Source organism: Jannaschia maritima (assembly GCF_030973515.1).
GTDB classification, from domain to species: Bacteria; Pseudomonadota; Alphaproteobacteria; order Rhodobacterales; family Rhodobacteraceae; genus Jannaschia; species Jannaschia maritima.
The window spans coordinates 282,580-334,804 of sequence record NZ_JARGZA010000001.1 but is presented as its reverse complement, the minus strand read 5'-3'; the positions used below and the strand labels follow the sequence as shown (position 1 = coordinate 334,804).

45 protein-coding genes and 2 tRNA genes (1 of these 47 cut by a window edge) are annotated in these 52,225 nt (G+C 68.4%); 24 read left to right on the top strand and 23 right to left on the bottom strand.

The features are described 5' to 3' along the window. The first annotated feature begins 136 nt into the window (after window positions 1–136). The 12 genes from P0084_RS01655 to mmsB all read left to right on the top strand — a co-directional run bounded on the left by P0084_RS01655 (window position 137) and on the right by mmsB (window position 21,114). Entirely contained in the window at window positions 137–724 is a 588-nt protein-coding gene (locus P0084_RS01655; protein WP_308915048.1) for an imm11 family protein, read from the top strand. Next, the gene (locus P0084_RS01650; RefSeq protein WP_308915047.1) at window positions 715–4,659 is read left to right on the top strand and encodes an error-prone DNA polymerase; all 3,945 of its coding nucleotides are present in this window, start codon (window positions 715–717) and stop codon (window positions 4,657–4,659) included. The genes P0084_RS01655 and P0084_RS01650 overlap by 10 nt, the downstream gene beginning before the upstream one ends. Before the next feature lie 109 nt (window positions 4,660–4,768). Further along, window positions 4,769–5,110 (top strand): VOC family protein, encoded by a 342-nt coding sequence (locus P0084_RS01645; RefSeq protein ID WP_308915046.1) that lies wholly within the window; start codon window positions 4,769–4,771, stop codon window positions 5,108–5,110. A gap of 88 nt (window positions 5,111–5,198) precedes the next feature. Beyond that, on the top strand, window positions 5,199–5,531 hold the full coding sequence (locus P0084_RS01640; RefSeq protein WP_308915045.1) for a VOC family protein: 333 nt from the start codon (window positions 5,199–5,201) through the stop codon (window positions 5,529–5,531). A gap of 184 nt (window positions 5,532–5,715) precedes the next feature. Continuing rightward, on the top strand, window positions 5,716–7,722 hold the full coding sequence (locus tag P0084_RS01635) for an alpha-1,4-glucan--maltose-1-phosphate maltosyltransferase (RefSeq protein ID WP_308915044.1): 2,007 nt from the start codon (window positions 5,716–5,718) through the stop codon (window positions 7,720–7,722). Then, the gene (treS, locus tag P0084_RS01630; protein WP_308915043.1) at window positions 7,719–11,033 is read left to right on the top strand and encodes a maltose alpha-D-glucosyltransferase; all 3,315 of its coding nucleotides are present in this window, start codon (window positions 7,719–7,721) and stop codon (window positions 11,031–11,033) included. Before P0084_RS01635 ends, treS begins: the two co-directional genes overlap by 4 nt. Beyond that, window positions 11,030–13,246, top strand: coding sequence for a 1,4-alpha-glucan branching protein GlgB (gene glgB / locus P0084_RS01625; RefSeq protein WP_308915042.1), 2,217 nt, complete (start codon window positions 11,030–11,032; stop codon window positions 13,244–13,246). Before treS ends, glgB begins: the two co-directional genes overlap by 4 nt. Further along, window positions 13,239–15,338, top strand: a complete 2,100-nt coding sequence (glgX, locus tag P0084_RS01620) for a glycogen debranching protein GlgX (RefSeq protein WP_308915041.1) — start codon at window positions 13,239–13,241, stop codon at window positions 15,336–15,338. Before glgB ends, glgX begins: the two co-directional genes overlap by 8 nt. Continuing rightward, on the top strand, window positions 15,331–17,025 hold the full coding sequence (treZ, locus tag P0084_RS01615) for a malto-oligosyltrehalose trehalohydrolase (protein WP_308915040.1): 1,695 nt from the start codon (window positions 15,331–15,333) through the stop codon (window positions 17,023–17,025). The genes glgX and treZ overlap by 8 nt, the downstream gene beginning before the upstream one ends. Beyond that, window positions 17,022–19,199 carry a malto-oligosyltrehalose synthase gene (gene treY / locus P0084_RS01610; protein WP_308915039.1) on the top strand — a complete coding sequence of 726 codons (2,178 nt, stop codon included), beginning with the start codon at window positions 17,022–17,024 and terminating at the stop codon, window positions 19,197–19,199. Before treZ ends, treY begins: the two co-directional genes overlap by 4 nt. After that, window positions 19,196–20,245, top strand: coding sequence for an enoyl-CoA hydratase/isomerase family protein (locus P0084_RS01605; protein WP_308915038.1), 1,050 nt, complete (start codon window positions 19,196–19,198; stop codon window positions 20,243–20,245). The genes treY and P0084_RS01605 overlap by 4 nt, the downstream gene beginning before the upstream one ends. Continuing rightward, window positions 20,242–21,114 (top strand): 3-hydroxyisobutyrate dehydrogenase, encoded by an 873-nt coding sequence (gene mmsB / locus P0084_RS01600; RefSeq protein WP_308915037.1) that lies wholly within the window; start codon window positions 20,242–20,244, stop codon window positions 21,112–21,114. Before P0084_RS01605 ends, mmsB begins: the two co-directional genes overlap by 4 nt. 16 nt (window positions 21,115–21,130) lie before the next feature. Here the strand turns inward: mmsB and P0084_RS01595 are convergent. Both P0084_RS01595 and P0084_RS01590 read right to left on the bottom strand, forming a co-directional pair. Continuing rightward, window positions 21,131–21,207: transfer RNA gene (locus P0084_RS01595), tRNA-Asp, on the bottom strand. 84 nt (window positions 21,208–21,291) lie between these two features. Then, a complete protein-coding gene (locus P0084_RS01590) occupies window positions 21,292–21,516 on the bottom strand; it encodes a hypothetical protein (protein ID WP_308915036.1) in 225 nt (74 codons plus the stop codon). Window positions 21,517–21,595: 79 nt separating this feature from the next. Here P0084_RS01590 and P0084_RS01585 point away from each other — a divergent pair, with 79 nt between their 5' ends. After that, entirely contained in the window at window positions 21,596–22,363 is a 768-nt protein-coding gene (locus tag P0084_RS01585) for an SDR family NAD(P)-dependent oxidoreductase (RefSeq protein ID WP_308915035.1), read from the top strand. A gap of 104 nt (window positions 22,364–22,467) precedes the next feature. Here the strand turns inward: P0084_RS01585 and P0084_RS01580 are convergent, their stop codons facing one another. Both P0084_RS01580 and P0084_RS01575 read right to left on the bottom strand, forming a co-directional pair. Continuing rightward, entirely contained in the window at window positions 22,468–23,202 is a 735-nt protein-coding gene (locus tag P0084_RS01580) for a LuxR family transcriptional regulator (RefSeq protein ID WP_308915034.1), read from the bottom strand. A gap of 20 nt (window positions 23,203–23,222) precedes the next feature. Continuing rightward, window positions 23,223–23,298, bottom strand: a tRNA-Val gene (locus P0084_RS01575). Between the two features lie 110 nt (window positions 23,299–23,408). Between P0084_RS01575 and P0084_RS01570 the strand changes: the two genes are divergently transcribed. Beyond that, on the top strand, window positions 23,409–24,437 hold the full coding sequence (locus P0084_RS01570) for a cysteine synthase A (protein ID WP_308915033.1): 1,029 nt from the start codon (window positions 23,409–23,411) through the stop codon (window positions 24,435–24,437). Between the two features lie 256 nt (window positions 24,438–24,693). Here the strand turns inward: P0084_RS01570 and P0084_RS01565 are convergent, their stop codons facing one another. The 12 genes from P0084_RS01565 to P0084_RS01510 all read right to left on the bottom strand — a co-directional run bounded on the left by P0084_RS01565 (window position 24,694) and on the right by P0084_RS01510 (window position 36,792). Then, window positions 24,694–25,287 (bottom strand): LysE family translocator, encoded by a 594-nt coding sequence (locus tag P0084_RS01565; RefSeq protein WP_308915032.1) that lies wholly within the window; start codon window positions 25,285–25,287, stop codon window positions 24,694–24,696. Beyond that, entirely contained in the window at window positions 25,281–26,270 is a 990-nt protein-coding gene (locus P0084_RS01560) for a Gfo/Idh/MocA family protein (RefSeq protein WP_308915031.1), read from the bottom strand. The genes P0084_RS01565 and P0084_RS01560 overlap by 7 nt, the downstream gene beginning before the upstream one ends. Then, window positions 26,267–27,148: a DMT family transporter gene (locus P0084_RS01555; protein WP_308915062.1), complete on the bottom strand. Its 882-nt coding sequence runs from the start codon at window positions 27,146–27,148 to the stop codon at window positions 26,267–26,269. The genes P0084_RS01560 and P0084_RS01555 overlap by 4 nt, the downstream gene beginning before the upstream one ends. 24 nt (window positions 27,149–27,172) lie before the next feature. After that, window positions 27,173–28,066 carry an NAD(P)-dependent oxidoreductase gene (locus P0084_RS01550; protein WP_308915030.1) on the bottom strand — a complete coding sequence of 298 codons (894 nt, stop codon included), beginning with the start codon at window positions 28,064–28,066 and terminating at the stop codon, window positions 27,173–27,175. A 3-nt stretch (window positions 28,067–28,069) separates the two neighbouring features. Continuing rightward, window positions 28,070–28,966 carry a phytanoyl-CoA dioxygenase family protein gene (locus tag P0084_RS01545; protein ID WP_308915029.1) on the bottom strand — a complete coding sequence of 299 codons (897 nt, stop codon included), beginning with the start codon at window positions 28,964–28,966 and terminating at the stop codon, window positions 28,070–28,072. Between the two features lie 103 nt (window positions 28,967–29,069). Beyond that, entirely contained in the window at window positions 29,070–30,056 is a 987-nt protein-coding gene (locus P0084_RS01540) for a Gfo/Idh/MocA family protein (protein ID WP_308915028.1), read from the bottom strand. Further along, window positions 30,053–31,567 carry a UxaA family hydrolase gene (locus P0084_RS01535; protein WP_308915027.1) on the bottom strand — a complete coding sequence of 505 codons (1,515 nt, stop codon included), beginning with the start codon at window positions 31,565–31,567 and terminating at the stop codon, window positions 30,053–30,055. The genes P0084_RS01540 and P0084_RS01535 overlap by 4 nt, the downstream gene beginning before the upstream one ends. An 88-nt stretch (window positions 31,568–31,655) precedes the next feature. Further along, the gene (locus P0084_RS01530; protein ID WP_308915026.1) at window positions 31,656–32,123 is read right to left on the bottom strand and encodes a YbjN domain-containing protein; all 468 of its coding nucleotides are present in this window, start codon (window positions 32,121–32,123) and stop codon (window positions 31,656–31,658) included. Continuing rightward, window positions 32,120–33,892, bottom strand: coding sequence for a TRAP transporter large permease (locus P0084_RS01525; RefSeq protein ID WP_308915025.1), 1,773 nt, complete (start codon window positions 33,890–33,892; stop codon window positions 32,120–32,122). The genes P0084_RS01530 and P0084_RS01525 overlap by 4 nt, the downstream gene beginning before the upstream one ends. 1 nt (window position 33,893) lies before the next feature. Beyond that, a complete protein-coding gene (locus tag P0084_RS01520; protein ID WP_308915024.1) occupies window positions 33,894–34,718 on the bottom strand; it encodes a TRAP transporter small permease subunit in 825 nt (274 codons plus the stop codon). Window positions 34,719–34,789: 71 nt separating this feature from the next. After that, entirely contained in the window at window positions 34,790–35,809 is a 1,020-nt protein-coding gene (locus P0084_RS01515; protein WP_308915023.1) for a TRAP transporter substrate-binding protein, read from the bottom strand. Window positions 35,810–35,922: 113 nt separating this feature from the next. Beyond that, window positions 35,923–36,792, bottom strand: coding sequence for an NAD(P)-dependent oxidoreductase (locus P0084_RS01510; protein WP_308915022.1), 870 nt, complete (start codon window positions 36,790–36,792; stop codon window positions 35,923–35,925). Window positions 36,793–36,916: 124 nt separating this feature from the next. Between P0084_RS01510 and P0084_RS01505 the strand changes: the two genes are divergently transcribed. The 3 genes from P0084_RS01505 to P0084_RS01495 are packed head-to-tail and all read left to right on the top strand — an operon-like array spanning window position 36,917 to window position 40,530. Beyond that, a complete protein-coding gene (locus P0084_RS01505) occupies window positions 36,917–38,689 on the top strand; it encodes an IlvD/Edd family dehydratase (RefSeq protein WP_308915021.1) in 1,773 nt (590 codons plus the stop codon). A gap of 43 nt (window positions 38,690–38,732) precedes the next feature. Further along, window positions 38,733–39,578, top strand: a complete 846-nt coding sequence (locus tag P0084_RS01500) for a fumarylacetoacetate hydrolase family protein (protein ID WP_308915020.1) — start codon at window positions 38,733–38,735, stop codon at window positions 39,576–39,578. After that, the gene (locus tag P0084_RS01495) at window positions 39,571–40,530 is read left to right on the top strand and encodes a 2-hydroxyacid dehydrogenase (RefSeq protein ID WP_308915019.1); all 960 of its coding nucleotides are present in this window, start codon (window positions 39,571–39,573) and stop codon (window positions 40,528–40,530) included. Before P0084_RS01500 ends, P0084_RS01495 begins: the two co-directional genes overlap by 8 nt. A gap of 54 nt (window positions 40,531–40,584) precedes the next feature. Here the strand turns inward: P0084_RS01495 and P0084_RS01490 are convergent, their stop codons facing one another. The 3 genes from P0084_RS01490 to P0084_RS01480 all read right to left on the bottom strand — a co-directional run bounded on the left by P0084_RS01490 (window position 40,585) and on the right by P0084_RS01480 (window position 42,387). Then, entirely contained in the window at window positions 40,585–41,052 is a 468-nt protein-coding gene (locus P0084_RS01490; RefSeq protein WP_308915018.1) for a DUF1203 domain-containing protein, read from the bottom strand. Between the two features lie 73 nt (window positions 41,053–41,125). Beyond that, the gene (locus tag P0084_RS01485; protein WP_308915017.1) at window positions 41,126–41,803 is read right to left on the bottom strand and encodes a TVP38/TMEM64 family protein; all 678 of its coding nucleotides are present in this window, start codon (window positions 41,801–41,803) and stop codon (window positions 41,126–41,128) included. A gap of 50 nt (window positions 41,804–41,853) precedes the next feature. Further along, window positions 41,854–42,387 carry a DUF2478 domain-containing protein gene (locus P0084_RS01480; protein ID WP_308915016.1) on the bottom strand — a complete coding sequence of 178 codons (534 nt, stop codon included), beginning with the start codon at window positions 42,385–42,387 and terminating at the stop codon, window positions 41,854–41,856. Between the two features lie 76 nt (window positions 42,388–42,463). On the opposite strand from P0084_RS01480, the gene P0084_RS01475 reads away from it, so the two are divergent. The 3 genes from P0084_RS01475 to P0084_RS01465 are packed head-to-tail and all read left to right on the top strand — an operon-like array spanning window position 42,464 to window position 44,942. After that, a complete protein-coding gene (locus tag P0084_RS01475; RefSeq protein WP_308915015.1) occupies window positions 42,464–43,192 on the top strand; it encodes a 5-oxoprolinase subunit B family protein in 729 nt (242 codons plus the stop codon). Further along, window positions 43,189–44,178 carry a 5-oxoprolinase subunit C family protein gene (locus tag P0084_RS01470; RefSeq protein ID WP_308915014.1) on the top strand — a complete coding sequence of 330 codons (990 nt, stop codon included), beginning with the start codon at window positions 43,189–43,191 and terminating at the stop codon, window positions 44,176–44,178. The genes P0084_RS01475 and P0084_RS01470 overlap by 4 nt, the downstream gene beginning before the upstream one ends. Window positions 44,179–44,186: 8 nt before the next feature. Continuing rightward, window positions 44,187–44,942: a LamB/YcsF family protein gene (locus P0084_RS01465; RefSeq protein WP_308915061.1), complete on the top strand. Its 756-nt coding sequence runs from the start codon at window positions 44,187–44,189 to the stop codon at window positions 44,940–44,942. Here P0084_RS01465 and P0084_RS01460 read toward each other — a convergent pair. Together P0084_RS01460 and P0084_RS01455 are read right to left on the bottom strand one after the other, a co-directional pair. Further along, window positions 44,939–45,709, bottom strand: a complete 771-nt coding sequence (locus tag P0084_RS01460) for an SseB family protein (protein WP_308915013.1) — start codon at window positions 45,707–45,709, stop codon at window positions 44,939–44,941. The genes P0084_RS01465 and P0084_RS01460 overlap by 4 nt on opposite strands. Window positions 45,710–45,724: 15 nt before the next feature. Continuing rightward, entirely contained in the window at window positions 45,725–46,402 is a 678-nt protein-coding gene (locus P0084_RS01455) for a uracil-DNA glycosylase family protein (RefSeq protein ID WP_308915012.1), read from the bottom strand. Window positions 46,403–46,524: 122 nt separating this feature from the next. Here P0084_RS01455 and P0084_RS01450 point away from each other — a divergent pair, with 122 nt between their 5' ends. From P0084_RS01450 to P0084_RS01440, 3 genes are all read left to right on the top strand, one after another. Then, a complete protein-coding gene (locus P0084_RS01450) occupies window positions 46,525–46,809 on the top strand; it encodes a co-chaperone GroES (protein ID WP_308915011.1) in 285 nt (94 codons plus the stop codon). A gap of 54 nt (window positions 46,810–46,863) precedes the next feature. Beyond that, window positions 46,864–48,510, top strand: a complete 1,647-nt coding sequence (groL, locus tag P0084_RS01445; protein ID WP_308915010.1) for a chaperonin GroEL — start codon at window positions 46,864–46,866, stop codon at window positions 48,508–48,510. A 327-nt stretch (window positions 48,511–48,837) separates the two neighbouring features. After that, a complete protein-coding gene (locus P0084_RS01440) occupies window positions 48,838–49,188 on the top strand; it encodes a PRC-barrel domain-containing protein (protein WP_308915009.1) in 351 nt (116 codons plus the stop codon). Between the two features lie 69 nt (window positions 49,189–49,257). Here P0084_RS01440 and P0084_RS01435 read toward each other — a convergent pair whose 3' ends face one another. Further along, window positions 49,258–50,112 carry an extracellular catalytic domain type 1 short-chain-length polyhydroxyalkanoate depolymerase gene (locus P0084_RS01435; protein ID WP_308915060.1) on the bottom strand — a complete coding sequence of 285 codons (855 nt, stop codon included), beginning with the start codon at window positions 50,110–50,112 and terminating at the stop codon, window positions 49,258–49,260. A gap of 282 nt (window positions 50,113–50,394) precedes the next feature. Further along, a complete protein-coding gene (locus P0084_RS01430) occupies window positions 50,395–51,693 on the bottom strand; it encodes a Na+/H+ antiporter NhaA (RefSeq protein WP_308915008.1) in 1,299 nt (432 codons plus the stop codon). Window positions 51,694–51,836: 143 nt separating this feature from the next. On the opposite strand from P0084_RS01430, the gene P0084_RS01425 reads away from it, so the two are divergent. Further along, a protein-coding gene (locus P0084_RS01425) for a phosphomannomutase/phosphoglucomutase (RefSeq protein ID WP_308915007.1) crosses the window boundary here: on the top strand, window positions 51,837–52,225 show its start. 1,102 nt of this gene lie beyond the right edge of the window; only the first 389 of its 1,491 coding nucleotides appear in the window; the start codon lies at window positions 51,837–51,839; the stop codon falls past the right edge of the window.

Sequence of the window (52,225 nt, the reverse complement as noted above, 5' to 3'; positions counted from 1 at the left end):
GCCTGCGCGACTACTACCGCATCGAGGACGCGGCAGGGCGGCGGTACTGGATCTACCGTGACGGCGTCGCGGGCGACGGGCGCGGCGACGACACGCGGGGGCTGCCCCCGCGCTGGTTCATGCACGGACTGTTCCCATGACCGCACCCGCCGCCTGGCGCCTGCATCCGACCCGGATCGTGGCGTCCGATCGCGGCTGGGGGGAGGAGGCGGCCCTGGATGGCACTGCCGTCGCCGCCCTGCGCGCCTTCCACGGTCACGACGACGGCGCGACCCTGGCGGACGCGCGGCTGCCCCGCCACGTGGTCCTGGGGCGGGGCGTGGTCCCGGGAAGCAGCCTGGTCTGCCTGCGCACCGGCCTGATGCTGACGTCGGACGCAGTGGCGCGGAGCATCGCCGCGCATGACGGGGCGCGCCACCGGTTCTGGCCCGTCGCCGTCACGGATGCGGACGGGCGGGACGCGGGGCGGTGGCATGGCCTGATCGTCCGCGCCTTCGCCACGGCCATCGACCTGGACCGCAGCGACACCCGCACGGTACGTCCCGACCCCACGCTGGGGGGCGTGACGCGGGTCACGGTGACGGGGCGGGTGGCGATCCACCCGGACCGGATGCCGGACGCCCACCTGTGGTGGGACCAAGCGCCGACCGAGCCCGTGCTGCTGTGCTCCGCCGCCTTGGCCGGGGACCTGCCTGCCGACATGGGATGCGACCCGTGCCGCTGAACGACTCCATCCCGAAGCGGACGCTGTCCGCGGACAACCCGTTCCACGAGAACGACAGGGCGCCGTTCGTGGAGTTCGGCCTCGCATCCGCCTTCTCGTTCCTCCGCGGCGCGTCGGAGCCCTGCGACCTGATCGCCGCGGCGAACTTGCTGGGCTATGACCGCATCGGCATCGCGGATCGCAACACCCTGGCGGGCGTGGTGCGCATGTGGACCGAAGGGCGCACGGCGAAGGTGGATGCCCTGATCGGATGCCGCCTGGTCCTGACCTGCGGGGCGGAGCTGCTGGCTTATCCGCAGGACAAACGGGCCTATGAACGATTGACCGAATTGTTGTCTGCGGGAAAGATGAATACGCCGGACGGGAAATGGCAGGAGAAGGGCGTCACGCAGATCACGTTGGATATGCTGGGGGATGCCGCCGAAGGGCTGCATTTGATCGTGATGCCGGGCGAAGATCTGGATGCGTTCGAATCCGAATTGGCGCGCCTGTCACGGCGGATTACACCGACCCATATAGGTGCTTCCTTCCGTTATCGCGGCGACGACCGCGCGCGGATCAACAGGTTGGACGACATCGCCCGGCGGAATGGAATGTCGATCCTGGCTACGAACGACGTCGCGTACCATTTGCCGGAGCGTCGTCCGTTGCAGGACATTCTGACCTGCATCCGGGAAAAGACGACCGTCATGCAGGCCGGATATCTGTTGCAGGCGAATGCGGAGCGGCATTTGAAGGCACCCACCGAAATCGTGCGCTTTTTCGCGGATTGGCCGCATGCGGTGCGGTCGACGCGGGAATTGGCGGATCGGATCGCGTTCCGGATGGAGGATCTGCGCTACGAATACCTGCGCGAAATGGTCCCCGCGGGCGCCACGCCGCTGTCGGAATTGAAGCGGCTGACATGGATCGGCGCCAATGCGCGGTATTCCGCCCGCGTTCCCAAGAAGGTCCGGCGGCTGATGCGGAAGGAGTTCCGCATGATCGAGAAGAAGAGGCTTTCGGGCTATTTCCTGACGATCCATCACATCGTGAAGTACGCGACGGAGGAGTTGGATCCCCCGGTCCTGTGCCAGGGCCGCGGATCGGCCGCCAATTCGGCCGTCTGCTATTGCCTGGGCATCACGAGCGTCGATCCGCAGGAATTCGACGTCCTGTTCGAGCGTTTCCTGTCGGAGGAGCGCAACGAGCCGCCCGACATCGACATCGACTTCGAGCACGAGCGCCGGGAGGAGGTGATCCAGCACATCTATCGGAAGTACGGTGCCGATCGCGCCGGATTGTGCGCGACCGTGATCCATTACCGCCCCCGGTCCGCCCTGCGCGAGGTCGGAAAGGTCATGGGCCTGACGGAGGACGTGACGTCCCGGCTGGCCGGAACGGTATGGGGCCACTTCGAGAACGGCGTGGGCGACGACCGGGTGAAGGAGGCGGGGCTGGACCTGGCGGACCCCCTGCTGCGCCGCGTGCTGATCCTGGCACGCCAGCTGATCGGCCTGCCGCGCCATCTGTCTCAGCACGTGGGCGGTTTCGTCCTGACGGACGGCCCCCTGACGCGGATGGTGCCGATCGGGAACGGCGCGATGCCCAACCGGCGGTTCATCGAATGGGACAAGGACGACGTGGAGGCGATGGGCATCTACAAGCTGGACGTCCTGGCGCTGGGGATGCTGACCTGCCTGGCCAAGGGGTTCGACCTGCTGCGCCGGCACAAGGGCGTGGACCACGACCTGGCCAGCGTGCCGAAGGAGCACCTGTACCCCGACGGGGTGCCGCGCCCGACCTACGACATGCTGTGCCGGGGGGAATCGCTGGGCGTCTTCCAGGTCGAGAGCCGGGCGCAGATGGCGATGCTGCCCAAGCTGCAGCCGCGCGTCTTCTACGACCTGGTGATCGAGGTGGCGATCGTCCGGCCGGGACCCATCCAGGGCGACATGGTCCATCCGTACCTAGCGCGTCGCCGCGCGATGCTGGCGAATCCGGGCATCGTGTTCGACTATCCGACGCCGGGGCCCCGATACGATCAGAACGAACTGAAGAACATCCTGGGTCGGACGCTGGGCGTTCCCATCTTCCAGGAACAGGCGATGAAGATCGCGATGGTCGCGGCGGAATTCAATTCGGCCGAGGCGAACAAGCTGCGAAAGGCCATGGCCACGTTCCGCGACAGGGGCGAGAAGGTGAAGGACCACAAGGCCCGCATGGTCGAACGCATGGTCGCGCGGGGATACGACCGCGAATTCGCGACGAAATGCTTCAGCCAGATCGAAGGGTTCGGCGAATACGGATTTCCCGAATCCCACGCGGCCAGCTTCGCCAAACTGGTCTATGTGTCGAGTTGGATGAAATGTCACCACCCGGACGTGTTCGCCTGCGCATTGCTCAATTCGCAGCCGATGGGGTTCTATGCGCCCGCCCAGATCGTCCGAGATGCGCGCGAGAACGGAGTGGAGATCCATCCCGTCGACGTCACCGTCAGCAATTGGGATTGCACGCTGGGGGGCGAAACAAGCGATACACCCCCCGTACACCCCCCGTACACTCCCCGTACATACGCGACGTCGCCCCCGGAGCGACCCTCCCGCGATGCGGGTCCATCGCGATCGGGGGGTGCATCCGGCGATCCGCAGGGCGGATCGCGCTCCGGGCCTCGGGTCAATCCCTCGGATCGACCCGTCCCTGCGGGACCGGCCATCGCCCCCTCGCACGCCCCCCGCGCATACGAGGCGTCGCTCCCGGGGCAGCCGTCCCGCGTTGCGGGTCCGTCGCGACCGGGGGGTGCGTCCGGCGGTCCGCGGGGCGGACCACCGGGTACGGTTCTCGATGATCGCATTCCGCTTGGCACGGATGGGGTTCCAGGCGGGGGTGTGGTCCATGCCACCGGACCCGAGGGCCACGACCGGAAGCGCGCCGCCGGCACCGACCGGGACGTTCCGCCCGGCGGCGAACCGGGTAGGGGATCGAACGTTGGGAACGGCGGATCGCCACGGCCCGGACCCGGCCGGGGACCGTTCGCGCATGACGGCGACGATGCTTCCCAAACGGCCGGGGGCATGGATCGAGCCGGAGGCGGGGCGGGGGACGGGTATCACGCCCTCCGCCTCGGGCTGCGGATGATCGACGGGATGCGGCGGGACGCGGCGACCCGGATCGTGGCGGCGCGGGCGCAGCGGCCCTTCGCCGACGTGGAGGATCTGCGCCGCCGGGCGCGGCTGGATGCGGGCACGATGAAGCGGCTGGCCGCGGCCGACGCGCTGGGCGGGCTGTCGGCCGGACGGCGGGCCGGCATGTGGGACGTTCTGGGCCAGCACAAGCCCAAGCCCGCGCCCCTGTTCGACGCCGCCGATGCCCGCGACACCGGGCCGGACGCGCCCGTGGCCCTGCCGCCCATGCCCCCGTCGGAGGAGGTCGTGTCCGATTATCGCACGACGCGGCTGTCGCTGCGGGCCCACCCGATGTCGTTCTTCCGCACGTCCCTGACGCGGCAGCATTTCGCCCCCGCCGCGGCCCTGCCGGACCGGGGCCACGGGGCGCAGGTGCAGGTCGCGGGGCTGGTGCTGGTGCGCCAGAAGCCCGGCAGCGCCAAGGGCGTCTGCTTCATTACGCTGGAGGACGAGACCGGCGTCATCAACCTGGTCGTCTGGAAGGACCTGTTCGCCCGCTATCGCGGCACGATCATGCGGTCCCGCCTGATGGCCGTGCGGGGACAGGTGCAGACCGACGGCACGGTGATCCACGTCGTCGCTCGCGAGATCGTGGACCGCACCGACGCCCTGGACCGTCTGTCGGAGGACACGCTGCGCGCCATCACCACGCGAGGCGACCATCCGACGAACCCGATCCCCGGTCAGGTGGACGCGCTACCTAGGCCCGACATGCCCCGCACCCATCCCCGCGACGCGCGGGTGATCCCGAAGTCGCGTGACTTCCATTAGGGATGGAGATCACGTGCGCCCCGGGCCGGGACACGAGGGCCCTATCGGCCTGGCAAACCGATGATGCGCCGTTATTCCGAGCCCCGACCTCGAACCGAAAGGAACGCCCATGACCGACCTTCCCATCGACTACGTCGAGTTCACCAGCCCCGACCTGGAGGCGACGCAGAGGTTCTTCGCCCAGGCCTTCGATTGGTCGTTCGTCGATTACGGCCCCGATTACCGCGACGTGCAGGGCGCGGGCCTGGGCGGCGGGATCGCGCGGGGGGATCCGCGCGCGCCCCTGGTGGTGCTGCGCGCGGCCGACCTGGACGCCGCCCTGGCGGCGGTGACGGCGGCGGGGGCCGAGGTGACGGTGGACCCGTTCGACTTTCCCGGCGGGCGGCGGTTCCAGTTCCGCGAACCCGGCGGGACGGAGATGGCGGTGTGGGTCACGCGGGAGGAGGGGTAGGGGCGTCGCCGCCCCGCGCATCGCTGCTGGACGGTCGGACCGGTCATGCGCCATGGGGGAGCGAACCGCATCGCGTTAGGACGCCACCATGACGACTTCCCACCCCGCCCATCTGGAGATCGGCGCGCCCGACGACGCCCGCGCCCGAACCTTCTTCGCCGACCTGTTCGGCTGGACCTTCACGCCGATGGAGAACGGCGGGTGGTTCGACAGCGGCGCGATAAAGACCGGTCTGCACGGGGGCGACGACCGCCCGGCGATCGTGGTCTATTTCGATGTGCCGGACATCGAAGCGGCCGTGGCAAGGGTGCGCGACCTGGGCGGGACGGCGGACGACCCCACGCCGGAGGAGCCTGGCTTCGGTCGGTTCTCGACCTGCCTCGATCCGCAAGGCGTAAGGTTCGGCCTGCGACAGGGCTGAGGCGGCTTCGGCCGCTGTGCCGGCCGGCCCCGGCATCCGTGCAAAGCCACCCTTCGGGGTTCCGCGCCTTCGCTTTCGCGCGGACAATCGGTTAACGGGGAACCCGAAGGCCGTGCGCCATCGTTGACGTCCGAGGCATGCGCGTCGCGACGGCGGGTGGCCCCACGACCACGATGGGGAATCCATGAGCAAGACGACCGAACGGCCCCGCGCGCCGAAGAAACCCACGTCGAAATCCCTGGACGTCGCGAAGACCCTGGCCGAGACGCGGCTGGTGATCGAGGGGGTGGACCCGCAGATCGACGGCGGGCGCTTCGCCGCCAAGTGCGTCGCGGGGCGTCCCATGACGGTCCGGGCGGACGTTTTCTCCGACGGGCACGAGGTCATCGGCGCCGCCGTGCTGGCGGGGCAGGGCAAGGCCCTGGCCGAGACGCGGATGGTCCATGTCGTCAACGACCGGTGGGAGGCGGAGGTCACGTTCGACGCCGTGGGTCCCGCGCGGTTCACGCTGATCGCTTGGCGCGACCTGTTCGGGACCTGGGCCTATGGCGCGGCGAAGAAGCACGCCGTGGGCCAGGATCTGTCGGTCGAGCTGATCGAGGCGCGGTCGATCCTGGACGCGACGGAGGCGAAGGGGGCCGACGGGCGCGCGTTGAGGGCATTGCGCAAGGCCGCCGCAGGGGACGGCGCCGTGGCGGCGCTGCTGTCCGACGACACGGCCGCGTTGATGGAACGGATCGGGCCGCGGGCGAACCCGACGACATACGACCGCGAGCTGCCCGTCTGGGTGGACCGGGAAGGGGCGGCATTCTCGGCCTGGTACGAGTTGTTTCCCCGTTCGCTGGGGAAAGACGGGGCGCACGGCACGTTCCGGGACGTGATCGGTCATCTGGATTACGTCACCGACCTGGGCTTCGATGTGCTGTACTTTCCGCCGATCCACCCGATCGGCTCGAAGAACAAGAAGGGAAAGAACAACAGCCTGGATGCCACACCCGAGGACGTGGGCTCGCCCTATGCCGTGGGGTCGCCCGAGGGCGGGTTCACGGACGTGCATCCTCGTCTGGGCGCGATGGACGACTTCGACGCGCTGGTCGCCGCAGCGGGCGAGAAGGGCCTGGACCTGGCGATGGACATCGCCCTGAACGCGAGCCCCGACCATCCGTGGATCGCCCAGCATCCCGACTGGTTCGAATGGCGGCCCGACGGGTCCATAGCCTATGCCGAGAACCCGCCGAAGAAGTACGAGGACATCGTCAACTTCCGCTACTACAACGACGACGGCAGCCCAAACCTGCCGTTCTGGGTGGCGGTGCGCGACATGCTGCTGTTCTGGGCCGCGCGGGGGGTGCCGAACTTCCGCATCGACAACCCCCATACGAAGCCGTTCCCGTTCTGGGAGTGGATCATCGCGGAGGTCCGCGCGCAGTTTCCGGGCACCGTGTTCCTGGCGGAGGCGTTCACGCGGCCCAAGGTGATGAAGCGGCTGGCGAAGGTGGGGTACAACCAATCCTACAGCTACTTCACCTGGCGCAACACGAAGGTCGAGCTGACCGAATACCTGACCGAGCTGACGACGGAAGAGTGCCGGCACACGATGCGGCCCAACTTCTTCGTCAACACGCCCGACATCAACCCGGTCTTCCTGCAGAGTTCGGGGCGGGCGGGGTTCCGGACGCGCGCGATCCTGGCGGGATCGCTGGCAGGCAACTGGGGCCTGTATTCGGGGTTCGAGTTCTGCGAGGCCGCGCCCGTGCCGGGCCGCGAGGAGTACCTCGATTCCGAGAAGTACGAGTTGCGGCCCCGCGACTTCGACGCGCCGGGCCACATCAAGGACGACGTGCGGCTGATCAACCGGATCCGCCGCGAACACCCCGCGATGCGGGACTTCACGAACCTGCGGTTCTTCACCGCGCATGACGACCGGGTCCTGTATTACGGGCGGTTCGACGACCGAACGGGCAGCTATCTACTGTTCCACGTGCTGCTGGACCCGCATGCGGGGTCGACCTTCGGGTTCGACGTGCCGCTGTGGGCGTTCGACCTGCCCGACGCGGCGTCGGTCGAGGTGCAGGACGTCATCCACGGCAACGCCTTCACGTGGCACGGCAAGTCCCACACCTTGACGCTGGATCCGTCCGAACGCCCCTATGCGATCTGGCGCCTTCTTCCCCCCGGAGCCCCCCGATGAACGACGCGAGCCCCCTCGGCCTCACCGCCGCCGACCCGACGCAGACGCCGGAGGACTGGTTCAAGGACGCGGTCATCTATCAGTGCCACGTCAAGGCGTACCAGGACAGCAACGGCGACGGGATAGGCGACTTCGCCGGGCTGATGTCCCGGCTTGACCACATTCAGTCCCTGGGCGCCACGGCGGTGTGGATCCTGCCGTTCTATCCCAGCCCCCTGCGCGATGACGGGTACGACATCGCGGAATACATGGCGGTGAACCCGCAATACGGGACGTTGGACGACTTCCGGGCCTTCGTGGACGAGGCACACCGTCGCGGCCTGAAGGTCATCACGGAATTGGTCATCAACCACACGAGCGACCAGCACGAGTGGTTCCAGGCCGCGCGACGCGCGCCCAAGGGCAGCCCGGAGCGTGACTTCTACGTCTGGTCGGACGATCCGACGAAGTGGATGGACAAGACGCGGGTGATCTTCAACGACACCCACGACAGCAACTGGTCGTGGGATCCGGTGGCGGAGCAGTTCTACTGGCACCGCTTCTTCGATCACCAACCGGATCTGAACTTCGACAATCCCGATGTATTGGCGAAGGTGCTGGAGGTGATGCACTTCTGGCTAGACATGGGGGTGGACGGCCTGCGCTTGGACGCGATCCCCTACCTGGTGGAGCGCGACGGTACCAACAACGAGAACCTGCCGGAGACGCACGACGTGCTGAAGGCGATCCGCCGCGACCTGGACGCGCACTACACCGGTCGGATGCTGCTGGCGGAGGCGAACCAGTGGCCGGAGGACACTCGCCCCTATTTCGGGGACGGGGACGAATGCCACATGGGGTTCCACTTTCCCCTGATGCCGCGAATGTACATGGCCGTGGCGCAGGAGGACCGGCACGCGCTGACCGACATCATTCGGCAGACGCCCGAGATCCCGGAAGATTGCCAGTGGGGCATCTTCCTGCGCAATCACGACGAACTGACGCTGGAGATGGTGACGGACCGCGAGCGCGACTATCTGTGGGAAACGTATGCCGCCGACAAGCGGGCGCGGATCAACATGGGCATCCGTCGCCGCCTGGCGCCCTTGATGCAGAACGACCGGCGCAAGATCGAGCTGCTGAACAGCATGCTGTTCTCGATGCCCGGCACGCCGATCCTGTATTACGGCGACGAGATCGGGATGGGCGACAACATCTATCTGGGGGACCGGGACGGGGTGCGCACGCCGATGCAGTGGTCCGCCGACCGCAATGCGGGGTTCAGCCGCGCGGTGCCGCAGAAGCTGTACCTGCCGGTGATCCAGGATCCGGTCCACGGCTACGAAGGCGTGAACGTCGAGGCGCAGTCGGAATCGCCGTCGTCGTACCTGAACTGGATGCGGCGCATGGTGGCGGTCCGCAAGCGCCACGAGGTGTTCGGCCGCGGCGAGATCGACCTGCTCTATCCGTCGAACCGCAAGGTCCTGGCCTACATCCGTCGGCAGAAGGACGTGGAGGCCGGCCAGCCGGACGACCAGGCGGTGCTGTGCGTGGCGAACCTGTCGCGCAGCGCGCAGGCCGTCGAGATCGACCTGTCGCGCTACAAGGGGCGCGTTCCCGTGGAGCTGATCGGCCAGTCGCCGTTCCCGCCGGTGGGCGAGCTGCCGTACCTGCTTACGCTGCCGGCTTACGGCTTCTATTGGTTCGTCCTGGCCGACGAGGAGGAGGCGCCCGCATGGCATACGCCCACCAGCGCCGTGCTGCCTGATTTCACCACGCTGACAACGCGCGACGGAACGCTGGCCACGGCGCTTTCGGGCCGCGAAGGCAAGCAGTTCGAGGCCAATGTCCTGCCCGAGTACCTGAAGCTGCAACGCTGGTTCGCGGGAAAGGGCGGTGGACAGCCGAAGGTATCGCTGCGCCAGTTGGCGCCGCTGTCGGACGGGGCGCAGACCCTGGCCATCGCGGACGTCGATCTGGGCGACGAGCGGCAAAGCTATTTCCTGCCGTTGGCCGCGACCTGGGGCGAGGACGCCCTAACGATGGGGCCGCGCCTTCCCGCGACCCTAGCGAAGCTGCGCCGCGCGAACGTGGTCGGCGCGCTGATCGACGGCGCGGTCGACGAAGCCACCAGCCAAGCGATCCTGGCCGCCCTGCGGGAGAACCGAACCGTTCCCGGTCAGGGGGGCGAGGTCGTCTTCCGGTCCACCGACGGGCTGGCCGCGATCGAGGATCCCGGTGAGCCGCGCCTCCTGGGGGCGGAGCAGTCCAACGCCTCCGTCGCGTTCAGCGATCAGTTGATCCTGAAGCTCTACCGCCGCGTGCGGCCCGGCCTGCAACCCGACATCGAGGTCGGACGGTTCCTGACGGAGCGGACGGACTTCGCGCAGACGCCGCCCCTTCTGGGCACGGTCGCCTGGCAGGCGGACGATGGGACGGAAACGGTGCTGGCCGCCGTGTCGGCCTATGTGCCCAACCAGGGCGACGCCTGGACCTGGGTCTTGGAAGCGTTGAACCGCGAGATGGAGACGCGCGAGATGGGCGCGGAATCCACCCGCGAGCGGCCATTGATGCTGGGCACGCTGGATCTGGGACAGTTACTGGGACAGCGCACGGCGGAGATGCACCAAGCGCTTGCATCGGGCGAGGACGCGTTCGGTGCGGAGGACGTCGATGCCGACGCGCTGCGGGCACTGATCGAGGACAGCCGCCGCGAGGTCGCGGGGTTCATCGACTCACTCGACCCGTCCGCATTGGACGACGAGGTGGGCGCGGCGCTGGCCCGGCAGGTTAAGGATCGCCGCGACGACCTGCTGGCCCGGCTGTCGCGGGCGGCGGAGATGACGCCATCGGGCAAGCTGGCGCGGGTCCATGGCGATTACCATCTGGGGCAGGTCCTGATCGCGCAGGGCGACGTCGCGATCATCGACTTCGAGGGGGAGCCGGCGCGCGCCCTGGCGGAACGTCAGGCGAAGGCGTCGCCGCTGCGGGACGTGGCGGGCATGCTGCGCAGCTTCGACTATGCGCTGTGGACGGCGCTCTTCCGCAGGTTGGAGGCCGGGGCGGACGAGGCCGTGGCCCTGGCCGAGATCGGACGCTGGCGGGACGCCACGGCGGGCGGGTTCCTCGCTGCCTATCGCGAGGCGATGGAAGGTCATCCGCTGTCCCCGGACGCGGATTTCGAGGCCGCGATGCTCGACTTGTGGTTGATCCGCAAATGCGCCTACGAGATCGACTACGAGCGAAACTTCCGTCCCGGCTGGATCAGCATTCCCTTGCGGGGAATGCTGGCGATTCTGGACGGCGACGGCGATGACGGAGAAGTCCATTGACCGAAGCGACCCTCGCCGACCCCGTCTTCGACCCCACCTTGGTGGAGGCCGTGGTCCGCGGGCGCCATGGCGACCCGTTCGGCATCCTCGGGCCGCGCGTCGTCGACGGGCGGCTGCACGTCGCCACCTTCGCCCCCGACGCGGCGCGGGTGGAGGTCGTGGACCCAAAGGGCAAGGTCATGGCCGAGTTGCCGCGCCTGCATCCGGAGGGGTTCTTCGCCGGGCCGGTGGGCCAGCGGACGTCGGTCGTGCCCTATCGGTTGCGCTGCATGGCGGGCGACGCCGAATGGACGAAGGACGATCCGTACCGCTTCCCCCCCATCCTGGGCGACATGGACGAGTACCTGATCGCGGAGGGCCGGCACGAGGAGCTGTGGACCCGCTTGGGCGCGCATCCGGTCACGCATGACGGCGTGGACGGCGTGTCCTTCGCGGTCTGGGCGCCGAACGCCCGCCGGGTCAGCGTGGTGGGCCATTTCAACGCCTGGGACGGGCGCCGCCATCCGATGCGCAAGCGTCTGGGCGGTGGCCTGTGGGAGTTGTTCGTGCCCGCCATGACGCGCGGCGACCTCTACAAGTTCGAGGTGGTGGGGACGTATGGCAACCTGCTGCCCCTGAAGGCGGATCCGGTCGCGTTCCGCATGGAGGAAGGCCCCGGCACCGGATCCATCGTGGACGGCCGGACCCGGCACGAATGGAAGGACGGCGACTGGACGGGCCGCCCCAAAGGCGACCTGCGCGGGGAACCGGTCAGCATCTACGAGGTGCATCTGGGGTCGTGGCGGCGGGGCGACGGCGACCGGGTGCTGCCCTACGCCGAGGTCGGCCCGATGCTGGCCGACTATGCCGACGAGATGGGGTTCACCCATGTCGAGTTCCTGCCCTTGTCCGAGCATCCCTATACGCCGTCCTGGGGGTATCAGCCGATCGGGATGTTCGCCCCGACGGCGCGGTTCGGCAGCCCCGACGACTTCGCCGCGATGGTGGACGTGCTGCATCGGCGCGGCATCGGCGTGCTGATGGACTGGGTGCCCGCGCACTTCCCATCGGACGAGCACGGGCTGGCGCAGTTCGACGGAACGGCGCTCTACGAGCACGCGGACCCGCGACAGGGATTCCACAAGGACTGGAACACCCTGATCTACAACTTCGGCCGTGTGGAGGTGGCCAACTTCCTGCGGTCCAGTGCGCTGTACTGGGTGCGGGAGTTCCACGTCGATGCGTTGCGCGTCGATGCGGTCGCGTCGATGCTGTATCTCGACTATTCGCGCAACGACGGCGAATGGATCCCCAATGCCTATGGCGGGCGGGAGAACCTGGACGCCATCGCGTTCCTGCGCGGCACCAACGCGGCGATCGCGGAGCGTACCGACGGCGCGACCATCGCGGAGGAATCGACCGCGTTTCCCGGCGTGTCGCACCCCATCGCCGAGGGCGGGCTAGGGTTCGACTTCAAGTGGAACATGGGGTGGATGCACGACACGCTGAACTACATGGCCGAGGACCCGGTCAACCGGAAGTACCACCACCAGTTGATGACCTTCGGCCTGCATTACGCGTTCAGCGAGAACTTCGTCCTGCCGCTGAGCCACGACGAGGTCGTGCACGGCAAGGGCAGCCTGCTGGGCAAGATGCCGGGTGACCCCTGGCAGCAGTTCGCCAACTTGCGCGCGTACCTGTCGTTCATGTGGACCCATCCGGGAAAGAAGCTGCTGTTCATGGGTGGCGAGTTCGGACAGGTCCGCGAATGGAGCCATGATCGCAGTCTGGACTGGCACCTGCTGGAGGACCGCCATCATGCGGGCCTGCAGGCCATGATCGCGGACTTGAACCGGCTGTACCGTGCCCTGCCGGCGCTCCATCAACTCGACTGCGACCCGGCCGGCTTCCGCTGGATCGAGGGCGGCGACACGGAGAACAGCGTCTTCACCTATCTGCGCCTGGGTCGCGACGGCGTGGCCCCGGCGGTCGTCGCCGCCAACATGACGCCGGTCTGGCGCGACGATTACCGGATGGGGGTGCCGCATGACGGAGATTGGACGGTCGCGTTCAATTCCGACGCCGCCCGCTATGGCGGCACGGGCGAAGCGCGTGCCGGAACGATCCGCGCCGGACAGGACGGAGCGCATGGGCAGCCCGCGTCCCTGTCGGTCGACCTGCCCCCCCTGGCGGTCGTCGTTCTGACGCCCGAGGGTCGCGTGCTGGATGGCTAATGCGGATTTCCGCGTCGAGGCGGGGTCGGGGACCCCCCTCGGCGCGACCTGGGACGGGTCCGGCACGAACTTCGCGCTGTTCTCGGCCCACGCGACGAAGGTCGAGCTGTGCCTGTTCGCCGAGAACGGGCGCCGCGAGGTCGCGCGCATTCCATTGCCGGAGAACACGCACCAAGTCTGGCACGGTTATCTGCCGGGGGTCCGCCCGGGACAGCTGTACGGCTATCGCGTGCACGGGCCGTACGCGCCGGAGGCGGGGCATCGGTTCAACCCCAACAAGCTGCTGCTCGACCCCTATGCGCGGGCCCACAAGGGGCCGTTGCGCTGGCACGACGCGATGTTCGGGTACCGGGTGGGCAGCCGCCACGGGGACCTGTCCTTCGACCGCCGCGACAGCGCGTTCGTGATGCCGAAATGCGTGGTCGTCGATCCGGCCTATACCTGGGGCGCTGACCGCCACCCCCGCACGCCCTGGGCGCAGACGGTGGTGTACGAGGCGCATGTCGGCGGGTTGACTAGGGGATACGGCGGGATCGACGAGCCGCTGCGCGGCACGTTCGAAGGATTGGCCGACGAGAAGGTCGTGCGCCGTCTGAGGGAGCGCGGCGTCACGGCCATCGAGCTGCTGCCCGTGCAGGCGTTCCACGACGACCGCGACTTCCTGGCGCGGGGCCTGGGCAACTGGTGGGGGTACAACACGCTGGGCTTCTTCGCACCCGCGTCGCGCTACTTGGTTCGGGACGGCAACATCGACGAGTTCAAGCTGCTGGTCCGCCGACTGCACGACGAGGGATTGGAGGTCATCTTGGACGTGGTCTACAACCACACGGCGGAGGGCAACCAGATGGGCCCGACGCTGTCGTTCCGGGGCATCGACAACGCCTCGTACTACATGCTGGGCGATGACAAGCGGTACACGTTCGACACGACCGGCACGGGCAACAGCCTGGACCTCGGCAACCGGCGAGTCCTTCAGATGGTGATGGATTCGCTTCGGTATTGGGTCGAGGACTGCCATATCGACGGGTTCCGCTTCGACCTTGCATCGACGCTGGGCCGCGACCGCGACCAGTTCAACCCGCATGCCCCGTTCCTGGAGGCCGTCGCCCAGGACCCCGTCCTGTCGGAGGTCAAGCTGATCGCCGAGCCCTGGGACACGGGGCCGAACGGCTATCAGGTCGGTAACTTCCCCCCCGGCTGGGCGGAATGGAACGATCAGTACCGCGACACGGTCCGGGCGTTCTGGCGGGGCGATGCGGGCCAGGCCCAGGCGATGGGCGACCGGCTGCTGGGTTCGGCCCAAATCTACGAGCACGACGGACGCCGGCCCTGGTCCAGCATCAACTTCGTGACGGCGCATGACGGGTTCACGCTGATGGACCTGGTGTCCTTCGACGCCAAGCACAACGAATTGAACGGGGAAGGGAACCGCGACGGTCACGACCACAACCTGTCCGCCAATTACGGCGTCGAAGGGCCGACCGACGATCCCGGGATCAACGCGATCCGTGATCGCCAGCGGCGGAACCTGATGGCGACGCTCCTGCTGTCCCAGGGCACGCCGATGGTCCTGATGGGGGACGAGCGGGGGCGCAGCCAGGACGGCAACAACAACGCCTATTGCCAGATGGGAGCGATGAACTGGCTGTCCTGGACGGGCGAGCCCGACGCGTTCGAGGATTTCTGGCGGGCCGTCATCGACATCCGGTCCAATCGCCCGCTGCTGACCTTCAACCGGTTCCTTCATTCGCACGACGGCAACCCCGAACACCGTTACGTCACGTGGCTGCGCACGGACGGGGGCCCGATGACGCCGGAGAACTGGCACGATCCAGACCGCCGCATCCTGACGCTTCTGATTCAGGGTGCCGCGGACAAGCCTTTGCTGCTGGTCCTGAACGCCGGAACGGACGCCGTCCGGCAGGCGCTGCCCGACGGCGCGTGGCTGCGACTGGTCGACACCGTCACCGGCCGGGCCGAGGTGCGACCCACCGGCGCGCCCGAGGGGCCGCACGTTTCCGCCGATGCACGCAGCCTGACCCTGTACGAGGGGATCGCGCCGTTCCAGCCGTTCCCGCCCGCCGATGACTGATCGACATTGGGGCCCGCGGATCGGGGAGAACGGCGTCGATTTCGGCCTTTGGGCCCCGGGGGTCGACAGCATGGACCTGATCCTGGACGGGCGGTCCGTGCCGATGGAGGCGCGGGGCGACGGTTGGTGGGGCGCCTCGACGCCCGCCGAACCCGGCTGTGAATATGCGTTCGCGTTGCCGGACGGCCTGCGCGTCCCCGACCCGGCGTCCCGGCGACAGGCGGGGGACGTCCATGGGCCGTCCGTGCTGTGCACGCCGGCCGCGCCGTCGCGGGGGCCGGGCCGCCCCTGGGCGGACGCGGTCATCTATGAATGCCACATCGGCGCGCTGACGCCCGGCGGCACGTTCCGGGACGCGATCGCGGTGCTTGACCACATCGCCGCGACGGGCTTCACCGCCATCGAGATCATGCCCATCGCCCAGTTCGGCGGGGACAGGGGCTGGGGCTACGACGGGGTGCTGCCCTATGCACCGCATCCGGCCTATGGCACGCCGGACGACTTGCGCGCGCTCGTCGCCGCGGCGCACGACCGGGGGCTAATGGTGCTGCTCGACGTGGTGTACAACCACTTCGGACCGGACGGGAACTACCTGGCATCCTATGCGCCGGGCTTCTTCGATGCGAACCGGACGACGCCGTGGGGCACGGGGATCGACTTCACCCAGGCCGCCGTCCGGGACTTCTTCGTGGGGAACGCCGTCTACTGGATGGACGAGTTCGGCATCGACGGGCTTCGGCTGGACGCGATCGACCAGATCGTCGACCCGTCGCCCACGCACCTGCTGGTCGAGTTGGGCGACGCCGTCCGCGCGCGCCATCCCCGCGCCTGGCTGACCACCGAGGATAACAGAAACGTCGTCCACCTGCACCACGGCGGCCCCATGGACGGCGAATGGAACGACGATTGGCACAACGCCGCCCATGTCGTCCTGACGGACGAGGGGGAAGGGTACTATGCCCCCTTCGCGGCCGACCCTATTCGTCATCTGGCCCGTGCAGCCGCGGAAGGGTTCGCCGAGCAGGGCGAGGGCGGACGCGGCGTGCCGTCGGGCCACGTGCATCCGACGACGTTCGTGGACTTCCTGCAGAACCACGACCAGATCGGAAACCGCGCGCGGGGCGATCGATTGACGGCAGGCGTCGATCCGCGCCGGCTTCGTTGCCTGCAGGCGTTCCTGCTGCTGTCACCCCACGTTCCGCTGCTGTTCATGGGTGAGGAATGGGGCGCGACGGATCCGTTCCCCTTCTTCGCGGGCTTCGACGGTGATCTCGGCCGCATCGTGCGCGAGGGGCGGCGGGCCGAGTTCGCGGACTTCAAGGACTTCGCCGACAGCGACGTTCCCGATCCGATCGACCCCGGCACGTTCGCGTCCGCCAAGCTGGACTGGTCCGTGCGGGACGGGGCGGCGGCACAGGCCGACCTGGACCGCATCCGCGGTCTGCTGGACGTTCGCCGCCGTCATGTCCGGCCCCTGCTGGACGATCCCGAGGCCACCGGTGGGCGCGTGCTGGATGGGCCCGAGGGCGGCATCGCGGTGGACTGGCGCCTGGCGGGGTGCGTGCTGCAGGCCCGGGTCAATCCGACTGGTGCCGCCATGTCCCTTCCTCCGGTCGAAGGCGACGCGATCCATGGGGACGCCACGGCCCTCGGCGGACCCTTCACATGCCTGATGGTGCTTCGATGAGACTTCCGACCGGGACCTATCGCCTACAACTGCGCGAGGGGATCGATTTCGACCGCGCCCGTGCCTTGGTGCCCCATATCGCCGATCTGGGGGCATCGCATCTGTACCTGTCCCCGATCTTCACCGCGCAGCCGGGTTCGACCCATGGCTACGACGTCACCGATCCGGGCGAGGTGGACCCCGTGCTGGGCGGGATGGATGGGTTCGAGCGCTTGGCGGCCGAATGCGAGGATGCGGGGCTGGGCTTGATCATCGACATCGTTCCGAACCACACCGCTTTCGGGCTGGACAATCCCTGGCTTCGCGATGTCCTGCGGCATGGTCAGGCGTCGCGCTATGCCCGGCATTTCGACATCGACTGGGCTGCAGGTCGCCTGCGGCTGCCGTGGCTGGACGAACCCTTCGATCCGGCGAAGGCCACGATCGACGGCGACGTGATGCAGGTGGGCGACCTGGCCGTTCCCATCGCGCCCGCCAACGGGGACGTGGCCGCGGTCCACGATGCGCAGGCCTGGCGGCTGACCGACTGGCGCACCGAGCACGGCGCGATCACCCATCGACGCTTCTTCGCCGTGACCGGCCTGATCGGGATGCGGATCGAAGACGACGCCGTGTACCGCGACATGCATGCCTTGACCTTCGACCTGATCCGGCGGGGGCTGGTGCAGGGGCTGCGCGTGGATCACGTGGACGGACCGGCCGACCCGGCCGCGTATCTGCGTCGGCTGCGCGCGGATCTGCCCGACGTGCCGATCTGGATCGAGAAGATTCTGACAGACGACGAAACCCTGCCCGCCGACTGGCCCGTCGAGGGGGAGACGGGCTATCACGCGGCGCGATCCATCGCGCGGGTCCTGACCGATCCCGAGGGCGAGGCCATTCTGAAGGACGCGTTCGACCGCGACCTCGGTGCCACGCTGGACTTCGTCGCCGTCCGGGACGAGGCCAAGCGGCAGATCGTCACCACGGAACTGACGGCGGAACTGCGACAACTGACCGGGATGTTCCGCGATGCCGTACCCGGGACCGAATGGGGGTACGAGGATCTGCGCGCCGCCATCGTCGCGTATGTCTGCGCCTTTCCGCGGTATCGCAGCTATGCGACCGCCGACCATGTATCCGATCGGGACGCCACGCTTATCCGCGACACCGCCGCCCGCGCGGCTGCTGGACGACCGATGCCGGGGGCCTTGCCGCTGCTCGCGGACGCGCTGTGCGGACCGGAAGGGGCGCGGTTGCGGGTGCGGATCCAGCAGGTCACCGGCGCCGCCATCGCCAAGGCGCAGGAGGACACCGCCTTCTTCCGCTATGTTCCCTATCTCGCGGCGAACGAGGTCGGGTCCGAACCGGATCATCCCGCGATGGAGGTGGCCGCGTTCCACGACGCCATGGCCGCCCGCGCGCGGGCGATGCCGCACGCCCTTACCCTGACGTCGTCCCATGACACGAAGCGGTCGGAAGACGCGCGGGCGCGCATCACCATCCTGAGCCATCAGCCCGACCTGCGCGACCGGCTTCTCCGGGAGGTGCCCGAAGACCTTCCGCCGGCATGGCGGTGGTACCTCGCTCAGAGCGCCTGGGCGCTTGCAGGGGAGCCGGACGCCGCCCCCCGCCTGCGGGACCACATGATCAAGGCGATGCGGGAAGCCAAGCAGGACACGGTCTGGCCCGCACCCAACGGGGCGTTCGAGGAACCGATCCTGGCCGCGGCGGACGCGGTGGGGGCACGGTTCGCCACCATCCCCGTGGATTTGCAAGAGGCCGCCGATCGGGCCGACCACGTCACCATCGCTCAGACGGCGCTGAAGCTGACGGTGCCGGGCATTCCCGATATCTATCAGGGGACGGAGGTCGCATCCCGAACCTTGACCGATCCGGACAACCGACGAGCGGTCGGCTTCGACGACCTGCTGGCCGGCGGCGGGACCGGTGTCGATGCGGTCAAGCTTTCGCTGACACGGACCGTCCTGCGGCTCCGCCGGGAGCGGCCGGAGGCGTTCCTCAATGGTGGATACGACCCCATCGCGGTGCCCGCGGGCCGGCTGGGCTTCGTGCGCGGCGATGCGATGCGGGTGACGGTCTCGCTGGACGGTTCGCCGTTGGACGGCGGCGGCACGATCTGGCCGCCGTCCGCGATGGGCCCGCAGGCGGCGGCGCTCGACTGGTCGGAATGAGCGAGGTCCGCATCCGGCGGGAAGGACGCACGGGGCGGATCACGCTGAACCGGGCGGACGCGCTGAACGCGCTGACGCGCGACATGGTCGTCGCGATCGAACGTGCCTTGCTGGATTGGGCGGTCGACGACGCGATCGCGCTGGTCCTGATCGACGGGGCGGGGGACCGCGCCTTCTGTGCGGGCGGGGACCTTTCGTCGATCCATGCCGCGTTGGTCGCGGGCGATGGTGACGCGGTCAGGGCGTTCTGGCGCGACGAGTACCGGATGAACGCGACGGTCGCCGCCTATCCGAAGCCGGTCGTCGCATTCCTGCACGGCCTTACGTTGGGGGGTGGCGTCGGGCTGGGATGTCATGCCTCCCATCGGATCGTCGACGATACCTCCCGCATCGCGTTGCCGGAATGCGGCCTTGGCCTGGTGCCGGACGTCGGATCGTCACGGCTGCTGCGGCGGGCGCCGGGTCGGATGGGCATGTTCCTGGGGATCACGGGACGCCCGATGGCGGCGGCGGATGCCGTATGGGCGGGGTTCGCCGACACGTACGTCCCGGGCGGCTGGGACGGACTGAAGGACGCGCTGTCCGATGGCGGCGACGTCGCGATCATCGAAGGTGTGCCTGCGGATGGCGGAACCCTGGCTGGATTGCGGGCGGAGGTCGATGAACTGTTCCTGGCCGCGTCTCTGGGCGATCTGGCCCGATTTCTGGTCCGGGCCGACGGTCCGGCGGCCCGGATCGTGCGGACGGCGCTGGACCGGAACGCGCCCCTGGCGATGGCCTGCGCCTTGGCGATCCAGGGGCGCTTGAACCCCGATGCCGGCATCGTTCCATCGCTCGACCTCGAATATCGCTACGTAGCCCGCATCGCGGGTGGCCGCGACTTCGCCGAAGGCATCCGCGCGCGGCTGATCGATCGCGACGACGCACCCAGGTGGGATCACGCGGGGCCGGACGCCGTGACGGAGGGGGAGGTTTCCGCCATGCTGCGACCGTTGCCCCCGGGCGAGGGATGGGGGGCAGCGACCGAGATGGGAGAATGGACATGAAGATCGGGTTCATCGGGACGGGCAAAATGGGTGCCCCGATGGCGCGCAACCTCGCACGGGCGGGGCATTCGGTCACGGGGTTCGATCCCCAGGCGGCGATGCCCGGGGGCGTGGCGACGGCCGACGACGCCGCCGCGGCGGTTCGCGGGGCCGAGGTGGTGGTGACGATGTTGCCGAAGGGCGATGTCCTGCGCTCGGTCGCGGACACGGTTGTGCCGGCGATGGCCCCGGGCGCCGTCCTTGTGGACTGCTCGACCGTCGACATCGAATCGGCCCGCGCGGTCGCAGCGCTGGCCCGTACCGCCGAGATCGGGTTCCTCGACGCGCCCGTGTCGGGCGGGACCGTGGGAGCGGATGCCGGGACGCTGACCTTCATGGTGGGCGGGGCGTCGGACCATCTCGACCGCGTCCGTCCGCTGTTGGAGGCGATGGGATCGCGGGTGGTCCATTGCGGTGCCGTGGGCGCCGGGCAGGCCGCGAAGCTCTGCAACAACATGATTACGGGCGCCACGATGGCCGTTACCTGCGAAGCCTTCGCGCTGGCAAATGCGTTGGGGTTGGACGAGGCGCGGTTCTACGACGTCGTATCGACCTCGTCGGGGCAGAGCTGGTCGACGACGACGAACTGCCCCGTGCCCGGCGTGGGTCCCGAATCGCCCGCCGACCGGGACTATGCCGCCGGGTTTGCGGTGTCCCTGATGCTGAAGGACATGACCCTGGCGGTGGAGGCCGCGAAGACGGTCGGGTCGCCCGTGGCGACCGGCGAGACCGCCCTGCGGGCGTACCGCGATCTGGCGGACGGGGGCGAGGGCGGGCGCGACTTCTCGGCGCTGCTGCCCCGCTTCAAGTCGATGCGTGGGAAGCAGTGATCGCGATGGGGGGAAGTGGCGCGGTTGACGGGGCTCGAACCCGCGACCCCCGGCGTGACAGGCCGGTACTCTAACCAACTGAGCTACAACCGCGCGTGAGCGGGCGGATACCGAAGGGTCGCGGGGGGGTCAATGGGTGATCTCGGGGAAAAAGGCCGACCGCGCCGGGGCTCCGATTCAGACGTAGGCGGCCACACGGCGCAGGCGCAGGACGATCTCGTCCAGCTCGTCGGACTGCTCGGGGGTGATGGCGGGGCCCAGCTCCTGACGGGCGAGGAGGACGAGCATTTCGGCGCAGTCCAGCGCCAGCCAGCCCGACAGGGTGGCGGATTGATTGGCGACGTCGCGGATCGCCTCCTGGATGGCGGTGCGGAGGTGGACGGATTCCTGATCGGTCAACATTGGTCTAGGGCTCTTGGGAGGTGCGGCCGGGCGTTCGCACAGCACGATGAATAAGGTGGAGACAGTGGGGGATGGGCCGATGGCCGAACGACTATGCGTGATAACGGGCGCCGCACGCGGCATCGGTCTGGCGACGGCGCAGCAGATGGCCGCTGCCGGAAGCACGGTGGTGATGGTCGATATCGACGGCGACGCGCTGGCCGTTGCGGCCGGGACGGTTCCGGGAAGCGTGGCGCTGGTGCGCGACGTCGCCGAGCCCGGAGACGTCGATGCGATCGCGCAGGAGGTCGAGGCGCTGGGCGGCCGCCTGCACGCGTTGGTGAACAATGCCGGCCTGGCGGATTTCGGCCCCCTCGCGGAGACCACGGCGGAGCGGTGGCATGCGGTGATGCGAACCAACCTGGATGGGCCGTTCCTGATGACCCAGGCCGTGCTGCAGGCCCTGAAGGCCGCGCGCGGCGCGGTGGTCAACATCGCGTCGATCAGCGCGCTGCGGGCGTCCACGCTGCGGGTCGCGTACGGCACGTCGAAGGCGGCGGTGGCGCATCTGACGCAGCAGCAGGCGGTCGAGTTGGGCGAGTTCGGCATACGCGTGAACTGCGTTTGTCCGGGGCCGGTCCGAACGAAGCTGGCGATGGCGGTCCACACGCAGGAGATCATCCACGCCTATCACGATGCGATCCCGCTGGGACGGTACGGACGAGAGCCAGAGATCGCGGAGGCGATCGTCTGGTTGTGCTCCCCCAAGGCAAGCTACGTCACGGGGCAGCGCCTGTCGGTCGATGGCGGGTTCGAGGCCACGGGAATCGGTCTGCCCGCGCTGCGACGCGCCACGAACGGTGCGTGATCCCGATGTCCAAACCTTCGTCTGCATGCTGCGGATTTAGGCGCGCATGAAGGTTCCGTCTGTCACGCAGTTGCGGGACAACCCTTGGTTGCAAGGGCAATCGGTCAGGTGGGCAGGATCAGGCCCGCGCCCACGCCCTTGATCGCGGCGGTCGTCCTGTCCGCCACGCCGAGCTTGTCGAAGATGCGCCGGACGAGGGTGTCGACCGTGTGGCGCGACACCCGAAGGATGTCGGCGATCACCGCGTTGGACTTGCCGCGTGCGATCCATCCCAGGACCTCGCGCTCGCGCGCGGTCAGGGACGCAGCCGCGCGGGCGTCGTCCGGCACCATCTCACAATAGCGCAGGTGGGCGATCTGCGCTGCGCATTTCAATTCGAATATCATGGCGTCCGAGAGCGCGGGGCGCCGACCCCCGAAGCCGAGGCCCACGTATCCGTTGCGCAGGTTCGGTCCGACGACCTGCATGCTGAGGCCGTCGCCCAGATCGGCGGCCTCCAATCGGCGCAGCATCGCCTCCTCGGCGCCGGTCAGTTCGACGAGATGCCGGATGTCGTTCCAGAAGAAGGGGCGGGTGGTTCGCGCCGCGAGCGCGACGATCGGATCGTGCTCGAACAGGTGGTCTTCGAGGTAATGGGTGACCCAGTCGGCCGGGAAGCCATGTGCTTTTATCCCTGTTTCCGTCAGGACACCCTGCATGCGTCCCTGGCGGAAGTGGTGATAGCTGACCATCGGGATGTCGTCGTCGGCATAGAACGCGATCACCACGTGCCACAATTCCTGGGGGTCCCGCGCTTCGGCGGATCGTGCGGCGAAGTCAGACAGAGCCGAATCCGACATGTGCGCCCCCTGGGACGGCATGGTGGGTGGTGAGGGGCTCGAACCCCCGACATCCTCGGTGTAAACGAGACGCTCTACCAACTGAGCTAACCACCCGCGCCTCCACGATAGACCGGGGACCGGGTGTGCGGCAAGTCGGCGCGGCTTGCCGCATCGGATGGGTCTGCGTATCGAAGGGCTTCGCTTCCGGACCGAGGGGCCCGCCCGTGACCATCCATTCCGACCTCGCCGCCGCCATCGGCAACACCCCCCTGATCCGCCTGAACGGCCCCAGCACGGCCACGGGGTGCGAGATCCTGGGCAAGGCGGAGTTCCTGAACCCCGGGCAATCGGTCAAGGACCGCGCGGCCCTGTACATCATCCGCGACGCGGTCGCCCGGGGGGCGCTGCGACCCGGGGGCACCATCGTGGAGGGGACGGCGGGCAACACGGGCATCGGCCTGTCGCTGGTCGGCGCGTCGATGGGGTTCCGGACCGTGATCGTGATTCCGGAAACGCAGAGCCAGGAAAAGAAGGACATGCTGCGGCTGGCGGGTGCGGAGCTGGTCGAGGTGCCGGCGGCTCCGTACCGGGACCCGAACAACTACGTCCGCTATTCCGGGCGCCTGGCGGAGGCGTTGGACCGGACCCTGCCGAACGGGGCCATCTGGGCCAACCAGTTCGACAACACGGCCAACCGGCAGGCCCACGTGGAGGGGACGGGCCCCGAGATCTGGGAGCAGACGGGCGGCCGGGTCGATGGGTTCATCTGCGCCGTGGGGTCCGGCGGCACGGTCGCGGGGGTGGCGGAGGTGCTGCAGCCTAAGGGGGTGAAGGTGGGGCTGGCCGATCCGATGGGGGCCGCGCTCTACAGCTTCTATACGACAGGCGAGATGGCGTCGGAGGGCAGCAGCATCACCGAAGGGATAGGCCAGGGGCGGATCACGGCTAACCTGGAAGGGTTCTCGCCGGACTTCGCCTGCCGGGTGGACGACGCGACGGCGGTGTCCATCGTGTTCGACCTGCTGGAACATGAGGGGCTGTGCCTGGGCGGGTCGTCGGGGATCAACGTCGGAGGCGCCATGGCGATGGCGCGCGACATGGGGCCGGGCCATACGATCGTGACGATCCTGTGCGACTACGGGACGCGGTATCAGTCGAAGCTGTTCGACCCCGCCTTCCTGCGGTCGAAGGACCTGCCAGTGCCCGCGTGGCTGGATCGCGCGCCCACCGACCTGCCGGACGTCCGCGCCTGACGCGTCATGCTGCGGTGCGGCGTAACTTCGCCTCGTGACGGGCGGGGCGATCGGTTCGGTGCCATCAGTCTGACCGGGAGCGCGGAACGGCGCAAGCGGGGCGATGATCCAGGCGAGAAAGGGCTGTGGGGGAGGTGGACCGTCGGACCATGCCGCCTGCGGTCCGTCGGCGGGCGGGCAGGGCGCGTGTCTGCGGAGCGTCTGCCCTGCGTCTGCCTTCCGTCGGACGGGAATCGCTTCGGTCGGGATGCGGAGGTCAGGCCAGCGCGGCCCATCCGGCCAGCGCCACCACCGCCACCATCGCGGTCGCCATGCCGACGTTGACGCCCCGTTGCACGCCGGGGGGCAGGTCCATCCGCTGCACCGCGATGCCCGCCCACAGCCAACCCAGGTGGAGGGCCATCCATATCGCGTTCAGGATCGCCAGCTTGACGGCCACCTCCCAGGCGGGGTGCGCGGGTGCGATGGCGAAGCCGGTGAACAGCGTCGTGTTCACCACGTAGGCCTTGGGGTTCAGCGCCTGCAACGCCAGGCCCCCCCGGATGCCCGGCGGGTGGGATGCCGGCGTGAACCGTATCTCGCGCCCCGCGGTCGCGATGCCCCAGGCCAGCCATAGCAGATAGGCGGTGGAGGCGACCAACAGCACCGTTCGGATGCGCGGGTCGGCCAGGGCCGTGGCGGCCACGCCGGTCAGCACGCCCAGGCAGACCAGGTTCGTGCCGACGAACAGCCCGACGAGATAGCGCAGCCCGGCCCGGCGCCCGAACGCCGCGCCCACCCCTGCCAGTGACAGGACGCCGGGTCCGGGCGTGACGATCAAGAAGAAGACCGCCGCCGCGAAGGTCAGCATTCCCGTCGCCGCTCCGCGATGTCCTGCGCCTGGATCGCCAGGCGGGTGACGGCGAAGGGATGGTCACGCTGCGGGTCCCCGAGGGTGGCCGCGAACCACCCGAAGAAGGGAAGGGGGTCGTCGCTGGCGTCGAAGCGTCGGACGCCCGTCGCATCCGTCAGGATGACGTGATCCGCGCCGGGACGGCCGGCGGGATCGACGTACTTCCGAACCTCCAGCGTGCCGGTGGTGCCGGTCGCGAACAGGCGTCCGTCGCCCCAGGCGGGCAGGCCATCGGGCGTGAACCAGTGCAGCAGGATCGTTCCGGTCACGTCGCCCGCGCGCATGGCGATGCGGCCCCTGTCCTGAAAGGGAGGATGTTCCATGCAGTCGACGTCGGCGTATTCGATCGTGGCGTCGTCCGCGCCGGCAAAGTGCAGGACCTGTTCGATCTGGTGGCTGCCGATATCGGCCAGGATGCCGCCGCCCCGGCGGGGGTCCCAGAACCAATCGGGTCGGGTCGCGGCGTTCAGCCGATGGGGAGCGATCAGGGTGATGTCGACCAGGCGACCGATCGCGCCGTCCCGGATCAGCCGCGTGGCGCGCGTGACGGACGGGACTTCGTAGCGTTCGGAGAAGTCCACCTCCCACCGTCTGCCGGTCCGGGCGCAGGCGTCGCGGATGCGGTCGAGGTCGGGAAGCGTCAGGGCGCCGGGTTTGTCGGACAGGACGTGCTTGCCCGCCGCCATCGCGCGGACGGCGAGGGCGGGTCGGTCGGCCGGGACCGCCGCGGTCAGGATCAGGTCTATGTCCGGATCCGCCAGGATCGCGGTCGCGTCGCGGCGCGGCAGGTCCGGGAAGCGGTCGCGCCAGCCGGGCAGGGTTCCCGGCTCGCCGTCGGTGGCCCAGGCGACCAGCGTCCCGCCGGCATCGACCATGTGGGCCGCCATCGTGTAGATGTGCCGGTGGTCGATGCCCACGACCGCCATGCGGGGGCCGGTCACGTCGCGCGGCCCCGTTCGCGCCACCAGATCACGAGGCCCGAGGCCGCGATCACGATGGCGCCGATCACGGACCACAGGTCCGGCAGGGTGCCGAAGACCAGCCATCCCGCCGCGGCCATGTAGATCAGGAAGCTGTAGCTGAACGGCATGAGGACGTTGGCGGGCGCGTATCCGTGGGCCAACCCGAAGAAGTGGTGCCCCAGCCAAGCCGCCGCGCCGATGAGGAACAGCAGCCCCCAATCCAGCGCGGTGGCGGGGTTCTCCCATGCCAGGAACGCGGCGGGCGCCAGCGCGATCGTGCCCACCAACCCGGCATAGAGCTGCATGGTCCGGGGGGCGGCCTCCCCCGAGAGGCGGCGGGTCAACAGCGAGAAGAGCGCGAGCGCGGTCGCCGCCGTCAGGGACAGCAAAGTGGCCGGATGGAACGCCGCGCCCCAGGGACGCACGACGACGAGGACGCCCAGGAAGCCCACGAGGATCGCGCCCCAGCGCCAGGGCCCGACTCGTTCGCCCAGAAGCGGCACGGCCAGCGCGCTGACGATGATCGGGCTGGAGAACATGATCGCCGCCACCACGGTCAGGTCGAGATAGGTCAGCGCCACGAAGTTGCAGAGCGTCGCCGTCAGCAGCAGCGCGCCGCGGAGGAGCATCCACAGCGCCTGGCGGGCGGGCGCCGTGAACCCGGAATGGTCGCGGCCCATCATCGGCCCCGTGGACAGCGCGAGATGCGTGCCGAATCGCATGAAGGCCAGCTGCAGGACCGGCAGGCCCGCCGCCGTCAGCCAGGCGACGGACACGTCCGTGACGCTGAAGAGCAGATAGGCCACGAGCATCAGCGCGATGCCCCGGCCCGGGTCGTGGACCCGTCTTCGGGCCAGGGGACTGACGAAGGCGGCCAGGGTTCAGTCCCCGGACCGTTTCGCGAAGCGGTCCGCGTAGAAGTCGACCATCTGCGGCACCAGATCGTCGCCGCGTCCCCCGTCGATCGCTGCGTTAAGCGCGGCGTCCGCGCAACCCGACATCACGCTGTCCGCCCCCAGATCGTCCGCCATCCGGCGGTAGTAGCCGACGTCCTTTGCGGCGTTCCTGATCGTGAAGGCGAGGTTCTCGGGGTCGCCGTCCACCGCATAGGCCTTGATGAAGTCCATCATGCCCGATCGGAGCGGACCCGCGGACATGACGTCGTACAGGGACTGCCGCTCGATGCCCGCGCGATCGGCCATGGCGAAGGCCTCCGCCATCGCGTTGGCCGTCGTCATGGCGAAGAAGTTGTTGATCAGCTTGATCGTGTGGCCCGACCCGACCGGGCCCAGGTGGAACACGTTCTCGCCCAGGTCGTCCAGGAGGGGGCGGACGCGATCGAAGGCGGCGCGGTCGCCCGACGCCATGATGTTGAGCTGCCCCTCGCGCCCGTGGGAGGGCGTGCGGCCCAGGGGCGCGTCGAGATAGGCGGCGCCCGCGCCCTCCACCTCCGCGGCGAGGGTCTTGGACGAGGCGGGCAGGGAGGTGCCGAAGTCGATCACGGTCGCGCCGCTGGACAGACCCGCGATCACGCCGTCGTCGCCGCGCATCCGTCCTTCGACGTGGTCGGACGTGCCCATGCACAGCATCACGACGTCGGACGCCTCCGCCAGCTCGCGGGCGCTGCCGGCTTCCGCGGCGCCGCGGGCGGTGGCGGCGTCGAGGCCGGCCCGGTTCGTGTTGCCCAGCACCGTGAGGTCGTGCCCCCGGTCGAGCAGGCGCTGGGCCATCGCGCTTCCCATCAGGCCCAGGCCGATGAATCCGATCTTCGCCATGTCTCAGGCCTCCTGTGTCGCGGTGTCGAAGCTGCGGGTGCGCAGGGCCTTTTGCACTTCGTAGATGGTCTTGCCCGGCGGGGGATGCGGCAGGGGCAGGCGCACGGGCACCGGTTCCAGCCGCGGATGGATGGTGGGCGCGCCGCATAGCATGCGGGCGTCGTATTCCTCGAGCGTGTCGAAGCGCGTGGTGCCGCCGGTGATGGGAAAGGCGTCGGCGGCCATCACCTCGTAGAAGAGGATGCGGCGCGACCGGGTGGATCGGTTCAGCGCGGAGCCGTGGACGATGCGTCCGTGATGGATGCTGATCGACCCCGCGGGCCCCATCAGGGGCACCGCGTCCGCGAGGTCGTAGCCGTCGCGCGCTAGGTCCATCGCGCCCACGAAGTACCCATCCTGGTGGTGGTCGTGGATCGGACCCCTGTGGCTGCCGGGAAAGACCATCAGGGGCCCGTTCTCCGGGCCCATGTCGTCCAGGATCACGCCCACGGCGAGGACGGCGTCGTTGGTGTGCGGATAAAAGGCGAAGTCCTGGTGCCATTCGACGGCGGCGCCGTGCCCGGCCTCCTTCATGTTCAGCTTGGTGGTGTGCAGGCGGAGGTCGGGGCCGATCAGGTCGCGGACCGGCGCGAGGATCAGGTCATCGAACATCAGCTCGCGGAACACGTCCGAATGGAGGTGGGGCAGCTTGATCCGGCGCACGCGCGGTTCGTCCGGCGTGTGGCTGTCCTCCAGGTCCAGCTCGTCCGTCCCGGCGGAAAGGCCGCGGGCCTTGGCCGTATAGCGGTCAATCTCGGCGTGAAGCCGGGGCAGGACGTCGGCGGGCAGGCGACGTTCCAGGATCACGTAGCCTTCGGTTTCGTACTGGCGCTTCTGCGCTTCGGTCAGGACTTCGGTCACCGCGATCGCTCCTTCCCCCATGCGTGCCGACAGGTCAGCAGGTTCCGCACGGGATGCCAAGGTCGTCGCGATGCATGATCCGGGGTTGCGCCAATCGGGGGCGTCAGGTCGCCGTGGCCTCGATCCGCAGGACGACGTCGAGGTTCGCGCGGCCATCCGCCCCGGTGCATAGCGGTTCGGCCCGGCCCGCGATCACGTCGGCGAAGTGCCGCAACTGCCGGGCAAGGGGAACGCCGTCGGGCGCCTCGTGTTGCCGCCGCGTCTGGACGTCGTTCCAGGTCCGTCCACCGGACCAGACGGTGAGCGAGGGGAAGGCGACGGCGCCTTCGGTGCCCGCGATGCGCAGGCTGTCCTGTCCTGACAGGGGGATGTGGGGCGATTCGCCGGTCGCGGCCTCGAACCCCCAGGGCGTGGGGGCGGTGTCGGCATAGGCGATCGTCGCGGTTGCCCCCGACGCGAACCGCAGGACCGCGCCACCGGATTCGGGGCGCGCGGCGGCGCGACGGACGGCGTTGGAGCCGAGGCCGACCACGTCCGCGACCTCGCCCAGCAGCATCCGCAGCATGTCGACGTCGTGGATCAGGTTCTGCTTGATCGGCGCGCCGTCGATGCCCGTGCGCCACGGCACATCGAAGTAGTCGTCGGGCTTGCGCATCAGCCACATCAGGTTCGCCGTGACCGGCGTGCCGATGGCGCCCCCCGCAACCAGGTCGCGCAGGGCGGCGACCTTCGGGTGGTGGCGGCGGTGGTGGCCCACCAGCAGGCGAGTGCCCGCGCGCGCCGCGGCGGCGATCATCGCGTCGGCCTCCGCCAGGGTGGCGGCGATGGGCTTCTCGACCAAGACGTGCCAGCCCCGGCCTGCGGCCTGCCGCGTCAGGGGCGCGTGGGTCGCCGTGGGCGTGGCCAGCACGATGCCGTGCGCGGCGACGTCGACCGACGCGATGTCCGGGAAGACGGGCGCGCCCCCCGTGTCGCAGGCGGGCGCGGGGTCGACGATGCCCGCGAGGGTCAGGTCGGGATCGTCCCGGATGTGTTGCAGGTGGCGCGACCCGATCAGGCCCGTGCCGGCGAGCAGCAGGCGGGTCGTCACATCACCGCGCCGATCTGCCAGGGCACGAACTCGTGGTCGCCCAGGCCCTGGGCCTCCGACTTCGTCGCCTCGCCGGAGGCCACGCGGAGGAACGCCTCGTAGATCTCGCGGCCCTTCGATTCGACCGTGGCGCCGCCCGTGAGGATGTCGCCGGTGCCGATGTCCATGTCCTCCGGCATGCGGGCGAACAGCTCCGCGTTGCTGGCCACCTTTATCGTCGGCGCGGGCTTGGAGCCGAAGGCGCTGCCGCGGCCCGTGGTGAAGCACACGAGGTTGCAGCCGGACGCGATCTGGCCCGTGACGCTGGCCGGGTCGTAGCCGGGACTGTCCATGAAGCCGAAGCCCTTCGCGGTCACGGGTTCCCCGTAGCGGTATACGCCGGTCAGGGGCGTGGTGCCGCCCTTGGCCGCGGCGCCGAGCGATTTCTCCAGGATGGTGGTCAGGCCGCCCTTCTTGTTGCCGGGGGAGGGGTTGTTGTCCATGCTGCCCCGGTTGCGCGCGGTGTAGTCCTTCCACCATTCGACCCGCTCGATCAGGCGGCGGCCCACGGCCTCCGTCGCGGCGCGGGCGGTCAGCAGGTGTTCGGCGCCGTAGATCTCGGGCGTCTCGGCCAGCAGGCCGCTGCCGCCCTGCGCGACCAGCAGGTCGCAGGCATGGCCCAGCGCGGGGTTCGCGGTCACCCCGGACCAGGCGTCGGACCCCCCGCATTGCAGCGCCACGGTCAGGTCCGCGGCGGGGCAGGGTTCGCGGCGCGCCTCGTTCGCGACCGGCAGCATCGCGCGGACCTTCTCGATCCCCATCTCCACGGTGCGGCGCAGGCCGGCGACGTTCTGGATGTTCATGACCTGAAAGGCGGGGCCCTGCTTCAGCCCATAGGCGTCGAGCAGCCAGTCGATCTGGTTGATCTCGCAGCCCAGCCCCACCATCAGGACGGCGGCGTGGTTGGGGTGGCGGGCATAGCCCCACATCACGCGTTGCAACGCCTCGAACCCGTCGCCGTCCCCGGCCATCCCGCAGCCGGTGCCGTGGACGAAGGCGGCGACGCCGTCCACGTTGGGATAGGCCGCCAGCTCCTCCGGGCCGAAGGCGTCGGCGATGCGCCGGGCGGCGGTGGCCGAGCAGTTCACCGAGGTGACGATGGCGACGTAGTTGCGCGTGCCCACTCGGCCGTCGGCCCGGCGATAGCCCATGAACGTGTCGCGTCCGGCAGGCGCGGGCGGCGCGCGGTGGTCGGTGCCGAACGCGTAGGCGTGGTCGGTCGGCACGAAGGCCAGGTTGTGCGTGTGGACGTGGTCGCCCGGGGCGATGTCGGCTGCGGCCAGCCCGATCATCTGCGCGTATTTCAAGACCTGCGTACCCGAAGGGATGGGTGCGGTGGCGATCTTGTGGCCGGAGGGGACGAGCCCGGTCGTGCGCACGGCCTCGACCGGATGGCCGGCGGGCAGGGCGCGGGTGGCCGTCACGACGTTATCGCGGGGCGAGAGGCGGACGAAGCTGGGGGTGTCAGGCACGGGTCGATCGTTCCGGTTCGGGTTGCTGCATGTCGGCGGCGGGGTCGTGGCGGCGTTCCTCGGCCGGGTCGCCATGGGCGGGACCGCATCAAAGCGCGTCTTCGAACGCCTCCACCATCACGCGCCACCAATCCACGCTGTCGGACCAGTTCTGCGGCGTCACCCCGCCGTGGAGGTTGACGCCGTATTCGAGGATCGGATCGCCCTCCGCGTCGACATAGGCGCGGCCCAACAGCTTGTCACGGTTCCATCCGTTGACGAAGGTCGCGGACGGCGCATCGGCCGCCGCGTAGGCGGAGGTGAACACGACCACGTCGCAATCCGCCCCGTCCGAGCAACCGAAGAAGTAGAGTTGCGTGGGCCCGATGCCGATGTCGTCGATGACGATCAGCGGGTCCCCCACGCTGTCCTGCGACAGCTGCGCCGAATATCCATCGGCCACGATGACGCCTAGCAGGGCATCGGGATCGCGGGCGTCGATCACCTGCGCCACGGCAGGGCCCGCCGCGAGGTGGCCGGCGGCGATCCCGGCCGCGATGGCGGAGCGGAGGGTCAATCGAGCAGGACCTCGACGATGGGCGGCCAGATCAGCAGGACCGAAAGGGCCAGGATCTGGATGCAGATGAAGGGCAGGAAGCCGCGGAAGATGTCCGTCAGGCTGATATGGGGCGGCGCCACCGACTTGAGGTAGAAGGCGGCCGGCCCAAAGGGGGGCGACAGGAAGCTGACCTGCATGTTCATGCAGAACAGCACACCGAACCAGACGGGCAGGTAGCGGGGGTCGAGGGTGCCGAGGAACCCGATCTCCTCGATCGGAAGGCGCTGCACGATCGGCAGGAAGACCGGGATGATCAGCAGCACGATGCCGACCCAGTCCATGAACGCGCCCATGAAGAGCAGGATCACCATCATGGTCAGAAGGATGCCCATGGTCGGCAGGTCCGAGGAGGTGATCAGGTTCGCCACGTAGGTCGGCCCCCCCGCGATCGTGTAGGCGCCCGCGAGGGTCGCGGCCCCGATGGTCACCCAGATGATCGTGCCGGTCGACTTCAAGGTGCGCATCAGGCTGTCCCAGACCAGCTCGACGTTCGCCTCGCCCCGGAAGACGCTGATGACGAAGACCGCGACGACGCCCATGGCGGCGGCCTCGGTGATGCCGCTGATGCCGCCGTAGATCGACCCCATGACCACGCCGATCACGACGATGGGCGCGACGAGGCCCTTGCCCATGTTCCAGCCGGTCACGGCCCGCGACCGGCCGAAGACGAAGAAGATCAGGCCCAGGAAGATCGCAAGGGCGATGCCCACCTGCCAGACGTGCTCGGGCTGGCCCAGGGCGATGGGGTCGACCCCTTCCTCGACCGCGTTCTGTCCGGTGAGGGTGAAGAACAGCGCGCGCAGGAACAGCGCGGTGGCGAAGCCCGCGCCCAGGATCGACAGGAAGGCGCCGAACAGCTTGCCCTTCTCGGCCCCCTTGGGCTGTGCGTGATGCTCCGCCAGCTCGGCTTCCGCGACGCGCAGCGATTCCTGGAGGCGCTCGACCTCGGCCGGATCGAGGCGGGCCATCACGCCGTCGCGCCCGTCGGTCAGGCGTTCGAGGTCCCGTGCCGCTGCGTCGCGTCGGCGGGCGAGGCCGTCTTCGGGCAGGGGGGCCAGGGCCGGGTTCAACTGCGTGCGGATGACGATGTAGACGATGATGAACGACGCGAGCATGAAGCCGGGCACGAAGGCCGCGGTGAACAGCGCGACGATGCTGGTCTCGGTGATGAGGCCGTAGATGATGAGCACGATGGACGGCGGGATCATCGTCCCGAGCGAGCCCGACGCGCAGATCGTGCCGATCGCGAGGTTCTGGTCGTAGCCCAGACGGAGCATCTGGGGCAGGGCGATCAGGCCGAGGAGCACGACCTCGCCGCCGATGATGCCGGACATGGCGGCCATGATGACGGCCATGATCGACGTGACGATGGCGATGCCGCCCCGAGTGCGGGACAGCCATACGTTCAGCGACGAATACATGTCCTTCGCGATGCCCGACCGTTCCAGCAGCGCGGCCATGAAGATGAACAAGGGGATCGAGATCAGCACGTAGCTCGTCAACGTGCCATAGACCTTCTGCGCCAGGATGTTTAGCGGCCCAGTTCCGAAGCGGCCCGTGAGGATGCCTTCCCCGAACTCCCACGGTGCGTAGAGCAACACCGGCTCGAACTTCATAACCAGGACCAGCACCGCCAGAATGGCGGAGGCGAAGCCGAGCGGCATTCCGATCGCGAGCAGCAGCATAAGCGCGATCAGCAGGACCAGCGAGATCGTTCCGACGTCCATGTCAGCGTCCTTCCCCGACCTGTTCGCGCAAGCGGCGCAACTCGTCCTCGTCGATGTCGTCGGCGGCCGTGTGGATGCCGGGGTCGCGGTTCCAGTCGCGGATCAGGTTCGCGATGGCCTGCAACGCCACCAGCGTGACGACGATCAGCACCATCGACTTCATCGTGGCCGGGATCGGCGGATCGAAGGCGGTGCCGAACGTTTCCCAGCGGGCGAACTTGGCCGCCGCCTCGCCGTAGCCGCCATAGAACAGGAAGAAGGCGAAGGCGACGATCAGGAGTGTGGAGACGATGTCGAACGTCCGCTGCACCCAGCGCGGACACACGTCGTAGAGAAGGTAGATCCGGATGTGGCTGCGCTGCTGCATCGCGTAGAGACCGGACAAGAGGAAGATGAACACCGCCAGCCACAGCGACATCTCGTTGGCCCACAGGGTCGGGGCCTCGAACGCGTAGCGCAGGATGACCTCGTAGAACATGACGCCCACGAGGATGGCGATCAGCATCATGGCGATGCGGCCGATGAAGACGGACAACCGGTCCCCGACCGAGAAGTCCTCCCATTCCATCGATGCGCGGCGGACCGTGGCCACGCCCCACGCGAAGATCAGCGGCGCCACCACGAGGGCGATCCAGTCCAGGACCTGCGGCGAACCATAGCGGCGCAGCAGCGCGGCTTCGGTGCGTTCGTCGCCCGGCAGCGTGATCAGATAGGCCGGACCGTTCCAGACGACCCATCCGAAGACGAGGATGAAGAGGAGGGGCACGATCCATTCGACTGGCCGGACGACGGGCTCCGTCCGCGGGACCTGATGCACTTCGGTCATGTCGGATCCTTCCGTGCCCCTGGTTGCGGACGGGCCCGGCGAAGGGCCCGTCCCGATCGCCCGTCGGGCGGTCAGTTGGAGTCGGACACCAGACCCAGCTGGTCGAGATAGGTCAGATGCGCATCGACCAAGGCTTCCGCCTCGGGCGTGGTGGCGAACTCGGGCCATGTGGATTGCGCGGCGTCCCGGAACGCCTGCAGGTCCTCGGGCGACCATTCGTAGATGTTCACGCCCTCGTCGCGCAGGTTCGCGACGGCTTCCGCATTCTTCTGCTCGAACGTCAGGGCCGTGCGCAGCGCCAGGCTCTCCATCGCGGTGTTCATGATCGCGCGGTGGTGTTCGGGCATGCCGTCCCAGACGGCCTTGTTGCAGGCCAAGTGGTCCGACGGCATCGAGTGGAAGCCCGGATAGTTTGTGTGTTTGCCGATGTCGTAGAGCCCGAGCCCCTGGTTGTTGGCGATGCCCGACGCGTCGGCGCCGTCGATGATGCCGGTTTCCAGCGCGGTGAAGATCTCCGTGAAGTCCATCACGATGGGCGAAGCGCCGAGCTTCTCGAAGATGCGTGTCTCCATCCCCGGGGGCGAGCGGAACTTCCAGTTCTGCAGATCGTCGATGCCCGAGAGCGGCGCGGTCGAGACGAGGCTTTCCTGGCCGTAGACCCACCAGCCGATCAGCTGCATGTCGTACTGGTTGTACAGGTCCTGAGCGGCCTCGAGGCCACCGCCGTAGTAGAGCCACGACAGCTGCTGGTAGGGCGTGTCGTAGCCGCCCATGATGTCGCCGACGAACTGGAAGGCTGGGTTCTTGCCGGTCTGATAGGCGCCGCCCGTCATGTCGCAATCGAGGATGCCGGAGGCGGCGGCGTCGAACGTTTCCGTCGGGCCGACGACGGAGGCGGAGAAGAACGGCTCGATCGTGATCTCACCGTTCGACATGGTCTGGACCTTGTCGAAGAACTCCTGCGCCAACTGACCGGACACCGTTTCCGGAGCATAGTGCGTCTGGATGCGCAGGGTCGTGCTGTCCTGGGCCATGGCGGCGCCGGTCATCAGCGTGGACGCGGCCAGCGCCGCGGTCAGGGTCTTTCTCATCGTATCCTCCCGTGCGCGGAGGATGATCCCGACGCCGACCCTCCTGCCGGTGCCGTCCCCTCCGCTGACGCGGAAAGCCTAGGCGTGGGCCATCGGGGATGCCAAGCCCTTTCTCACGTCAACCCGTTGCGCTCCTTCAACTCGAGGAACAGGGCGGAGTGGTCCAGGTCGCCGCCGTCCATCGCGTCCCGCAGGTGCTTGAACCGGTCGTTCACCGCTTCCACCGCGGGAAGGGTCAGCGCGTGGGCGCGCGCCTCCTCCAGCACGTTGTCGAGGTCCTTGATCTGGAACTTGGTCAGCCCGCCTGGCACGAAGTCCCCCTCCGTCATGCGCGCGCCATGCTGCTGCAGGATCGTCGAATCGGCGAACCCACCCTTCAGGGCCGCCCGCACGGCGGCGGGGTTAGCGCCACCGCGTTCGAGCAGCAGCATCGCCTCGGCGACCGCACCGATTGTGCAGGCGACGATCGCCTGATTCGCCAGCTTCGCCAGCTGTCCCGCGCCGACGGGACCGACATGGACGGGGTTGCCCATCGCCGCCAGCACGTCCCGGACGGCCGCGAACGCGTCCGCATCGCCGCCCGCCATGATCGCCAGCGTCGCGCCCTCCGCCCCCTTGGTGCCGCCGGATACGGGGGCGTCCACGTAGCCGATGCCGCGGCGGGCGAGCGCGTCGGCGTGGTCGCGGGCCTCGGATGGCTTGATGGACCCCATCTCGACCCAGATCGCGCCTTCGGCGAACGCCTCGCGCACGGTGTCCTGCACGGCCGCGCTGGCCGGTCCGTCGGACAGCATCGAGATCACGACAGGCTTGCCCGCCACGGCGACGGCGGGGTCTTCGGCGACCACCGCACCGTCCCCTTCGAGCGCGCGGGCCTTGCCCGAGGATCGGTTCCAGACCGTCACGGCATGCCCGGCTCGCAGGAGGTTGCGCGCCATGGGCGCCCCCATCAGGCCGGTTCCCAGCAGAGCCAGTTCGGTCATCGCATTCTCCGTGTTTGCGCCTGCGCCGTGGATGTCCTAGCCATCCCCTCGTCCCGGCGAAAGGGTGCCGTGCCGTTCGGGCGGCGACCCGAAGCGGGACCGGCGCAACGGGGAGGATCACGCCATGGCCGAGCTTCGATCGCGGAAGTGGTTCGACAACCCGGACAATCGCGAGATGACCGCGCTCTACTTGGAGCGCTACCTCAACTACGGCATCACGCGCGAGGAGCTGCAGGGCAACAAGCCGATCATCGCCATCGCGCAGACCGGCAGCGACCTGAGCCCCTGCAACCGGCATCATCTGGAACTCGCGAAGCGGGTCCGCGACGGCATCATCGCGGCGGGCGGCGTGCCGTTGGAGGTGCCGGTCCATCCCATCCAGGAGACGGGCAAGCGGCCGACGGCGTCGCTGGATCGCAACCTCGCCTACCTGTCGCTGGTCGAGACGCTGTACGGCTATCCGCTGGACGGGGTCGTCTTGACGATCGGGTGCGACAAGACCACGCCCGCGCTGCTGATGGCGGCGGCCACGGTGGACATCCCCGCGATCGCCCTGTCCGTGGGGCCCATGCTGAACGGCTGGTTCAAGGGGGAGCGGACGGGCAGCGGCACCATCGTCTGGAAGGCGCGCGAGATGCATGCCGCGGGCGAGATCGACGATGCCGGGTTCATGGAGATCGTGGCGAGCAGCACGCCGTCGGTGGGCTATTGCAACACGATGGGCACGGCCACGACGATGAACAGCCTGGCCGAGGCGCTGGGGATGCAACTGCCCGGAGCGGCGGCGATCCCGGCCCCGTATCGACAGCGGGGGCATGTCAGCTATCAGACGGGGCAGCGGATCGTCGAGATGGTGCACCAGGACATTCGGCCGTCCGGCATCATGACGCGGGAGGCGTTCGAGAACGCGGTCGTCGTCAACTCCGCGATCGGCGGCAGCACGAACGCGCCGATCCACCTGAACGGGATCGCCCGTCATCTGGGGATCGAGTTGACCAACGACGACTGGCAGCGCCTGGGCCATCACGTGCCGCTGCTTGTGAACCTCCAGCCCGCGGGGCAGTATCTGGGCGAGGATTACTATCACGCGGGCGGCGTCCCCGCCGTGATCGGCGAGCTGATGGCCGCGGACATGCTGCCCCACCCGGACGCGCCAACGGTGAACGGCGTGACGGTGGGGGAGAACTACGGCGCGATGCGGTCGCAGCTGCCCGACGTGATCAGATCGGTCGCGGCGCCCCTGATGGACGAGGCCGGGTTCCTAAACCTGTCGGGCAACCTGTTCGACTCGGCGATCATGAAGACGTCCGTCATCAGCGCGGAGTTCCGGGACCGATACCTTTCGAACCCCGACGACCCGCAGGCGTTCGAGGGGCGTGCGGTGGTGTTCGACGGTCCGGAGGACTTTCACGACCGGATCGACGACGAAAGCCTCGGGGTGGACGAACACTGCATCCTGATCATGCGGGGTGCCGGGCCGATCGGCTATCCCGGCGCGGCGGAGGTCGTTAACATGCGTCCCCCCGCCTACCTGCTGAAACGGGACATCCATGCGCTGCCCTGCATCGGGGACGGGCGGCAATCGGGCACGTCCGGGTCGCCGTCGATCCTGAACGCCTCGCCGGAAGCGGCGGCGGGCGGCGGGCTCGCGCTGGTGCGGACGGGGGACCGGATCCGCATCGACCTGAAGGCCGGCACCGCGGACATGCTGGTCGACGCTGCCGAGCTCGACGCGCGCCGCGCTGCCCTGCCGGACCATCCGTTCGCCCCCGAAAGCCAGACCCCCTGGCAGGAGATCTTCCGCGAACGGGTCGAGCCGCTGTCCAAGGGCATGACCCTGCGCGGCGCGGATGCCTACCGCGGGGTGGCAGGCCGGCTGCCGCGCGACAACCATTGACGCCCTTCGGGTCGTCCAGCGAACGAAAACAGGGAGATACATCATGAAGCTCGTGCGCTTCGGCGAACCGGGGGCCGAGAAGCCCGGAATGATCGACCACAACGGCGATCTGCGCGACCTGTCGGACGAGGTCGCCGACATCGCGGCGGAAGCGCTGTCGGCCAAGTCCCTGGAGATCCTGTCGAAGCTCGACCCCATGGCGCTGCCCAAGGTGGAAGGCGAGGTGCGGTTCGGCCCCTGCGTCGGCGGCACCGGCAAGTTCATGTGCATCGGCCTGAACTTCTCGGACCATGCGGCGGAGACGGGATCCGCGATACCCGATCACCCGGTGCTGTTCATGAAGGCGACGTCCGCGATGGGCGGAGCGTTCGACGACGTCGTGCTGCCCCGCGGGTCGGAGACGTCGGACTGGGAGGTCGAGCTGGGCGTCGTGATCGGCGAGCGGTGCAAGTACGTGTCCGAAGCCGAGGCGCTGGACCACGTTGCGGGGTTCTGTGTCTGCAACGACGTGTCCGAACGGACCTTCCAGCGGAAGCGCTCGGGTCAGTGGACGAAGGGGAAGTCCTGCGACACGTTCGGGCCCACCGGACCCTGGCTCGTGACGAAGGACGAGATCGCCGACGTGCAGAAGCTGGGCATGTGGCTGGACGTCAACGGCGAGCGGATGCAGACGGGAAACACCGACACGATGATCTTCACCGTGGCCCAATGCATCAGTCACCTAAGCCAGATGTTCACGCTGCATCCAGGTGACGTCATCAGCACAGGCACCCCTCCCGGCGTCGGCATGGGCATGGCCCCCGAGCGCTACTTGAAGGCCGGCGACGTGATGACCCTGGGCATCGATGGCTTGGGCGAGCAGCGCCAGACGGTGCGCGCCGATGGTTGATCGGATCGCGCTCCTGCAGATCGGGACCATCACGGACCGCATGCGCGACATGCTCGCGGACCGGTTCGAACTGCTTCCCCTCCTGGATCGGGACGATCGCAGCGGCTTTCTCGCCGAGCGGGGGCAGGACATCGCGGCCGTCCTGACGAACGGCCATTACGGCGTGCCCGACGACGTCGCGGCGGCATGCCCGAACCTGAAGGCCGTGTCCTCCTACGGGGTCGGCTACGATGCGATCGACGTGGAGGGGCTGACGGCGCGGGGCATCCTGATCTCCCACACGCCGAACGTCCTGAACGACGAGGTGGCGGTCACGGCCATCCTGCTGTGGCTGGCTTGCTACCGCGGCCTGATCGCGGCCGATGCCCACGCCCGTGGCGGTGCCTGGGAGGACGGGGAGTTCCCGCTCACCCGCTCGCCCATGGAACGCAAGGTGGGCATCCTGGGCCTGGGCCGCATCGGCCAGACCATCGCCGACATGGCGGCCGCCTTCCGGGCGGAGATCCATTATCACGCCCGGTCGAGGAAGGACGTGCCCTTCACCTACCACGATAGCCCCACAGCGCTGGCGGGGGCGGTCGACGTACTGATCGTCATCACCCCCGGGGGACCGGAAACACATCACATCGTCGATGCGGGGGTGCTGGACGCCCTGGGTTCGGATGGCTGCCTGATCAACGTGTCCCGCGGATCGACCGTGGACGAGACCGCGTTGATCGAAGCCTTGCGGACCGGACGCCTGGGCTATGCCGGTCTGGACGTGTTCGAGGCGGAGCCGAAGATACCTCAAGCGCTGAAGGACATGACTGATCGGGTGGTCCTGACGCCGCATGTCGGATCCGCCACGGTGCAGACGCGGCAGGCGATGGGAGATCTGACGGTCCGTAACCTGCTGCAGTGGCTGGATGATGGAACGCTGGAGACCCCTATCCCGGAATGCAAGGGGATGTGACGCGGGCGCGGGTGACGCCAGTTCGACGTCGCCTTACACCCGCCCACCGGGTCGTCAGGCCCGGACGGCGCGTGCTGCGAAGCAACCGGGTTTCGCGTTGTGCAGGTCCACGTGAACGACGGAAGGATCGGCAAACGTCGCATCGAGGCGTTCCGCCACCCCGTCGCCGTCAGCGACGTCCGCCGACGTCATCATGCCGTCGGCGTCGAATGCCCGCAGCGATATGAGGCGGGACCGGATCACGTCAGGCACGACGCCCGGCGCCGGGTGGGCCTGCGCGACGCCTTCGCGGACGAAGATCGCATGTGTCCCATGGTAGGGGGAGCCGGGGGTCAAGTGCGTATGATTGACGAGGACCACCGTTTCGCCGACCTGCGCGTCCTCCAGGCTGACGCGGCACGGGGTGCCGGGATTGGCGTCGACCACCATCCGCCGCGCCCGATGGCGGCGCAGCGTGTCGTCGTCGCATAGGAACAGATGCGCGAAGGGTTCGGGGGACAGGGCTTCGATGCGGAAGGTCATGGTCGGCTCCGATATGATCCCTTGCATCTGAGGCGATGGGCTTCCGAGCGCGACCCGAACCTTGCGCATCCCGTCAGGCGTGGAACCCAGCCGACCTCAGGCGCGCTATCGCCCGCCAGATCGCCCAAGCCAGGAACGCGGCGAACACCCCGAGACCGGCGACGAGCGACAGGATCTGGCCCGCCGTCGCGCCCGTGAAGGTCAAGCTGCCCAATTCGCCGATCCAGACGAGGGCCACGGTGCTGGGTGCCAGGCCCGCGATCGTGGCGATCGCAAAGGGGATCAGCCGGACCGAGGTCAACCCGAGCAGATAGTTCTGCACCGTGAACGGAAGGATGGGCGTCAGCCGCAGCAGGGTGACGAAGACGAGCGCATCATCCCGCACCATGGCGTCCGCGGCCCGAACCCGCGGTCCCCCCAGCCTCGCCATCACGGGGTCCCGCAAGAAGCGCCGCGTCGCCCACCAGGGTCCCAATGCGCCCAGCAACGATCCGAGCAACGCGAGCGGGATGCCCCACCATCCGAACGCCAAGCCCCCCACGACGCTCATTGCGGCGGCTGGCAGGGGCAATGCGACGACCACGACGTAGAGCGCCAGATAGACCAGCCAGCCGATACGGGTGTGGTCCGCCAGCCAACGCTCCAGCGGTTCGACCCAGCCCTGCCAGGGCGTCAACCACATTCCGAGCATCAGGCCGGCGAGCAGCATTGGCCAGACCACCAGGGCCAGGCGATTGCGGAGCGTGTCCATCAGGCGCGATCTAGGGGGGGTGGGGATCGGCCCGCAAGGGAGGTACGCCGTCAACCAGCCCCCTGCGACCCAGAGGCATCATCCGAACGGTCGGGCCGCGCCCATGCGACGAGGACGTCCCGATCCGGCGGCAGGGCGGTCCCCACCCCGTCCGAGAAGGCGCGTAGGGCACCCAGGTTCAGGGAATTGACCCCGACGAGGACGTCGGTCCCCCGTTCCAGCGCCGCCGCGATGGCGGGACGGAAGCCCCGGCCCAGCGCCTCCTGCTTGCCGAACTTGTTGACGATCAGCAGATCGGCCCCGTCCTCCAGCCGGGCCATCGTCGTGCCCACGGCCGCCTCCAGCCCCCTGGGGTCCAACCGGCACCCGCGCGATGCGGCGCCCAGGCTCTGACTGATGCGGAAGGTCGGGCCGTTCGGCAGCACGATCGCATCCATGTCGCACCGTTCCGAGCCGGGCCGCTCGACGTTGACCTGGACGACGCCCGCCAGCCGCAGGCCATGGGCCTGCAGGTCGCGGGCCACGTCGTACAGCAGCGGGTCCAGGTCGCCGCGCCCTTCGGTCTTGGTCCAGGCCAGTCGCATGCCTTCGTTTGACGCGGTGCGCGGGCGGCGTCCAGGCGGCTTGACGGCTCGGGACGTGCCTGGGACACCGGCTGGCATGACCGACTTCCCGCGCATCGAACCGTTGGGCGAGGCCGCGTGGCTGGTTCGCTTCGCCGATCGGCTGGACGACGGGGCGAACCGCGCGTGCCTGGCGTTCCGCGCGGGCCTGCTGACCGATCCGCCCGACAACGTGGCCGAGACGGCATCGTCGCTGGGATCCGTCCTCGTGCGGATGGACGATCCCCGCGGCGCGGATGCGGTGCTGTCGGCATTGGAACGGCGTCTGGCGGATCGCGATTGGCAGGCCGTCCCGTTGCCGCCGCGACGCCTGTGGCGCATTCCCTGCTGCTACGATGGCGATGCCGCGCCCGAGATCGAGGAAGCCGCCGCCCTGGCCGGACTGTCCGTTCCGGATGCGGTCGCGGCACTGTCCACGACCCGGGTTCGCGTGCTGGCCTTGGGTTTCGTGCCCGGCATGCCGTATCTGGGGACCCTGCCGCCCGAATGGGACCTGCCACGACGGAGCGACCTGACCCCGCGCGTGCCGGAAGGGGCCCTTGTGGTCGCCGTTCGTCAGTTGGTCCTGTTCGGCACGTCCTCGCCGACGGGTTGGCGTCAGGTCGGTTTGACGGCCTTCGGGTGCTTCCGGCAGGACAGGGATCCCCCCATCGCCCTGCGGGCCGGCGACGAGGTGGTCTTCCCCGCGATCGATGCCGAACATCTGACCGACCTGCAGGGGGCCGCCGATGGTCTGGGTGGTTCGGTCGCTGAGGATCTGGAATGATCGAGATCCTCGCATGCGGACCCCTGACGACGGTACAGGACGCGGGTCGTCCGGGCCATCTGTCGCTGGGCTTGGCCCGGGGCGGCGCGGCGGACCGCCAGGCGCTGCTGGACGCCGCGGCTCTCCTGAGCGGCGTCGCCGCGCCGGGGATCGAGAGCGCAGGCGCGCCGTTGCGGTTGCGGCCCGATGTGGATTGCACGATCGCCCTGACCGGCGCGCCCATGCGGGTCACGGCGGGGGGCAAGCCGTTGGGGTGGCACGCGTCGCATGTCGTCCAGGCAGGGATTGTGCTGGACCTGAAGCCTTCGGGGGAGGGGGTCTATTCGTATATCCACGTCGCGGGCGGGCTGGACGTCCGTCCGGTGATGGGGAGTGCCGCGGCGCATCTGATCGCAGGCATCGGGGCGGCCCTGCATCCCGGCGACCGCCTTCGGATACGCGCGCCCGCCACACCCGCGGCCGCGACCCTCGTACGCCCCGACGATCGGTATGCCGGGGGAACGCTGCGCTGCGTGGCGACGCCGCAGACGGCGTTGTTCCGGAAGGCTGACCTCGATCGGTTCGAGGGGACAGCGTTCACGCGTGCGACGCAGGGGAACCGCCAGGGGATCAAGCTGGACCCGGCGGGAGCGGGTTTCGCTACGGAAGGACAGCTCAACCTCCTGTCCGACTTCGTCCTGCCCGGGGACGTCCAGATGACCGGGGACGGCATCCCTTATATCCTGGGACCCGAATGCCAGACGACCGGAGGATATCCGCGGATCGCGCACGTCGTCACCGCCGACCTGCCGCGCGCGCTGCAGGCGCCCCCGGGCGCGGTCCTGCGCTTCGCCTTCGTCGACCTGCCGACCGCGCGCGCTGCGGTCCTGCGCCCGCCCGCCGTCGCCCCGACCTTGCGTGACCCGGCGGCGATGGCGGATCTGTTGTCGTACGACCTGATCGACGGCGTCATCGACGCGAAGGGGGAACCGTGGAGATCGACCTGAACGCCGACATGGGCGAGGGTTTCGGCGACTGGTCCATGGGGGACGACGCGGCGCTTCTGGACGTCGTGACGTCGGCCAACGTCGCCTGCGGGTTCCACGCCGGCGATTGGGACACGATGGCCGCGACCATGGCGCTGGCCCATCGCAACGAGGTGGGCATCGGCGCACATCCGGGCTTTCCCGACCTCCAGGGTTTCGGACGTCGCCGCATGGCGATGTCCCGCGATGCCGTTCGGAACATGGTCGCCTATCAGGTCGGCGCGGCGCGCGGCATAGCGGCGTCCGTCGGCGCGTCCGTTCGTCACGTGAAGCTGCACGGCGCGCTGGCCAACATGGCGTCGGAGGATGCGGACCTCGCCCTGTCCGCCTATGAGGGGGCGCTGTCCGTCGATCCGGACGTGATCCTGCTGGTCCTGGCCGGCACGGCGCAACAGGACGCGGCGCTGACGCTCGGCGCGGTCTGGGCGGGGGAGATCTTCGCGGACCGGGGTTACAACGCCGATGCCACGCTGGTCGCACGGGGCCGGCCCGGTGCGATGGTTCACGACCCGGAGGAGGCCGCGGCCCGCATGGTCCGGTTCGTTCGGGATGGCGCGATCCATGCGACCGACGGGACCCGCATTCCGGCCGCCTGCGACAGCATCTGTCTGCATGGCGACGGCCCGGAGGCGGTGGCCATCGCCCGGGCGGTACGTTCCGCGCTTGAAGCGGCGGGGATGACGCTCCGTCCGATGCGAGGGCGGCGCGGAGAGGGGGTGGGCTAGCGCAGACGCGGTGGTGCGTCGTCGCGCATCTCAATCGTCACGCCCTTCGCCACCTCCGGCAGCTCGATCCGCAGCCCGTGCCGCGCCAACGCGCCGGCCAACGGGTTGCTCGCCGCCACGAAGGTCACGTCGAGCGTTCCGGCCTCCAGCCCTGACAGGGCCAGCGCATCGGATACGGCACGCGCCAATGCGCCCTCCGCCCCGTCGACGGGATCGACGAAGGCCATGAGATGGGCTCGCGTGCCCCCGTCGTACACGGCACCGGCGAGGTACGCCGATCGCGCGAGCCCCGCCATCGCTCCCAGCTTACCATCCAGCGCACGCAGGAGCGCGTCGGGCAGGTCGCCGGGTGGCGTGATCGTCTCGATCGTCGCGGCCTCCTCCGCGGGGCCGGACGACAGCGTGTCGACCAACCAGGCGAGGGCATCCGCTTCGATGAGCTGTGCCGATGGCGCGTCGCCCAGGTTCAATCCCAGGCCCAGGCCCTGGTCCGACAGCAATCCCGCCAGCATCCGACCCGAAAGCGTGGCGGTCGCTGCCTCCGCGCCGGCGAAGGCGGCTAGCCGATCCGCCCGATCGAAGGCCAGCGCGTAGGTCCCGCCCTCCAGGTCGAACAGGTACGGGGTGACCCCGTCGGCATCGGCGTCGCCGTCAAGCCAAAGGGACAGTTCCGCTTCCGCCAACCGCGACCAGAAGGCCAAGCGATCCGCCGGCTCCCCGGAGGCTTCGGCTGCCGAATGGGCTTGGTCCAGGGGGGTGTCGTTCACTGGTCCCTCCGTGGTTCAGCCCAGGGCGTCCGCGATGGCGGCCTGCAGGGCGGGCACCGTTTCCTGCGCGAACCAGGGATGCTTCGCAAGCCAAGCGGTGTTCCGCCAGGACGGATGCGGCAGGCACCAGACCCGCGGCGCAAGCGTTCGCCAGTCGCGCACACGGTCGGTGACACGGCCCTTCCCCAGATGCCACGCCTGCGCATAGCCCCCGATCAGCAGGGTCACGGGAACGTCGCCCACATGCGCCAGCGCGGCCTCACGCCAGAGTCTTGCGCAGACCTTCGGGGGCGGTATGTCGCCTCCGGCCGCGTCGTATCCGGGAAAACAGAACCCCATCGGCACGATCGCGACGTTTCGCCTGTCCCAGAACGTGTCCTCGTCCACCCCCATCCATTCCCGGAGCCGCATGCCCGACGGGTCGTCGAAGGGCTTTCCCGACAGATGAGCGCGCATGCCGGGTGCCTGACTCGCGACGAGGATCTTGGCGTGCGACGCGAACCACACCACGGGTGCGGGTTCGTGACGGGTCTTGGTCGCCGCGAACCGGTCCGCGCAATGGCGGCAGGCGCGGATCTCGTCGGGGATGGCCATGCGCGGAAACCTAGGAGCCGCTCCTCCGACGCCCACCCCGGTGGACCACAGGATCGCATTGGAATAGGCGCCGTTCGAAGCGGTCGATAGCTCAGCCATTTCCCGTTCAAAGGGTACCCGCACCCCGTTGACACTCCGCCGCACCCTCCATAGCTAGCGCTCCGTTGGCACTCCCCCCGGGTGAGTGACAATTGGGAATGTAAGGCAACGAGAGGCTGACAATGGCTTTCACACCGCTGCACGACCGCGTCCTGGTCCGTCGCATCGAATCCGACGAGAAGACCAAGGGCGGTCTGATCATCCCCGACACGGCCAAGGAAAAGCCCGCCGAGGGCGAGGTCGTGTCCGTGGGCGAGGGTGCACGCAAGGACAGCGGCGAACTGATCCCGATGACCGTGAAGGCGGGCGATCGGATCCTGTTCGGCAAGTGGTCCGGCACCGAGGTCACCATCGACGGTGACGAGATGCTCATCATGAAGGAGTCGGACATCCTGGGCCTGCTGTAAGGCGCCCGTTTCCCCGACCCCTCCATCCAACGAAATCAAGTTTAGGAGAAGATCATGGCCGCGAAGGACGTGAAATTCGATACCGACGCCCGCAACCGTATGATCAAGGGTGTCAACACCCTGGCCAACGCCGTGCGCGTCACCCTGGGCCCCAAGGGCCGCAACGTCGTGCTGGACAAGTCGTTCGGCGCCCCCCGGATCACCAAGGACGGTGTCTCCGTCGCCAAGGAAATCGAACTGGAAGACAAGTTCGAGAACATGGGCGCGCAGATGGTCAAGGAAGTGGCCCAGCGCACGAACGACGAGGCCGGTGACGGGACCACGACCGCCACGGTTCTGGCCCAATCCATCGTCGTCGAAGGCATGAAGGCGGTCGCCGCCGGCATGAACCCCATGGACCTGAAGCGCGGCATCGACCTCGCAACCTCGAAGGTCGTGGCCGAGATCAAGTCGATGGCCCGTGACGTGACCGACAGCGACGAGGTCGCCCAGGTCGGGACCATCTCCGCGAATGGCGAGGCCGAGATCGGCCGGCAGATCGCCGACGCGATGCAGAAGGTCGGTAACGACGGCGTCATCACCGTCGAGGAGAACAAGGGCCTCGAGACCGAGACCGAGGTGGTCGAGGGCATGCAGTTCGACCGCGGCTACCTGTCGCCCTACTTCGTGACGAACGCCGACAAGATGACGGCCGAGCTGGAAGATCCGATGATCCTCCTGCACGAGAAGAAGCTGTCTTCGCTTCAGCCAATGGTTCCGCTGCTGGAATCCGTGATTCAGTCGCAAAAGCCGCTGCTGATCATCTCCGAGGACGTCGAGGGCGAGGCCCTGGCCACCCTGGTCGTCAACAAGCTGCGTGGCGGCCTGAAGATCGCGGCCGTGAAGGCGCCGGGCTTCGGCGATCGCCGCAAGGCCATGCTGCAGGACATCGCGATCCTGACGGGCGGCCAGGTCATCTCCGACGATCTGGGCATGAAGCTCGAGAACGTCACCATCGACATGCTGGGTACCGCCAAGCGCGTGATCATCAAGAAGGATGACACGACGCTGATCGACGGCGCCGGCGAGAAAGCCGAGATCGAGGCCCGCGTTGCCCAGATCCGCCAGCAAATCGAGGAGACGACCTCCGACTACGACCGTGAGAAGCTGCAGGAGCGTGTGGCCAAGCTGGCCGGCGGCGTCGCCGTCATCCGCGTGGGCGGCATGACCGAGGTCGAGGTGAAGGAGCGCAAGGACCGCGTCGACGACGCGCTGAACGCGACGCGTGCGGCCGTCCAGGAAGGCGTGGTCGTCGGCGGCGGCGTGGCTCTGGTTCAGGCGGGCAAGGTCCTTGCCGACCTGACCGGCGTCAACGCAGATCAGAACGCCGGCATCGCCATCGTACGCAAGGCGCTGGAATCCCCGCTGCGTCAGATCGCCGAGAACGCCGGCGTGGATGGTGCCGTCGTCGCGGGCAAGATCCGCGAGTCGAGCGACTCGGCCTTCGGCTTCAACGCCCAGACCGAGGAGTACGGCGATCTGTTCAAGTTCGGCGTGATCGACCCCGCGAAGGTGGTCCGCACCGCGCTGGAAGATGCCGCGTCCGTGGCCGGTCTTCTGATCACGACGGAAGCGATGGTCGCCGACAAGCCGGAGAAGCCCGGTGCCAATGCCGGCGGCGGCGGCATGCCCGACATGGGCGGCATGGGCGGCATGATGTGATCGGCCCGTGCATCCGACTGCGTCGCCCGCCGTGGCGTCGCAAGGTGCACGAACGACCGTGATGCGTGCGAAGGGCCCCGATCGGGGCCCTTCGTCTTTTCCGGATCCAGGACGCAGTCTGGCACTTCGTGCATCGGTGACAATCCGGGCGGGCAGAACGAGGCACCTCGTCGCCAGCAGTAATCGATACAGCCTAGGAAACGGTGTCGCGCAAGGAACCCGCCGACGACCGGTAGAGTGATGGTTTGCGGGACCGGAACTCTAATTGGACCCGTTCGTTCTCCCCAGGACCGCACGTAACCTGTTGATAACACGATGGAGCATACCATGACCCATGATCCCAAGCACCTCGTCGCCGCGGCCGACGTCGCGGGAACGGTCGTTTATGGCACCGGTGACGAAAGGGTCGGCACGATCGACCGGGTGATGATCGACAAGCAGTCCGGCCAAGTCGCCTATGCCGTGATGTCGTTCGGTGGGGTACTCGGCATCGGGGGCAACGAACGCCCCGTGCCGTGGAACACGCTGACCTACGACGAGGGTCTGGGAGGCTTCCGAACCAACATCACGGAAGAGCAGCTCGGCCAGGCGCCGAAGGCCGAAGCCGGATGGGAGACGAACCGCGATTGGCACGATCGTACGTCCGCGGCCTATGGCACGACGCCGTTCTACGTCTGACGAACAAGTTGATCGATCGACTGCGAAGGGCCCCATATCGGGGCCCTTACGCGTTCCACGCTTCCGCAATCATCCCCCGGCGTGGTCCCGGAAGAAGCGCATCATCAGCATCGTGGCATTCGGGCCCATCGGATCGGAATAGGTGCCGGCGGCATCGCCACCGGACCAGGCGTGACCCAGACCCTCGACCGCCCAGGCCTCCACCGGGCCGGCGTCGCCCGACGCTGCGTGCGTCGTGACACGGTATCGGCGCCCCCCCATCTCGCCCGTCCGTAGGCGCGGCTTCGGCCCCCCGGTTCGCGATCCGACCAGGCTGGACGCGTTCACGGGCGCGACCGTCGTGTCGGCGGAGCCGTGGAACAGGATCATGGGTACTTTGACGGCCACACCGCTTCCGCCGCCCGACCGCATGGCCGCGAAGGCAGATCCGACATCGGAGGCCGAACCGACCGCGAGCCCGCTGTGGACGCCCACGGCTGCGAAGGTGTCGGCGTGACGCGCACCCAGGATCGCAGCCATGGCACCGCCAGCGGACAGGCCGGCGACGAAGCGTTCGCCAGTCGCGCCGACCTTCGCGGACACCTCCCGGGCGGCGGCCGCGATGGCCCCCGCCTCCCCATCGGTTCCCTGATGTGCGGGATCGAACCATGACCAGCACCCGTTGGGGTTCGCGCTGCGGGATTGTTCGGGCCAGAGCACATGCGCCCCGATCTCAGCCGCCGCATCGTTCATCCGCGTACCGCGCGCGAAATCTTCCGGCGATTGGGTACAACCATGAAGCATGACGACGAATGGCGCGGCGGCCACAGGTGTCGCTGGCACGAATAGACGGCAGGCCAGACCAGTTGTCGTAAGGCGGTCCCAGCGTCCCCCGGCCGGCAAGTTCAACGCGCCCGCTGCCGAGGGACCGGGACGCCGGGGCATCGTCCAATCGTTCGTCTTCGGCTCGTGTGGAGTCCTGACCTGCTTCTGAGATCTCGACGTGTCGCGGAGACGTTCCTGTATCTCCGCCGTCGCCTCCGTCAGGCGGCCGCTCCGTACGAGCCCGAGAATATCATCCATGTCGCCACCATCCGATTTCTGCATTGCAGCAACTTCCATGCTGCGATGCAGAATAACAAGGGGTAGCTGGTGACGGTTGATAAAACGCAAGACGGCGCCCGCGGGGGCACCGTCGTTCTTATGACCGATTCGATATGGCCACCGTCAAACCGGGATCTTGCGTACTCCGGTTATCTTTCCTGCAACGATGGAGATCACCGCGGCACCGAAGCTGAACAGGGCACCCATCTTCGCGGCGTCCTGAACCGGGCCCGGATCGAAGGCGACCGATGCGACGAACAACGACACCGTGAACCCGATCGCCGCCACGCAGCCGATCACGAACAGGTCCACCGTCCGCATGCCCGCCGGAAGCCCGAGTTTAAGCGTGTGCGCGCCGATGTATCCGAACAGGAGCACCCCGACCGGCTTGCCGATGATCAGGCCCGCGAGCACGAGCCAAGTGGGCTCCGCGATCGCGCTGAACTCGACGCCGGCATTCATGAGTCCGAAGAAGAACAGGATCACTTCCACCGGGTGCTTCAGCAGATGCTCGGTGTGGTTCAGGAGGTCGGTCAGGTGCTTCTCCGCATCCGCGAAGAACCCGAACGCCCGGTCGGCATGGGGCAGGGTGGGTACGATCGGCAGCAGCCCGAGGGCAGGATGCAGACCCGACTGCGCGAAGCCGTACCAGGACAGGATGCCCGCGATCAGATAGGGCCAGAACGACAGCTTCTGGCGCACCCAGGTCGATTTTGGCCGTGTCTGATCGCCCCGATCGAGATTGCGGGGGAGACGATTGAACAGAAAGAAGACCGCGATGGCTGACACCAGGGACAGCAGCAGCCAGATGGGCGCCAGGTCCCCTTCGGGATAGAAGATCGCGAGGATGATAAGACCCGCGGCATCGTCCGCGATGGCCAGCAGCAGAAGGAACCGCACGGCCGGATGCCCGGCGCCGAACACGATCCGCCCGACGAGATAGCTGAACGCGATGTCCGTCGCCGTCGGAATGGCCCATCCGTTGGCCACGGCGTCGTAGGTATCCGATCCCAAAAGCGCCGCGATCCCGAGATACACGGCGATCGGGCCCACCATGCCGCCCACGGTGGCGAAGAGCGGCGTTGCCGCCTTCTTTCCCCGCAAGCTGCCGTTCTTGAGGATGACGGCTTCCCACACCTCCTTGGCGGCGATGGCGAAGAAGAAGGCCATTAGGATGTCGTTCACCAGGTAGTGGACGGTCAGGACCTTCGCCGTTTCCGCGTGACCGAACAGGGCCGCGTCCTCGCCCAGCGCCACCTCCCAGTGATGCAGGTCGTACCCCACGTGATCGTTGAACCAGAGCGGGTATTCGACAACGAGGTGATAGCTGTGCGCATCGACGTTGGCCCAGACCAACGCGATCGCTGCGCCGAAGATCAGCAGCAGCGAATAGTTCGTCAGGAAGTTCCAGACCCGATACATCCATGCCCCCGTGCGGTCGTTCGGTTCGGGTCTAGGGGAACCTAGCTGGGGCGACAATGGCACCGCGACGGCGCCCCGGGGTTGTGTGACCGCAACGCTGATGTATGTCCCCGCAACAGCCATCGACGCATCAGGAGGATGTCATGAAGCCCCTTTCGACGGTCACCCCGAACACCTGGGACTTCCTGCGCAACCCCATGATCGTCCCCACGGGCTTCCGCGAATACGACGCCCGCTGGCGTTACCCTGAGGAGATCAACCTCCCCGGCATGACGGCGCTCGGCCTGGGTCTCGGCACGCAGATGCACGCGCGCGGGATCGAGCCGCGCATCGCGGTGGCGAACGATTACCGGGACTATTCCCTGGCCATCAAGCAGGCGGTGATCCTCGGCCTGACGCAGGCGGGGATCCACGTCCAGGACATCGGCCCCGCGATCACGCCGATGGCGTATTTCAGCCAGTTCCACCTGGATGCTCCCGCCGTCGCGATGATCACCGCCAGCCACAATCCGAACGGCTGGACCGGGGTGAA

Bases quoted from the DNA above. Each gene is read 5' to 3' on its own strand.
- P0084_RS01470 (WP_308915014.1), top strand. From the start codon at position 43,189: ATGATCGAGATCCTCGCATGCGGACCCCTGACGACGGTACAGGACGCG.
- P0084_RS01640 (WP_308915045.1), top strand. From the start codon at position 5,199: ATGACGACTTCCCACCCCGCCCATCTGGAGATCGGCGCGCCCGACGAC.
- mmsB (WP_308915037.1), top strand. From the start codon at position 20,242: ATGAAGATCGGGTTCATCGGGACGGGCAAAATGGGTGCCCCGATGGCG.
- P0084_RS01505 (WP_308915021.1), top strand. From the start codon at position 36,917: ATGGCCGAGCTTCGATCGCGGAAGTGGTTCGACAACCCGGACAATCGC.
- treZ (WP_308915040.1), top strand. From the start codon at position 15,331: ATGACTGATCGACATTGGGGCCCGCGGATCGGGGAGAACGGCGTCGAT.
- P0084_RS01435 (WP_308915060.1), bottom strand. From the start codon at position 50,112: ATGCCCCGGCGTCCCGGTCCCTCGGCAGCGGGCGCGTTGAACTTGCCG.
- treS (WP_308915043.1), top strand. From the start codon at position 7,719: ATGAACGACGCGAGCCCCCTCGGCCTCACCGCCGCCGACCCGACGCAG.
- P0084_RS01525 (WP_308915025.1), bottom strand. From the start codon at position 33,892: ATGGACGTCGGAACGATCTCGCTGGTCCTGCTGATCGCGCTTATGCTG.
- P0084_RS01485 (WP_308915017.1), bottom strand. From the start codon at position 41,803: ATGGACACGCTCCGCAATCGCCTGGCCCTGGTGGTCTGGCCAATGCTG.
- P0084_RS01475 (WP_308915015.1), top strand. From the start codon at position 42,464: ATGACCGACTTCCCGCGCATCGAACCGTTGGGCGAGGCCGCGTGGCTG.
- P0084_RS01500 (WP_308915020.1), top strand. From the start codon at position 38,733: ATGAAGCTCGTGCGCTTCGGCGAACCGGGGGCCGAGAAGCCCGGAATG.
- P0084_RS01590 (WP_308915036.1), bottom strand. From the start codon at position 21,516: ATGTTGACCGATCAGGAATCCGTCCACCTCCGCACCGCCATCCAGGAG.
- P0084_RS01550 (WP_308915030.1), bottom strand. From the start codon at position 28,066: ATGGCGAAGATCGGATTCATCGGCCTGGGCCTGATGGGAAGCGCGATG.
- P0084_RS01490 (WP_308915018.1), bottom strand. From the start codon at position 41,052: ATGACCTTCCGCATCGAAGCCCTGTCCCCCGAACCCTTCGCGCATCTG.
- P0084_RS01440 (WP_308915009.1), top strand. From the start codon at position 48,838: ATGACCCATGATCCCAAGCACCTCGTCGCCGCGGCCGACGTCGCGGGA.
- P0084_RS01480 (WP_308915016.1), bottom strand. From the start codon at position 42,387: ATGCGACTGGCCTGGACCAAGACCGAAGGGCGCGGCGACCTGGACCCG.
- P0084_RS01580 (WP_308915034.1), bottom strand. From the start codon at position 23,202: ATGTCGGATTCGGCTCTGTCTGACTTCGCCGCACGATCCGCCGAAGCG.
- P0084_RS01565 (WP_308915032.1), bottom strand. From the start codon at position 25,287: ATGCTGACCTTCGCGGCGGCGGTCTTCTTCTTGATCGTCACGCCCGGA.
- P0084_RS01515 (WP_308915023.1), bottom strand. From the start codon at position 35,809: ATGAGAAAGACCCTGACCGCGGCGCTGGCCGCGTCCACGCTGATGACC.
- P0084_RS01605 (WP_308915038.1), top strand. From the start codon at position 19,196: ATGAGCGAGGTCCGCATCCGGCGGGAAGGACGCACGGGGCGGATCACG.
- P0084_RS01430 (WP_308915008.1), bottom strand. From the start codon at position 51,693: ATGTATCGGGTCTGGAACTTCCTGACGAACTATTCGCTGCTGCTGATC.
- P0084_RS01450 (WP_308915011.1), top strand. From the start codon at position 46,525: ATGGCTTTCACACCGCTGCACGACCGCGTCCTGGTCCGTCGCATCGAA.
- P0084_RS01495 (WP_308915019.1), top strand. From the start codon at position 39,571: ATGGTTGATCGGATCGCGCTCCTGCAGATCGGGACCATCACGGACCGC.
- P0084_RS01655 (WP_308915048.1), top strand. From the start codon at position 137: ATGACCGCACCCGCCGCCTGGCGCCTGCATCCGACCCGGATCGTGGCG.
- P0084_RS01585 (WP_308915035.1), top strand. From the start codon at position 21,596: ATGGCCGAACGACTATGCGTGATAACGGGCGCCGCACGCGGCATCGGT.
- P0084_RS01455 (WP_308915012.1), bottom strand. From the start codon at position 46,402: ATGGCTGAGCTATCGACCGCTTCGAACGGCGCCTATTCCAATGCGATC.
- P0084_RS01635 (WP_308915044.1), top strand. From the start codon at position 5,716: ATGAGCAAGACGACCGAACGGCCCCGCGCGCCGAAGAAACCCACGTCG.
- P0084_RS01465 (WP_308915061.1), top strand. From the start codon at position 44,187: ATGGGCGAGGGTTTCGGCGACTGGTCCATGGGGGACGACGCGGCGCTT.
- P0084_RS01510 (WP_308915022.1), bottom strand. From the start codon at position 36,792: ATGACCGAACTGGCTCTGCTGGGAACCGGCCTGATGGGGGCGCCCATG.
- groL (WP_308915010.1), top strand. From the start codon at position 46,864: ATGGCCGCGAAGGACGTGAAATTCGATACCGACGCCCGCAACCGTATG.
- glgX (WP_308915041.1), top strand. From the start codon at position 13,239: ATGGCTAATGCGGATTTCCGCGTCGAGGCGGGGTCGGGGACCCCCCTC.
- P0084_RS01645 (WP_308915046.1), top strand. From the start codon at position 4,769: ATGACCGACCTTCCCATCGACTACGTCGAGTTCACCAGCCCCGACCTG.
- P0084_RS01520 (WP_308915024.1), bottom strand. From the start codon at position 34,718: ATGACCGAAGTGCATCAGGTCCCGCGGACGGAGCCCGTCGTCCGGCCA.
- treY (WP_308915039.1), top strand. From the start codon at position 17,022: ATGAGACTTCCGACCGGGACCTATCGCCTACAACTGCGCGAGGGGATC.